This is a genomic window from Gilliamella sp. Gris1-4, assembly GCF_001690335.1.
Taxonomy (GTDB): domain Bacteria; phylum Pseudomonadota; class Gammaproteobacteria; order Enterobacterales; family Orbaceae; genus Gilliamella; species Gilliamella apicola_P.
Genome location: NZ_LZHA01000050.1, coordinates 1 through 47,156, shown reverse-complemented (window position 1 = coordinate 47,156; position 47,156 = coordinate 1). Strand labels below are relative to the sequence as shown.

Here is a 47,156-nt window from a genome sequence, read left to right as displayed (position 1 = left end):
ATAAAGATAAAGTGTGATGTTTGGAGTACTATGGAGTTGTTACGGACTAGCTAAAATTGGTTGCGGGGGCTGGATTTGAACCAACGACCTTCGGGTTATGAGCCCGACGAGCTACCAAGCTGCTCCACCCCGCGTCAAAGAAGTGGCTATATTATAGCAATAAAATAATAAAGCAATACCTATTTAGCTTAAACGCCACATTTTTAAACATTCTTGAGGGGATCTAGATTATTTTCTTACATAAACACAAATTTATGTGAAAGTTTTTAACAAGGATTATACTCTTTCACAAAAGCCCAAAACACCTCAAATTTAATCGTGCTAAAAATAGCTATAATCTTATAACGATATGATTTTAACCAAAAACAAAAAACTTCAACAAAATCAATACTATACCGGAGAGATTTTAGGCCTTTAAAAAGCACCTACTCCACCAGTCCCAAAAACCACCCAACCGCTACCTCCACCCGTAAAAAACGCCACTCCCCCCCACACTCACCGCTAACAATTCTTTACAATAAATTAACAAAAAAAGTGGCGGATTATTTATCACCAAGTTATAATTTTTAAGCTTATACAGGCAAGGAATCGCTCATTAATTAAGTGAACGGATATAAAAGTTCAGAAAAAACAAGAAATTACTTGACAAGGAAATAAAAATGCATTACCATGGTTGGCATCTGGCATCTGGCATCTGGCCTGCCAAACCTATGCCCTAAATCTTATTGATTCGCAAGGTGGCCAAAATAGGGCGCCACAGTTATTTTCATCATCGAAGTCATTTCGCGTAGCGGAATCGACGCCGTCATCGGGGTCTTTACTGGCGATGCCGTCGGCGGATTCTTCGATAACATCTTCGGCCATATTTTCGGCAAAATTATCGTCGATATCCAAGTGGTTATTAAAACCGCCATTACAATCCAAACCGCCATTATTATTTAAATCGGCATTATTCTTTGCACCATTGTTGTTATTGTCATATACGCAGGGAACAGAGGCGTTAATGGTAAATACAACCAATACTATTCACGGTAGTGCGCCGTATTTAACATTTGATGGTGGGCAGACAAAGGCAACGGATACAGACAGCTTTTTGGCAATAGAGTTGCCGAATGGTAGAGTTATCACGCCATCGACAAACACTTCGAGTTTGGCAAATCCGATAATGGTTTCTGCTGGAATAACATTTAATGATATTCATATGGTATTGCCGTTGGATTCAGATAGCATAAGTCTCAATGATTTAATTACCCAAGGGAAGTGGGGAGATGATGATGGAGATGGACAGGGAGCAGGGGAAGTAACGGCATCAGGGAGTATATCGTTAGTAATAAAGGATAAAGATGGCACTACGGTTAGTCGTGGTGATACATTAAATCTATGTAAAGCGCCTTATAAGGTAACCTTAAGTAGTGCTGGGGGGAATTTAGTTACGCAGTATGGTGTCCCCAATAGTAGTACATTTAGTGGAGGCAGAGCGGATTATTATATCACTTTGCCGTCACAGCCGGTTATTTGTTCGGTCAGGCCGAATTTGTTGTTGGGTGGAACAACTGGCATTGATTCTAGGGACAACCCCCGCTACGCAGGTCCATCTAATATATGGAGTCCAACAAAGGGCTTTTTTGTTCAGTCAGCGAGTCCATCATCTTACGACCTAAACTTTCCAACAACAGGTGCAGATGGCTTATATTTTGATTTGGATATAGGTGGTATTGACGGAAGTCAGTTGCGTTGGACAGTTAACACAAGTGGTAGTATAAGGGCAACGGTGAGTAGGGTTGGTTCAAGCACAACACGGGTAACGTTGAGTGGTCCTAAAGCTGATAGTAGTCAGATAAGTTCAAGTAGTCCAGGTCGCATTAGCGTGCCATCTTTGCCACAGACGTTTGAGTTGGTCGGTAGGGATAGTAATGGTAATGAGGTTCGTTATGGATTTGTGTTGAGGCAGTGGTTCGTCCATCGAGGTGCTCAAGAAGCTAACGCTTCTACTCAAACAGCATGGTGTAATAGTTTGGGTTATCGTCTTGCTAGGGTAAGGGATTTAACCAATGCGAGTTGTTCTGGTTGGGGTGCAGGCAGTTGGTGTCAAGGTGCAGTAGGAGCCACGCCGTCGTCTAGTAATAATGGTTACAAGCGTCACATAGGAGCTGGGTTTTTCACGGAGTGGGGCAACATGGACTACTACGCTGATGCGGGCTTCGTCCGCGACGACTACTGGACGAGCGACGCAACAGGTAGCGACCAGTTCCCTGTCTTCTCGTACGATGGCTACGTCGACAGCTACAGTGCCAGCGAGTCTCGCTATGGCCTTTGCACCGCACCTTAGCTTTTAGCGTTTAGTTCTTAATCCTTAGGGCGCGGGGGTGGTTATGGTGCTTGAGAGGACAATATAACAAAGAATCAAGCCCCCGCGTAAGTTGGGGCGTTTTCCTTAGGGTTGCGCTGTGGCGCTTTAAAGCGGTGGTCTATTTTTAGTACGGCAAGGTTTCGGACGTTTTGACCTTTGGTGAACAAAATAGCTACAGTGACAACGTCCGATTTAGGGGATTTTTTGCGAAATCCCCTAAAAACCCCTCGCAAGGCTACAGAATGTGGCCTACGGCAATACTCGTATCATCCTGATACTCGCCTCTACGAGGCCATCTTCGCTATGCTCAGATGTTCAAATTTGCCTCCGCCGTCGCTCGGTCTTAACGCACCGTTTGTGGACGCGTTCCCGACGCACCACAAACTCGCCAAACTTCCCTGTTTGGCGTGCTAACCTCACTCTGTTGTCGGCACATTCTGACGCCGTAACAAGACAACAACATAACCTTGAGTGGCTTTTATGAGTCACTTTTTTATAAAAAACACTGCAAAAACCTCAAAAAATCGCTCCGATAGACTATTGATTTTATTGAATTTTTTATTTTACTGTTTTCAAACAAAATCAATCACTTACACAACCTAAGCAAAGCACCAACATAAAACAAACCAACAAAACCACGAACAGCGCCCTAATAACAGCAAATTAACCGCTCTAAACCCTTTTTTTTAACGAAAATTTAAAATTAAATAAAATCAAAAAAATAATTATAAAAACACAACAATCTTCCCAAAAAAGATGGTTATGTTGTTTGTCTTATTCCGGCGTCAGAATGTGCCGACAACAGAGTGAGGTTAGCACGCCAAACAGGGATGTTTGGCGAGGCTATGCTTCGCTGGGAGCGAATCATAGCCGGTGCGTTAAGACCGAGCGCCGGCGTCGGGGCAGCCGAAGGCCACATTCTGCAGCCAAAGCGAGGGTTGTTAGGGAATTCGCTTTAATTCCCTGACTCGGACGTGGGCACGATAGCTATTTTATTCACAAAAAGCCCAAACGTCCGAAACCACCTCACCCAACCCATTTTATCCACAACAAAAAAGACATTATTTTGATAAAAAATCGCTTCGGTAGGCTATTGATTTTATTAAAAATTTTTTCAACTATTTTTTAACCAAAAAACACCCCTCCACACACTGGCAATAAAGCCACAAAACCTTTATACTATGCAATAGTTTTTAGTACGACAAATGTCATACTAATATAATCCGTTCTTTAACATCATCAATTGGAATAAATTTATGCATCCGATGCTGAATATTGCTATTCGTGCTGCTCGTAAAGCAGGTAATGTAGCCATCAAGGCTTATGAAAATCCTAGTTCAATCGAAATCGAAACCAAAGGCGCTAATGATTTTGCCACTAATGCCGATCGTGCGGCTGAAGCTTTGATTATTGAAACAATTAAAAAAGCTTATCCTGACCATACTATCATTGCCGAAGAAAGCGGCTTAGCTAAAGGTAATGATGCCGATACTCAGTGGATAATTGACCCAATTGATGGTACTACCAATTTTATTAAAAATATCCCTCATTTTGCAGTGTCTATCGCAGCTCGGGTTAAAGGTAAAACCGAAATTGCCGTTGTTTATAATCCAATGAGTAATGAGCTGTTTACAGCGGCTCGTGGTAAAGGCGCCCAACTTAATGGTTATCGTATTCGAGTGAGTAATGCGAAAGATTTAGACGGTAGCGTGCTAGCAATGGCTTTTCCGTTTAAAGCTAAACAATATAGCGATAGTTATTTTGGCGTGTTACAAAAATTATTTGTTAGATGTGGCGATTTTCGTCGCACTGGTTCTGCCGCTTTAGATCTTGCCTATGTTGCCGCAGGTCGTTTAGATGGCTTTTTTGAAATTGGCTTAAAACCATGGGATATTGCTGGTGGTGAGTTGATTTTGCGTGAAGCAGGTGGCGTTATTACCGATTTTGCAGGTGGCAATAATTATATGGTTTCGGGCAATGTTGTTGCGGGTAATCCTAGAATTGTTAAGGATTTATTAGTTTCTACTCAAAACGAGTGGCCCGAAAAATTACGTAACTAACGTTACCTTTTTTATTTCCTCTTATTTTGATCGCAAGTTAAATTCTTGCGATCTGTCTAGTATTTTTCTGCATTGTTATCAATTTTGAGTATATACTAATCAATAATCGTATAAAAATTAAGGCTGCATTTTATGAAGACAATACAATATGATCTTAATATTGAAGGAATGAGTTGTGCCTCTTGTGTTAGTCGTGTAGAAAAAGCAATTAAAAAAGTTGATGGTGTAATTGATGTCAGTGTTAATCTGGCAACTGAGAAAGCAACTATTAATGCAGATACTCATGTTAAACTTGAAGCATTAATGTCTGCAGTTGATAAAGCGGGCTATCGTGCTATTAAAATTTCAGATCAACAATCAGGTGCAAAGAAAGTTAACAAACAAGCATCTATTTGGCCGATTGTGATTTCTGTTATTTTGGCCATTCCTTTTGTGTTACCTATGTTATTAGAGCCTTTTGGGTTTCATGTGATGATGCCAGCTTGGTTACAACTGGTTATTGCATCTATTGTGCAATTTGGACTTGGCGCTAAATTTTATCGAAGTGGTTTTAATGCGGCTAAAGCGTTGTCGGGTAATATGGATTTATTAGTGGCCATTGGTACTAGTGCGGCATATGGGTTATCAGTTTATCAGCTTATCATAGGCAATGATGAGCACCTTTATTTTGAATCTTCAGTTATTATTATTACCTTAATTTTGCTTGGTAAGTGGTTAGAATCAAGAGCTAAACATCAAACCACACAAGCAATTGAAGCCCTGTCTGCGCTACGCCCTGATGTTGCTTTAGTAAGGCGTGATAATCAAGAAATAAGTTTACCCATTAACCAAGTTAAATTGGATGATATTGTTATTATTAAGCCTGGAGAGCGTATTCCAGTTGATGGCGTTGTGATTGAAGGTGCATCTAGTAGTGATGAATCAATGCTAACCGGTGAGAGCTTTCCTGTAAATAAAACCGTTAATGATGTTGTTACTGGCGGTACAATTAATGGCGAAGGGTTACTTATCGTTAAAACCACAGCGATTCAAGCGGATTCTACTTTATCCAAAATTATTGAAATGGTTGAATCTGCTCAGGCTAAGAAAGCACCAATCCAACGAATTGTTGATCGCATCAGCGCTATTTTTGTGCCAGTGATTTTATTGATTGCACTTGTTACGTTATTAGCTTGGGGTGTGATATCGCATGATTGGCAACAAGCATTACTGCATGCGGTGGCTGTGTTAGTGATTGCTTGCCCTTGTGCTTTAGGTTTAGCAACACCAACAGCAATTATGGTTGGTACAGGAGTGGCTGCTCGTCATGGTATTTTAATTAAAGATGCCGAGGTATTAGAAACACTGCATAATATTAATATGGTTGCATTTGATAAAACAGGCACATTAACCATTGGTAAACCAGAATTAGTTGAAATGGATGTTATGGGTAGCGAGACGCCCGATCAAATTTTATCGCTCGCAGCGTCATTACAAGCAGGTAGTGAGCATCCACTTGCCAAAGCTATTTTAAGTAAAGCTAAAGAGTATCATTATGCTCAAAATATTACTTCGGTAGCTGGTTCAGGAGTGATGGCAACCGTTGATAACACCGAATATTATTTAGGTAGTTTGCGTTGGATGAAATCATTAAATGCCCATTTTATTGGTATGGAAGATAAAATTAATCAGTTATCGAGTAAAGGTTATACCATTTCATTTTTAGCGAAACAGCAATCAGAAGGTAATGTGGTGATATTAGCACTCTTGGGTTTTGCCGATGTAATAAAGGGGGAAGCCGAAAAAGCTATTCAAGCATTACATCAGTTAAATGTAAAAACCGTTATGTTAACTGGTGATAACCAGAAAGCAGCTAATTATGTAGGGCAGCAGTTAAGCTTAGATAAGGTTATTGCTGAAGTATTACCGCAAGATAAAGCAAACTATATTTATCAACTACAAAAAAGTGAAGATATAACTGGTAATAAAACAGTGGCAATGGTAGGAGATGGTATTAATGATGCTCCAGCCTTGGCGGCTGCCGATATTGGTATTGCTATGGGCACAGGCACCGATGTGGCTATGCATGCAGCAAGTATTACTCTAATGCGTGGTAATCTGTTTTTAATTGCTGATGCGATCGATATTTCTCGCCGAACCTATAATAAAATTAAACAAAATCTATTTTGGGCATTTTTCTATAATTTAATTGGTATTCCGCTAGCGGCATTGGGATTTTTAAATCCAATGATAGCTGGTGCCGCTATGGCGTTAAGTAGTGTTAGCGTTGTAACCAATGCACTTTTACTTAAACGTTGGAAGGCAAAATCAGAAAACCAATAATATAAGATTTTTGTTTTGAATTAAGGAGGCTTAAAGCCTCCTTTATATTGATTAGAAGACAAATTAACTTAATTCATTCTACAAATAAGCGTACATTCTTGTTAAAAAGTTTCAGGTAACATAGTGTTTGAGTATAAAAAGTATCAAAAAAGTACGTCCAATATTGTTCAATAGTAATAATAACCAAGATAATTATGCCTTATTTTGTTTACTGAATTATTTTAGGTTGGTATCGATCTAATAGCATGTTATTAAATTTATTTTCTGGGTCTAATAGTGCTTTAAGTTTAAAAAAGCGATCTGCTTGTGGGTATGCGCGCTGAAATTGTTCACCAGTTGCATGTAATTGATACGGTAAATAATAACTTCCACCCTTTGCTAATACTGCATCGATTAATTCTCGTGTCCAGATTCCTACTTTCTTTTTGCTTTGTTCATCAGTATCTTGTTGATAATAAATAACAAAAGCAAACACTTCGGTTTTAGCCCATGCTAGTAATGAACCGCTATCAGGATTTGCATGACGAATCGAAATATTAATCACATTGGCCTGATGTTTTTTTAGGATAGCAATTAATTCAGGGTAAAAATCCTCAAACCGCTCTACAGGGATAAAATACTCCTGTAGAGCAAAACTTTTATTTTTGCTTTTAATTGGCTGTAAATTCGACACATCATAACTGGCTTCATAATTACGCCACATTACTGGTTGTTTTGTATAATCTATATCATCATACAATTTACGTAAATGCTTGCCTAAATTTGATGAGGCGACAATTTTTATTTTTTGTTCCTGCTCAAACGAATATTGGTCGGTTGGGCGTAATCTGTCCAAAATAGTTAATGGTTCTTGTGTTTCTTTAAAAGTCACAGCACGAACTTCTTCAAAATCAGGTGGGTAAATTACTGAGTTGTGAAATATGGCACTTTTGTCAGAGCGAATCTGTTGCATAAAATATGGGTAATACTTGGTAATTGGCATAACATCGCTAATGCGTTTTACTTTAACATTATCAACAAGTCGCAAAGTGACTTCTGTAATCACGCCTAATCCACCATAACCGCCGATAGCACCATAAAATATATCTTGATTTTCTTTTGGACTGGCTTCGACAATAGCGCCATCAGCTAGGACAATTTTGAACTTCTCAACAGATAAAATCATAGGGCCTTCTCCGATATAACGCCCATGCACATTTACACTAAGCGAACCACCAATACTAAAATTGGCATAGCTTTGCATAATTTTTACTGATAAATTGTAGGGATCAATCAATTCCTGTACTTGACGCCAAGTTGCGCCTGTTTCAATGGTTAAAAGTTTCTTCTCAGGGTTGAAATCAATTACATGGTTGAGTTTTTGTGTATCTATTTGAATTCCATTGCTTATTGCTGTTTGTCCACCCATGCTGTATTTGCCACCAGCTATACTAATTGGACCAGAGGTATTTTTAACTAGTTCAGAGACCTGTTGAGTCGATTCTGGTTGCATAACTGCAGTAACTTCGATAGGTGTCATGCCTGTAACATCATTAACAACTACGGCTTTTGTTGTTAATGGCAATACAAGGAAAAGACAGTAGCTCAAGGAAGTTAATTTTTTCATTGTAAACTAATATGTATATGATATTTAAAACTTAATTCTACCTATGCTAGGTATATAAATCAATAGGTTGTTATTTTTTAAACTAACAGATAAAAAATAAACCATAGCATTTAATACATTAAATCGATGAATTATTATTCCGCAAGAGTAAAACCGACTTGTGTTCCTTTTCCTTGTTCTGTCACAAATACGCCAACTGCGCAAATCAGTTGTTCGTTGTAGTAAATTAGAGGGATTCGAATTCGCATCCATGGTGGAATATTATGCTCTTGCCATAGTTTTTTTATTGATCGTGAACCATGGCGATTAACAATTTGAAATTTTCCTTGAGCATGGAATCTAACGGTGATTTTTTCATCTGCTTGTGGTAAGCGGCAACATAAATCAGTTTGATAATTAACTTGTAATTCGCCAACATTATCTGGAAGTGTTAATGGCAACGCTAAATCCCAGTTTAGGATTTGCTGTTCAATATCTTGATATAATGCTAACAAATAAAGTTGATTTTGATAACGGCGAACTTGTTGGTTATTAAAGATAAATTTCGGATTAGCATCTTCTTTTGCTAATGCAACGGTTTGCCAAATTAATGTTATTTGTTGGCGTGTTGGCATATTAATATGATTGTGTTTAAACCACATGCGTAAAATTGCATTTCGTTTATACTCGGAATAGTCCATTAATGGTGCAATAGCCAGTTGATTTTGTTCGGTGATAACTTGCTTAAATTCTACCAATAATAACTCATTAATTAACGTTTCTTGTTGTTGACATAATTCCGTACTGCGTGCAACCATTTGCGAAAAATGTGGCCAGCGTTGATTAAGAATTGGTAAGACTTTTAAGCGTAAAAAATTACGGTCGTAGTGATCATCTTGGTTGCTTTCATCTTCTATCCAATTGAGTTGATGTTTATTCGCATAGGTTTCAATTTGTGATCGTGATATTGTTAATAAAGGTCGAAGATGTTGTTGATTTTCCCTTGGCATTGCGGACAATCCCGCAGGTCCACTACCACGTTTCAATGCCAAGAAGAAAGTTTCACATTGATCATCAAGATGTTGAGCTGTACATAACGTTTCATCATCTTTTAGATGATGATATATAGCTTGGTAACGTGCATTTCTAGCTTGCTCTTCAATATTACCCGCTATGGGATCAAGTCTGACTTTTTCAATAATTATTGGAACTTGCCATGTTTGGCATTGTTGCCTGCAATGCGTTGCCCAGTTGTCAGCATTGCTACTCAAACCATGATGAATATAGATCGCTCTTAGTTCTAAATTTGGTAACAATTGTTTTTTAAGCTTAACAAGCACATGCATTAATACCGTTGAGTCAACACCACCACTATATGCAACCAGTAACGCTTTGTGGTGTTTTATATTATGAAAAACTGTTTGTTTTATTATTTCGTCACACGTGATTTGGCTATGATTATTCATCTTTTACTTAATTATGCTAAACTAAACATTCGTAATGCATTGGCTTTATATAGATTTATTTTTTATAGCTTGATTCTGTCTAAACCAGTAGCAAGATCGGCAATTAAATCATCGGGATCTTCAAGCCCTATATGAAGACGAATTAAAGTTCCTTTAAAATTAATACCAGATACAGGTCTAATTTTTGCTAGTTCTTCGGGTTGATTAGCTAAAATTAATGATTCAAACCCCCCCCATGAATAAGCCATTGAGAAATAAGTTAAGTTGTCAATAAAATCAGATAATTGCTCGTCAGTTAATCGATCTTTGAGTACAAAAGAAAATAATCCACTTGCACCTGAAAAATCACGTTTAAAAAATTCATGCCCCTTACAACTTTCTAATGCTGGGTGATTGACGGTAGCAACTTTAGGATGGTGAGCTAACCATTTTGCTACTTTTATGCCATTTTCGTGGTGTTGCTTTAATCGTATTGCTAATGTTCGCAATCCTCGTGCGGCTATATAAGCGGTATCAGCATCGCACATTTGTCCCATTAAGTAAGAACGTTCGCGTAATTTTTCCCAACAACGCTGGTTAGCAACAGCGGTGCCTATCATGGCATCAGAATGACCGATTAGGTATTTAGTACCTGCTTGTATTGAGATATCAATATCATGATCTAATGCTTTAAATAATACGCCGGCGCTCCATGTATTATCGATCATAATAATAATTTCTGGATTGGCGCTGCGAATTGCTTTAACCATTGAAGGAATATCATGAATTTCCATCGTAATGGAACTTGGTGATTCTAAAAATACGACTTTGGTATTGGGTTTAATTTGATTTGTAATATTGTGACCCACTAATGGCGTAAAGTAATCTGTTTCAACACCAAAATTTTTTAAAATTTGCTGACAAAATTCTTGAGTAGGTTCGTAAGCGGCTTCAGACACTAATATATGATCGCCAGCTTGAACAAAAGCTAAAATAGCATTAGCGACGGCAGCTGCGCCACAAGGGTATAGATAGCAACCAGCTCCACCTTCGATTTCAACCATCGCATCTTGTAGCGCAAAATGAGTTAATGTACCACGGCGTCCATAAAATAATGCACCATTAGCACGGTTTTTGGTTGCTTCTTTTTTTGTTTCAATTGAATCAAAAACCAATGATGATGCACGTTGAATAACCGAATTAACAGCGCCTTGTGTATAACGCTTTTTACGTCCTGCATGAACTAATTTTGTTGGTAATGACATAATGATACACCCTTGCTACTATTTATTAAGGTTGATATTTTTATTAATTTTGATAACAGTTAGCATAGCATGCTGTTAAAATAGTAAAAAATAAATTTTATTAATATTTTCTTGCCAATTATGCTAATTGTTCAACTTGCTTGTCTTAAGGATGCTGACATTGATTTTTCACTGTTGCCTCAAACGCTTCTTGATGAAGCGAATAATTTAAGTGGCCAACGTAAAAAACAGTTTTTAGTTTGCCGATCAATTTTGGCTCATTTGCTTAAACAATACTGTGATATTTCGATGTTACCTGTTATTAAGGTTGGAGATAATGGTCGTCCCTCTTTTTTAGAGCCACACTTACCAGATTTTAATATTAGTCATAGCCAAGATTGGGTAGCAGTTGCGATTTCTTTAGTTGGTAAGGTTGGTTTAGATATCGAAGTAGCACGTCCACGAAAAAATTATTTGAAAGTAGCTAAAAATTTTTTTGCTGATGACGAATATCAATGGATGACTAAACAAGATGATACATTAAGAGCCTTTTGGCAACTATGGACATTAAAAGAGTCTGCATTAAAGCTTTATGCTAAAGGTGTTTGGCAAATAAAATCGGTTAACGTCGATTTAAAACAGCAGATGATTATGGCACCTTTTGCACAAGAATTTTATTATCAATATCGTCAAGTGGATAATGTTCATCTGTCGGTGAACAGCAACCAACCGATCTCTAAATTAATTTTGTTGCCTTAATATAATGTTTTTCCATTATCTATTATGACACGATAATGGTTTGTTATTTATTAAACGAGATAGATATCTTGAATTCTTTTCCTATTAGTTTCGTTTAATTGATATTCCTGTGATAACCAATTGTCAATTGTACCGTGACGCGTTTTAATTGCATTCAGTGCCGCAGTTAGATACTCTTTTTTGGCGGCAAAAATTAATTTGCGTTTTTCAAACTCATCAGGCGTCATTTTATGTTGATATTGGCTTAATATATTTTCACGATAATCTGACAATAGCTGTTCTGTTAGTAAATAATCTTGCATGACAGTTTCTTCACTAACACCCAAAGCAAACAATGTTAATGCAACGCCAACACCTGTACGATCTTTACCAACAGCACAATGTTGTACCAATGGTCTACCTTGTGAGTTTAGTAGGATTGAGGAAAGTTTTTGATATGCTGTGTTATTAAATGGTAGTAGCTGGTAAAGCTTAATCATAAAATCAAATGGAGCATTTTTTTTAAGTGTTTGGTGAGCATTGCCTAGATCACTTGTTAAACTTGCGGTGATCGTATTACTTAACGGATTAGCTGGTACATTAATATAATGAGTATTTTGCCATAATTTATCTGGATTTCGCTTAATTTCATCAGGATCGCGATAGTCTAAAACGTAGTGCAGATTTAGCTGATTAGCTAAAAAAGATTGCTCTTGTTGTGTAATAAGCGAGAATGCGCCTGAGCGGTATAGTAGGCCAGATCGAATTTGACGTCCATCAATTGTTTTGATTCCACCTAAATCACGAAAATTAATCCCATTTTTTATCGGTACAACTGATGCCATAACCCATCCTTATTTATTTTTAACTTTACTTGCTATATTAACATGTTTCTGATTAGAATTAATTCATTGTTATGTTGTTTATCAATTTTTTGAGGTTTTTACTATGTCGATGTTATCTGTTTTACTAACTGATAAACCTGCACCAAAACAGTGGGGAAAAGATGCATTGCTGAGTTTTTCTAACGAGGCGATTACTATTCATTATAAACCGGAACATCGCTTAGGGGCGATTCAACGTGCAGGTCGAAAGTTAGATAACCAAGGAATAAATTCGGTTAAACTAAGCGGTGAAAATTGGGATATCGAAGCTTGTTGGCATTTTTGGTTAGGCTATCGTAATGCCAAAAAAAGTACAAAAGTAACTTGGTCAGAACTCAACACCAAAGACAAACAAGAATTGAAACATCGTATAGAAATTATTGATTGGTGTCGGGATATTATTAATGAACAAGCTGAAACATTAAGTCCTGTTGAGTTAGCCACACGAGCAGCTAAGTTAATTAGCACTTACTCATCAGCTGTGACTTACAACATCATTTCAGGTGAAGCTTTAAGAGAGCAAGGTTATATGGGCATTTATACGGTTGGAAAAGGTTCGGATCGGCCAGCGGCTTTGCTTGAACTAGATTATAACCCAACCCAAAACCCTAATTCACCGATAACAGCCTGTTTAGTTGGTAAAGGTATTACCTTTGATTCAGGAGGATATAGTTTAAAACCAAGTAATTTTATGGAGTCAATGCGCTCAGATATGGGTGGGGCTGCGTTAGTAACAAGTGCATTAGCATTAGCCATTGCGCGCGGTTTAAATCAACGTATTAAGCTTTATCTATGTTGTGCGGATAATTTAGTGAGTGGCAATGCGTTTAAGTTAGGCGATATTATTCATTACCGTAACGGTAAAACGGTTGAAGTTGATAACACTGATGCAGAAGGGCGACTAGTTTTGGCTGATGGTTTAATTTGTGCTGATAATGATCAGCCTCATTATATTATTGATTGTGCAACACTGACTGGAGCGGCTAAGATTGCGGTGGGGAATGATTATCAGTCATTACTTTCGTTTGATGATAACTTTGCTAGCCAATTGTTAGCTAGTAGCGATATTGAGCATGAAGCTTTTTGGCGATTACCATTAGCCGAGTTTCACCGTTCGCAATTTCCATCATCATTTGCTGATATAGCAAATTCAGGTATACCTAATACTGCAGGGGCAAGTACTGCTGCGGCTTTCTTATCGCATTTTATTAAAAATTATCAAAAAAATTGGTTACATATTGATTGTTCTGCAACATTCCGTAAAAGTGCCACAGCTTTATGGGCAACAGGGGCAACAGGTATTGGTGTGAGGACAATTGCTAATTTACTTAGTCAGCTTAAATAAAACAAAAAACCACTTTTTAAAAGTGGTTTTTTGTTAATAAAGTGCAATTTTAATCATTTTTAATAACAATTGCTTTTTTGATGTAAATAGGCTCAACCGGCACATTTTGATGTGGTCCCACGCGTTTAGTTGGGACACTAACAATTTTATCAACTATATCCATCCCTTTAGTTACTTTACCAAATACAGCATAACCATATTGTTCAGGTGATTTGTAATTAAGGAAATCATTGTTTACTACGTTGATAAAAAATTGACTGGTTGCGCTGTTTATTTCACTTGTTCTTGCCATTGCAATGGTGCCACGATCATTTTTTAATCCATTGTCTGCTTCATTTTTAATTGGTGGGTTATTGTCTTTGAATTTTAGTTGATCATCAGCGCCACCGCCTTGAATCATAAATCCAGGAATTACGCGGTGGAAAGTTAAATTTTCATAAAAACCACTGTTAACATAATCAAGAAAGTTTTTAGTGGTAATTGGCGCATGTTCGCTGTCTAGTTCAATCTCAATATCACCCATACTGGTTTGTAATAAGACTTGAGGAGTAGCTGAGACGACAGTTGAAAAAATTGTTAGTAATAATGTTAAAATTAATAGTTTGATTTTTTTCATATAATAAAACCTCCTTCCATTTGGATTGGCTGATTATACCGAATATTAAGCTAATTTAAATAGCAATTATGCAAAACCAGATAATTTTTTGTGCTGTATATCGTATAACTATTTAATTATATGCAATTACAAAACGGATTGGTCTATTTTATTGATGTTAACTTAATTTTATACACTAAGAAGTTATAGGTGATAAAAAATGGTTTTTTATTGCTACCTTTTTATACTGAACCATTTTTATACTTAAACATATTGTTATCGGAAACTTTTTTACAAAAAAATTTATTATGTTATGCGATGTATTTTGTGTGATATGCCTTTATTTTTATCTCATCATGGTATTTGTAGCCAATGCGTTGAAAATATACCTAAATTTAATAAGGTCTGCCATCAATGCTGTTTACCACACTCTTTATCGACTGATATATGTTATCGGTGCCGCGCAAAGAAACCTTATTGGGATGAGCTTATTGCTGTTTCTGAGTATGTTAATCCTTTAAAAAAATTGATTCATCATCTAAAGTTCTACAACAAAATTGAATTGAGTACTACATTAGCAAGATTGATGTTTTTGGCTTGGTATCAACGGCGAGAAATCGATGCGTTAATTAAGCCTGATTTGGTCACTTGTGTGCCATTACATCATTTTCGTTATTGGTCTCGTGGTTTTAATCAAGCTGAGTTATTGGCAAAACCGATTGCTAGATGGTTAAATCGTGAATTTTATCCTTATTTGTTATCTCGAAGGTCAAATGCGCAAGATCAAAAAAATTTATCTCTTACAGATCGAATCGCTAATGTTGAAAAGCTTTTTATGTGCCATCAAAATCTTTCACATAAATCGGTAATGCTTATTGATGATATCGTTACAACAGGTAATACGATTAATGCAATTAGTCAGCAACTAAAAAATTGTGGAGCAACGAGTGTTTATGTTGTTTGTTTATGCCGTACAGTATTGTAAAATCCTAAACAACCCCTATAATAACCAAGAAAGTTAGTCAACTATTATTATCAATATATTATAAATGATGTTAGGTTTGTTTATTACCTAATTACATTAAAGTGAGGGGTTATGTCTATTATCACTATTTCTGAATCAGCTCAACAGCACTTTAAAAAATTGCTTGCTAATCAACCCGATGGAACACAAATTCGAGTATTTGTTATTAACCCTGGTACTCCAAGTGCGGAATGCGGTGTTTCGTATTGCCCTGCTGATACTATAGAAGATAGCGATATAGAAGAACGGTATGCTGATTTTTCAGTTTATATTGATGAAATTAGTGCGCCATTTTTAGAAGAAGCTGTCATTGATTATGTGACTGATGAATTAGGTTCGCAGTTAACATTAAAAGCACCAAATTCAAAAATGAAAAAAGTAGCTGATGATGCACCTCTTATTGAGCGTGTTAATTACGCAATTCAAGCACAGGTCAATCCGCAATTAGCTAGCCATGGTGGGCATGTTAGTTTAGTGGAGTTAACCGAAGATAATTATGTTGTTTTACAATTTGGTGGGGGGTGTAATGGTTGTTCAATGGTCGATTATACTTTGAAAGAAGGTATTGAGAAACAATTAATGGCAGAGTTTCCTGAACTCGCCGGTGTAAAAGATATTACTGAACACCAAGCTGGAGCTCATTCTTTTTGCTAATAATGGCAGAAAATAATTTTTATTTAAATCTTGCTTATTGCTGGGATTGAGTCATAATCGGATGACGTTTGCCATTTGACATTCTGATGGGGTTTTATGAATCAAGTTAGTATTATTTCAGATCTTATCGTTTGGATTGAAAAAAATTTGGAACAACCATTATCTATTGATCATGTTGCACAAAAATCAGGTTATTCAAAGTGGCATTTACAACGTATGTTTAAAGAGGTAACTGGTCAAGTTCTTGGTACTTATATTCGACATCGTCGTTTAACTTATGCCGCGCTTGCTTTACGCATGACAAGTAAACCTATTTTAGATATTGCGATGCAATATCGTTTTGATTCTCAACAAACATTTACTCGCTCTTTTAAAAAGCAATTCAATGAAACCCCAGCAAGTTACCGACGAGGAGATATTTGGGATCCTACAGGATTAACTCCTGCTATTGAGCTTAATAAAAACCGGTTTTCATTGCCTGAGCCAAAATTTGTTAATATGCCTCAAAAAACGTTTTGGGGTATCACCTTTAAAAATAATTGCAATTTGAGTCAATTATTAGATGAAGAAAATAAACTAAGATCGCAATTTTTTCATAATTATATATCTCGTTGTGGCAATACATGTGAAAACTTGCCCGATAAAATTTATGCTTTTAGCCGTATATTGAAAAGCAAAGATAATGCTAATGAACAAGAGCTTTTTTATACAATTGCTTTAGATCAGAATAATAATTTAGAGCATATTGAGCAGATAGTTAATGAAGGAGGATTGTATCTTTGCTTTAGATATATTGGGTCTCCTGATGAGTTTGGCGATTTTATTTCACAAGTGCATTTAGCTGCTATGCCAGCATTAAAGGTACGCTTACGTTGCTCTAGTTGTGTAATTGAGATTCATCATAATCTTCGTGATGACTCTGTCGAATCGTTTAAGGATATTAAGCATATGGAGTGTGATTATTGTGTGCCGGTTGTTGCTGATAGTGACGTCAATATCCAATCAAGTTTATAGTTAATCATAGTTATAATATGATATAAAAATCTGCTATTAGATATTGACTAAATCATTTAATTATTCTAGTTTAATAAAACCTTTTCTAACCATTTTTTAAATTCTGGAGTTGCTTCTTTTAGGCTATTAGATCCTCTTGTTACTGTTGCAATACCAATTTTTAGTTGCTCTTTAAGTTGGCGTTGATTGATTGAACCATCAAGTAATGAATGTACGATTTTAACTCGAGTAATTAAAGCGTCTCGCTCATCGGCTGTCATTAGTAATTTTAATATATCCAGTGAATAACCATCGTTAAATGCTTGGTGTAATAATTCAACTGTTTGTTTCCATTCGTTAGTTTTCATTATAATCACCATTAATATTGTTTATTAAATTCATTTGAACTAAGAAAATTGACATTTTTTTGTCCTAAGATTACTTGATAAATATAATCATATACCAATACGTTTTTGACGTAATTACGTGTTTCAGTAAACGGTATACTATCGATAAATGCTACTGCATCAAGTTTTCCGTTACTCTTTTTTAGCCAGCGCTTAACATTATTTGGACCAGCATTATAAGAGGCTGAAGATAATATACGATTTTTATCATTTTGTAGATAAGCAGTGTTTAAATAGGTAGTGCCTAACTGTATATTTGTTTGAGGATCAAATAATTGTGCTGATGAAATATAAGTTACTGAATTAACATTTTTAGCTGTTTCTTTTGCTGTGGCTGGCATTAATTGCATTAACCCACTGGCGCCGACAGGTGATTTGGAAGTAGTATCAAGTGCACTTTCTTGACGAGAAATAGCTAAAGCATAAGATAACCCAATAGCTTTATCTTTTAATGCATTGTTATATAAATCTTTGTACATAATAGGTAAACGTTCTGTCCAGTTATCCCAAAGTTTGCCAGCAATGGTTGCTTGAATACTAAGATCACCCCACCCTTTTTGTAAAGCATATTGAGCTAATGGTAAGTATTCATTTTTGTTTTTTTGATTATTTAGCATATATCGCCATTCGTAATTTGATTCTGGTAGCATTCCCAAATAACGTAATTCGTTAATTCTTTTTACATAAGGTTGATTATTGTATTTGTTTTTTAACGTTGATATTTCTGATTGTGTAATCTTTGGAGATTGGTTATTGATTGAATAAGGTTGATTAAGTGTTTGTGCACTTATCATGCCATAAAACCCACGTTTGGTTGTGAGTGTTTGCAAAATTTTGTTAGCTTCACTTTTCTTATTATTATTTAATAAAACTCTAGCTTGCCAATATTGCCAGTCTTCTTTTTGTTGATCTTCTGGCGATAGTTGTGCTATCCAATAAGCGATGTCTGAGAAGTTATAGTCATCAATAGCAAGGCGGATACGCTTTTCAACTAAAGTTGTATCATGATATTTCGCTATATAGTTATCGCGCCATTTTATTTGTTCGTCAGTTGCAGAATCTTTGAAGTAACTGTTAGCCAAACTTTTTTGTAATGCTACTTGTTCTGTTTTGTTTAACGTCTGCTGTTTAACTAATTTTGGTAATAATGTTGCAGCTAAATTCATATCAGCTTTTACTAAGCGAGGGTATGATGCTAATACAATTTTTTTAGTGAAAGAGCTAGCTTTAATATTTTTTGAAAAATCTTCTAATTTTTTAGGATTATTAAGAACTGCTAGTAAATTGATTTTGGTTGTTTTGTAGTTGTCATCAAGTAAGTTAGCTAGATGCTTGGCTAATTTTAAATTATTTGTTTCAATAGCAAGTTCGATACGCAATAGTATTAAATTAGCTGTCCGTTTACCTGCTTGAGCCCAAGCGTCGAGTAATGGATCGCATGCAGAAGGAAGTTCTTTGCCTGTCATCCAAAGTGATTCAACAGTGCTAAAAGCAACCTCGTTATTTCCTTGTTGTAGTAATGCATATTGATAACGACAATTAGATAGTATGGAGTTATCTTTTGGGAATGAAATGATGGAATTCCAATCTTGGCGATTGCTTAATTCGGTTAAATAAGATTGTGTCAATGAAGCTGTTAGCGGAAAATCATTATATTGATTGACAAAATTGCTTACCATTTGTGGTGAAACGATTTTAATATTACTCTGAAAAAACTGTACAGCAGCATAAGGATATAATGGGTAATCTTTTATGGTAGAGAGCAATGTTTGCTGTTCTTCAAAGTTAAGTGATTGATATGAATTAAGCCATTTTTGATAATTTTCTCGTCCTTTTAGAGAACTATCTGCGTAAATGTTACCTGTGGACAATAGGCTAATTATCAAAAAATAACGTAATAGTAATTTCATCCTTTAACTCCCATGTGAATTTAGCTTATTAGATTAGCATATTAAGCTATGATTCGTCGATAAGAGCCATAGCTTAATTCCCACTAAAATACTCAACTAAATACTTGACTAAATAGAAAGGATATATACAATAAGCATACACACATATAAAGGAATGCTCAATGAAACTGACATCAAAAGGGCGATACGCGGTGACAGCAATGCTTGATGTTGCTTTACATGCAGATTCAGGACCGGTATCACTAGCTGATATTTCAGAACGTCAAGAAATTTCACTTTCTTATCTTGAACAATTGTTTGCTCGGTTACGAAAAAATGGTTTGGTGCGCAGTGTTAGAGGCCCTGGTGGCGGTTATATACTGAGTCGTTCTATGGATCAAATTGCTATTAGTTCAATTGTTAAAGCGGTCGATGAAACAGTACATGCGACAAAATGTCACGGGCAAGATGGATGCCAAGGTGGTGTTAGGTGCTTAACCCATACACTGTGGAATGATTTAAGTGAACGAATTGAGGACTTTTTAACTAGCATTACATTGAGTGAATTGGTCAATAATAAAGAAGTTAAAGCTGTTGCTAGTCGACAAAGTAATATACATCACGTTCAAATTAATTAATAAAAATAGAATACAGAATTTTTCATTGGGAGTAATTAATGAAACTACCTATTTATATGGATTATGCAGCGACAACGCCTGTAGATCCTAGAGTTGCAGAAAAAATGATGCAGTATTTAACGCCAGACGGTATATTTGGTAATCCAGCATCTCGTTCCCATAAATTTGGCTGGCAAGCTGAAGAAGCCGTTGATATTGCCCGTAATCAAATTGCCGATCTTATTGGTGCTGATTCACGCGAAATTGTCTTTACGTCAGGGGCAACTGAAGCTGATAATTTAGCAATTAAAGGTGCCGCTCATTTTAATCAAGCCAAAGGTAAGCACATTATTACTTGTAAAACTGAGCACAAGGCTGTGCTTGATACTTGTCGCCAACTTGAGCGAGAAGGTTATGAAGTAACTTATTTAACGCCAGAATCCGATGGGATCCTTGATCTTGATAAACTTGCAACGGCTATGCGTAGTGATACAACCGTTGTATCAATTATGCATGTCAACAATGAAACGGGTGTAATACAAGACATCGAAAAAATTGGTGAGATGTGCCGTGAAAGAGGTATTGTTTTTCATGTTGATGCAACCCAGTCTGTTGGTAAATTACCAATTGATGTAGCTAACTTAAAAGTTGATTTAATGTCATTTTCTGGTCATAAAATTTATGGGCCAAAAGGTATTGGTGGGCTTTATGTAAGGCGTAAACCGCGTGTTCGTATTGAAGCTCAAATACATGGCGGTGGTCATGAACGAGGCATGCGCTCTGGTACTTTACCTGTGCATCAAATTGTGGGCATGGGTGAAGCGTATCATATAGCTAAACAAGAGATGGTTACTGAAATGCCTCGTTTATTGGCTTTAAAAAATCGTTTATGGGATGGTTTAAAAGACATTGAAGAGGTTTATTTAAATGGTTCTTTGGAGCACAGTGTGCCAAATATCTTAAATGTGAGTTTTGCTTACATTGAAGGCGAATCGTTGATGATGGCTTTAAAAGATTTAGCTGTTTCCTCTGGTTCTGCATGCACATCTGCGAGTTTAGAGCCGTCTTATGTATTACGAGCATTAGGGCTTAATGATGAGCTGGCTCATAGTTCAATTCGATTTTCTATTGGTCGTTTTACCACAGAAGAAGAAATTGATTATGTCATTAAATTAATCAGAGAATCTATTGGGAAATTAAGGGATTTATCGCCTCTTTGGGAAATGTTTAAAGATGGCGTTGATTTAACAAAGATTAAATGGTCAGCACATTAAAATTGGGAGTAAATTATGGCATATAGTGAAAAAGTTGTTGATCATTACGAAAACCCACGTAATGTTGGTTCGTTTGATCAAAATGATCCTAATGTTGGTAGTGGTATGGTTGGCGCACCAGCGTGTGGCGATGTGATGCGTCTACAAATAAAAGTGAATGACAACGGTATTATTGAAGATGCTAAGTTTAAAACTTATGGTTGTGGTAGTGCAATTGCATCAAGTTCTTTGGTTACAGAATGGATAAAAGGTAAATCATTAGACGAAGCAGAAGCTATCAAAAATACGGATATTGCTAAAGAACTTGCTTTACCTCCGGTTAAAATTCACTGTTCAATTCTAGCGGAAGATGCAATTAAAGCTGCTATTGATGACTACAAAACCAAAAAAGGACAACGTTAATGGCAATCACATTGACTAATAGCGCAGCTGATCGTGTTCAAGCTTTTTTGGCTAATCGCGGAAAGGGTGTTGGGTTACGATTAGGTGTTAAAACATCTGGTTGTTCTGGTATGGCTTATGTTTTAGAGTTTGCCGATGTGATTAATGATGATGATAGTGTCTTTGAAGATAAACATGTCAAAGTTATCGTGGATAAAAAAAGCTTAGTTTATATTGATGGTACTGAACTTGATTTTGTTAAAGAAGGATTAAATGAAGGTTTCAAGTTTAATAATCCTAATACGAAGCACGAATGTGGCTGTGGCGAAAGCTTTAATGTGTAATTGGGCACAATAATTATGGTTAATTACTTCGAGCTATTTAGTTTGCCAGCTCAATTGCCTGTGGATGTCGCTCAACTAACAACTCATTATCAGCAATTGCAAAAGCAATATCATCCAGATAATTTTGCTGTTGGAAACGATATTGATAAAGTGGCAATTGTTCAAAAGTCAGCAATCATTAATGATGGTTATCATACGTTAAAAAATCCAATTAAAGCCGCTGAGTATTTTTTATCTCTACAAGGTTTTGACTTAGCAACTGAACAAAGTATTATTCATGATACTGATTTTTTAATGGAGCAATTTGTTTTACGTGAAAGACTTGATGATATCGAACGTAAAGATAATTTTGAATTATTAGATGATTTTTATGCTGAGATTGTTGCTTGTCAAAAGATAGTTTATAACGAATTATTACAATTTATTACTAATCAAGATTGGTCAAAAGCACTTAATCAGATCTATAAAATTCGCTATCTTGCCAGATTGATTGAACAAATCGAAAAGTTACAAGAAAAGCAATTTGATTTATAATTTAAGATAAGTAACATATCGATAGAGATAGATTAAATGGTATTATTACAGATCAGCGAACCAGGACAAACTCCACTACCACATCAGCGCCGCCTTGCTGTAGGAATTGATCTTGGTACAACTAATTCATTAGTAGCAACGGTACGAAGTGGACAAGCAGAGGTATTGCCTGATTTAGAAGGTAATCCGCTATTGCCATCCGTTGTGCATTATGGCATCGATCATGATGATAACTTTGTTATCACGATTGGAAAAAATGCCAAAGATAATGCTGTGAATGATCCGCAAAATACAGTTAGCTCTATTAAGAGATTAATGGGGCGAAGTTTATCTGATATAGATTTATCACAATTTCCTTATACTTTTTCACAAACTGAAAATGGTGTTCCTTTATTAAATTTGCCTAATGAGCAAGTAAATCCAATACAAGTTTCATCAGAAATTTTGACAGCGTTAGCTGAGCGAGCAAAAGAGAGTTTACAAGGTGAAATTGATGGTGTGGTTATTACTGTGCCAGCTTATTTTGATGATGCACAACGGCAAGCAACAAAAGATGCTGCCAAATTAGCTGGTTTGCATGTATTGCGCCTACTTAATGAACCTACAGCCGCTGCGATTGCGTACGGTTTAGATTCAGGGAAGGAAGGTATAATCGCTGTTTATGATTTAGGTGGCGGTACTTTTGATATTTCTATTTTACGCTTAAATAAAGGTGTTTTTGAGGTTCTAGCAACTAGCGGTGACTCAGCTCTTGGTGGTGATGATTTTGATCGGCTACTTGTTGACCATATAAAAGAGAAATTAGGATTAACTAATAATATAGATCCTTATATTAATCAAAAAATCAGTAGCCAAGCTACCGAAATAAAGATTTTATTAAGTGAGCAAGATTTAGCTGTATTTTCTCTGGATAATCAATCTTTGACTATTACTCGCCAGCAATTTCAACAATTAATTGAGCCATTGGTTAAACGCACTTTAGCTGTTTGTCGCCGTGCATTAAAAGATGCCGAGATTAATATGGATGAAGTAGTTGAAGTTGTTATGGTTGGCGGCTCTACTCGTGTGCCATTAGTGCGAGAATTAGTAGGGAATTATTTTAAAACTAATCCCTTGATATCTATCGATCCTGATAAAGTAGTTGCTATTGGTGCAGCTATTCAGGCCGATATTTTGGTTGGCAATAAACCCGATTCAGATATGTTATTGCTTGATGTGATCCCATTGTCGTTAGGCATTGAGATCATGGGTGAATTGGTCGAAAAAATTATTCCACGTAATAGTACAATTCCGTGTGCAAGAGCTCAAGAGTTTACAACTTTTAAAGATGGTCAAACCGCGATGATGGTTCATGTTTTACAAGGAGAACGTGAAAGTGTTGCTGATTGTCGATCTTTGGCTCGTTTTACTCTGCAAGGTATTCCAGCAATGCCTGCCGGTGGTGCGCACATTAGGGTGACTTTCCAAGTTGATGCTGATGGTTTATTAAGTGTAACAGCAATGGAAAAATCAACGGGTATTGAAGCTGCTATCCAAGTAAAACCTTCATATGGACTGACTGATAATGAAATTGCCGATATGATTCAAGATTCAATCAGTTACGCACAGCAAGATAAACAGATTCGAATACTTGCTGAACAAAAAGTTGAGGCAGCCAGAGTGCTTGAAAGCTTGCAAAGTGCTTTAGATAAAGATGCTGACTTATTAGATGAAAGTGAACTAAAACATATTTTAATTGCTAAGCATCAATTACAAGCTGTAAGTGAGTCAAATGACAGTTATGCAATTGAAAAACAAATTAAAATTGTTGATAAAGTAACACAAAGTTTTGCAACTAAGCGAATGGATAGGTCAATTCGACATGCGTTAACTGGCCATAACGTTGATGATATTTAACTAACGAGATTATTATGCCAAAAATTACTTTTTTACCGAATGCGGACCTTTGTCCAGATGGAAAAACTGTTGATGCCCAAGAAGGCGAATCCATTTTAGAAGTGGCATTGCGCAATGATATTGAAATCGAGCATGCTTGTGAAATGTCATGTGCTTGTTCAACATGCCACTGTATTGTGCGTAAGGGATTTGATTCGCTTGAAGCAAGCGATGAGCAAGAAGATGATATGTTAGATAAAGCCTGGGGAGTTGAACCGCATAGTCGTTTAAGCTGTCAAGCTCGTGTCACGAATGAAGATTTAGAGGTCGAAATCCCAAGATATAGCCTTAATCATGCCAAAGAAGATCATTAGTAAGTTATCATAATGATTATCCATTATGGGTTAATATAAAAATAACATTAAATCTGGTTATTTGATTGAAATTTGGTAATTGTAAATTAATAACCAGAAAAAGCTTCCCATCTTTAAACCCAAATATCTGTATTTATTTCTTGCCGTTAGTTAACTAACAGAGTATAATCGGCTCACTTTGTTTATTGCCTTTATGTAAGCAAATGAGAAAAAGATATAATTGTTATATAAAAAATAGCTAATTATATCAACAATACTCCCGATTTGGGGGTTACGAAAAAGAACGGATTACACTCTCCTGTCAATCGAAACAGGGTAAGAGGAGTAGTCTTTTGTTATAACTTTTAAATAATGGAGCTCTGGTCTCATGTCGAACCAAAGAATCCGTATCCGGTTAAAAGCGTTTGATCATCGTTTGATTGATCAATCAACTGCTGAAATTGTAGAAACTGCGAAGCGCACAGGTGCGCAAGTTCGTGGTCCTATTCCATTACCGACACGCAAAGAGCGTTTCACTGTATTGATTTCTCCACACGTAAATAAAGATGCGCGTGATCAGTACGAGATTCGCACTCATAAGCGTCTAGTTGATATTGTTGAGCCAACTGAAAAAACAGTTGATGCTTTAATGCGTCTAGACCTTGCTGCCGGTGTTGATGTGCAGATCAGTTTAGGTTAATCCTAAGCCTAAGCTGAATGATTGAGAGGTCGAAACAATGATTGGTTTAATCGGTCGTAAAGTAGGAATGACGCGTATCTTCACTGAAGATGGTGTTTCTATTCCTGTCACCGTAGTTGAAGTTCAAAGCAACCGCATTACTCAAGTTAAAACACTTGAGAATGATGGTTATCAAGCTATTCAGGTTACTACTGGCAACAAAAAAGCAAGCCGCGTAAACAAACCTGAAGCAGGTCATTTCGCTAAGGCTGGCGTTGAAGCTGGTCGTGGTCTATGGGAATTCCGTTTTGAAGAAGGCGAATTTTCTGTAGGTCAAAGTATTAACGTTGATATCTTCGCTGACGTTAAGAAAGTTGATGTTACTGGAACATCTAAAGGTAAAGGTTTTGCTGGCGTTACTAAACGTTGGAATTTCCGTACTCAAGATGCTACTCATGGCAACTCTTTGGCACACCGTGGTCATGGTTCTATTGGTCAAAACCAAACTCCGGGTAAAGTGTTTAAAGGTCGTAAAATGGCAGGTCACCTAGGTAATGAACGTGTAACCGTTCAAAACTTAGATATTGTACGTGTTGATGTTGAACGTAATCTTTTATTAATTAAAGGTGCAGTTCCTGGCGCAATCAATAGTGACGTAATTGTTAAACCGGCAATCAAGGCTTAACGTCGAGGAGATAGAGATGGAATTAGTAGTAAAAGACGCGAAAGCGCTTTCTGTTTCCGAAACTACCTTCGGACGTGAGTTTAATGAAGCGTTAGTTCATCAAGTAGTTGTTGCTTATGCATCTGCTGCTCGTCAAGGTTCTCGCGCACAAAAAACTCGTGCAGAAATCGCTGGTTCAGGTAAAAAACCATGGCGTCAAAAAGGTACCGGTCGTGCTCGTTCAGGTTCAATTAAGAGCCCAATCTGGCGCAGTGGTGGTGTAACATTTGCAGCAAAACCACAAGATCATAGCCAAAAAGTTAACCGTAAAATGTATCGTGGTGCATTAAAGAGTATTTTCTCTGAATTAGTGCGTCAAGAACGTTTAGTTGTGGTTGAAACATTTACTGTTGAAGCACCTAAGACTAAATTATTAACTCAGAAATTAAACGATATGAATCTTAATGATGTTCTTATTATCGCTTCTGAAGTTGATGAAAATCTTTTCTTAGCAGCACGTAACTTACATAAAGTTGATGTGCGTGATGTGGCAGGGATTGATCCAGTTAGTTTGATTGCATTTGACAAAGTGGTTATCACAGTTGATGCCGTTAAACAAGTAGAGGAGATGTTAGCATGATTCGTGAAGAGCGTCTGCTTAAAGTCCTGCGAGCACCACATGTTTCTGAAAAAGCATCTATTTCAATGGAAAAAACAAATACATTAGTATTGAAAGTTGCTAAAGATGCTACTAAGAGAGAGATTAAAGCCGCAGTTGAACAACTATTTGAAGTTAAAGTAGATGACGTTAATACACTTGTTGTTAAAGGTAAAGTTAAACGTCGTGGTCAACAAATCGGTCGCCGTAGCGACTGGAAAAAAGCTTACGTTACTTTAGCAGAAGGTCAAAATTTAGACCTTGCTGGCGTCGCTGAGTAATTCGGAGGAGTAAGAACAATGGCAGTTGTTAAGTGTAAACCTACATCTCCGGGTCGTCGCCACGTTGTTAAAGTGGTTAACCCAGAGTTGCATAAAGGTAAACCTTATGCACCGTTGCTTGATTCAAAAAGCAAAACTGGTGGTCGCAATAATAATGGTCGTATCACTACCCGTCATATTGGTGGTGGTCATAAACAACATTATCGTATTGTCGACTTTAAGCGTAATAAAGATGGTATTCCAGCAGTTGTTGAACGTTTGGAATATGATCCAAACCGTAGTGCAAATATTGCATTGGTTTTATATAAAGACGGTGAACGCCGTTATATTTTAGCGCCTAAAGGCTTAAAAGCAGGTGATCAGATCCAATCTGGTGTTGATGCAGCAATTAAAACAGGTAACTGTTTACCAATGCGCAATATTCCAGTCGGTTCTACCGTGCATAATATTGAAATGAAACCAGGTAAAGGCGGACAGCTTGCTCGTTCTGCTGGTAGTTATGTTCAAATCGTTGCGCGTGATGGTGCTTATGTAACATTACGTCTACGTTCAGGTGAAATGCGTAAAGTATTATCTGATTGTCGTGCCACTATTGGTGAAGTTGGTAATTCAGAGCATATGCTTCGCGTATTAGGTAAAGCGGGTGCAACTCGTTGGCGTGGTGTTCGTCCTACTGTTCGTGGTACAGCAATGAACCCGGTAGACCATCCACATGGTGGTGGTGAAGGTCGTAACTTTGGTAAACATCCTGTGTCTCCATGGGGTCAAAAAGCCAAAGGATTGAAAACGCGTAGCAACAAACGTACTGATAAGTATATTGTTCGCCGTCGCAATAAGAAATAATTAATATAGAGGATTAGCTATGCCACGTTCTCTCAAGAAGGGTCCTTTTATTGACCTACACTTGCTGAAGAAGGTAGAGAAAGCGGTGGAAAGCGGGGACAAGAAACCAATTCGTACTTGGTCCCGTCGTTCAACGATCTTTCCTAACATGATCGGTTTGACCATCGCTGTCCATAATGGTCGTCAGCACGTTCCAGTTTATGTTTCCGACGAAATGGTTGGTCATAAATTGGGTGAATTCGCGCCGACTCGTACTTATCGCGGCCATGCGGCTGATAAGAAAGCTAAGAAGAAATAAGTAGGAGAAAGAGATGGAAACAATTGCAAAGTACCGCCACGCTCGTTCTTCTGCACAAAAAGTTCGCTTAGTTGCAGATCTTGTTCGCGGTAAGAATGTGTCTCAGGCACTAGATATTTTAACGTACACCAATAAAAAAGCGGCTGTACTTGTTAAAAAAGTATTAGAGTCTGCTATTGCTAATGCAGAGCATAACGATGGTGCTGATATTGATGATCTAAAAGTTGCGAAGATTTTCGTAGATGAAGGCCCAACCATGAAGCGTATTATGCCTCGTGCGAAAGGTCGTGCAGATCGAATTTTGAAGCGTACGAGTCACATCACCGTGATCGTTTCAGATCGCTAGGCTGGAGAATAGCAATGGGTCAAAAAGTAAATCCAAATGGTATCCGATTAGGCATTGTCAAGCCTTGGACATCTACATGGTATTCGGGTACAAAGACATTCGCTGATAATTTAGAAAGTGATTTTAGAGTGCGTGAATTCTTAAATAAAGAATTATCTCAAGCGTCAATCTCTAAGATTGTGATCGACCGTTCAGCAGAAACTAACGTTCGTATTACTATTCACACTGCTCGTCCGGGTATCGTGATTGGTAAAAAAGGCGAGGACGTTGAAAAATTACGTAATGCCGTAGCTTCTATTGTCAATAAATATAAAGACAAAAGAGAAAAACGTGATGTTGCAGTACAAATTAATATTGCTGAAGTTCGTAAACCAGAACTTGATGCTAAATTAGTTGCTGATAGCATTACTTCTCAGTTAGAACGCCGTGTTATGTTCCGTCGTGCTATGAAACGTGCGGTTCAAAATGCAATGAAGGCGGGTGCTAAAGGTATCAAAGTCGAAGTAAGTGGTCGTTTAGGCGGTGCTGAAATTGCTCGTAGCGAATGGTATCGTGAAGGTCGTGTACCTTTACATACATTACGAGCTGATATTGACTATGGTTTATCTGAAGCATTAACTACCTATGGTATTATTGGTGTTAAAGTGTGGATCTTCAAAGGTGAGATCCTTGGTGGTATGGCTGCCGTTGAACAAGCAGAAAAACAACCTGCTGCTCAACCGAAAAAGCAGCGAAAAGGCCGAAAACAATAAGGAGCGTCGCTGATGTTACAACCAAAGCGTACAAAATTCCGTAAAGTGCACAAGGGCCGCAATCGTGGTCTTGCTGTAAGTACTGACGTTAGTTTCGGTACATTCGGTCTTAAGGCTGTAGGTCGTGGTCGTTTGACTGCGCGCCAGATCGAAGCAGCACGTCGTGCAATGACTCGTGCAGTTAAGCGTCAAGGTAAAATCTGGATTCGAGTTTTCCCTGATAAACCAATTACCGAAAAACCACTTGCAGTGCGTATGGGTAAAGGTAAGGGTAACGTTGAATACTGGGTTGCTCAGATTCAACCAGGTAAAGTCCTTTATGAAATGGACGGTGTACCGGAAGAAGTTGCTCGTGAAGCATTTGCGTTGGCAGCTGCAAAACTGCCAATTAAAACCACCTTTGTGATTAAGACGGTGATGTAAATGAAAGCAAAAGAGCTACGCGAAAAAAGCGTTGAAGAGTTAAATACTGAACTTCTTAATTTATTACGTGAGCAATTTAACTTACGTATGCAATTAGCTGGAGGTCAGTTAACACAGACTCATATGTTAAAACAAGTGCGTCGTAATATTGCACGTGTTAAAACATTATTAACTGAAAAGGCGGGTGCGTAATATGACTACTGAAGTAAAAATTCGTACTCAGCAAGGTCGTGTTATTAGCGACAAAATGGATAAATCTATTACTGTAGCTATTGAACGTAAAGTGAAGCATCCGTTATATGGTAAGTTCATTAAACGTACGACTAAATTGCATGTACATGATGAAAACAACGAGTGTGGTATTGGTGATACTGTAGAAATTAAAGAGTGTCGTCCATTATCAAAAACCAAATCTTGGACTCTTGTTCGAATCGTTGAAAAAGCAGTTATTTAATCTTTTTTTGATTAAAAACTGTACATAATATAATAAACGGCTCAACGGCCGTTTATTTTATGCTATCCATTTTATTTGAGTGGTGTTATACTATGCGCCCTCACGTAAGTGGGTTTTTGGTTGTCTATTCTTATCCATGGTAGTTGAGGTGGATGAAGGTAGATTAGACAATAATTAATTTATACGGAGCATTAAAATGATCCAAGAACAGACTAGGCTAGATGTTGCCGATAACTCTGGCGCACGTAGCGTAATGTGTATCAAGGTTCTCGGTGGATCGCACCGTCGTTATGCAGCAGTAGGCGATATCATCAAAGTTACCATTAAAGAAGCAATTCCACGTGGTAAAGTTAAAAAAGGTGATGTACTTAAAGCTGTTGTTGTGCGCACTAGAAAAGGTGTTCGTCGCCCTGATGGATCTGTCATTCGTTTCGATCGTAACGCTTGTGTTATTTTAAATAATAACAGTGAGCAACCGATTGGTACGCGTATTTTTGGACCGGTCACTCGTGAACTTCGCTCTGAGAAGTTTATGAAGATCATTTCATTAGCACCAGAAGTACTGTAAGGAGCGGGTAATGGCAGCTAAAATCCGTCGAGAAGATGAAGTTATCGTGTTAACTGGTAAAGATAAAGGTAAACGCGGTAAAGTAAAGAGTGTTTTGTCTACAGGCAAAGTGATTGTTGAAGGTATCAATTTGGTGAAAAAACACCAAAAACCAGTGCCTGCATTAAATCAAGAAGGTGGAATTGTTGAAAAAGAAGCAGCTATCAATGTTTCTAATGTGGCAATTTTCAACCCTGCTACAGGCAAAGCAGATCGCGTAGGCTTTCGTATTGAAGACGGTAAAAAAGTCCGTTTTTATAAGTCTACTAATGAATTAATCAATTAAGTAATTTGGAGTGTACGATGGCGAAACTGCATGATTACTACAAAGCACAGGTAGTAAATAAACTGCAAGAACAGTTTGGCTACAAATCTGTCATGCAAGTCCCTCGGATCGAAAAGATCACCTTGAATATGGGTGTGGGTGAAGCAATTACTGATAAGAAATTATTAGATAATGCTGTTGCAGATTTAGCAGCAATCAGTGGTCAAAAACCACTAGTCACTAAAGCACGCAAATCAGTTGCTGGTTTTAAAATCCGTCAAGGGTATCCTATTGGTTGTAAAGTCACTTTACGTGGCGAACGTATGTGGGAATTTTTTGAACGTCTAGTTTATATTGCTCTTCCTCGTACTCGAGATTTTCGTGGTTTAAGCGCAAAATCTTTTGATGGTCGTGGCAACTATAGCATGGGTGTTCGTGAGCAAATCGTTTTCCCTGAAATCGATTATGACAAAGTTGATCGTGTTCGTGGTTTAGATATTACAATCACCACTACAGCACAATCAGATGAAGAAGGCCGAGCTTTATTATCTGCCTTTAACTTCCCATTTCGTAAGTAAGGTAGGGCATAATGGCTAAACAATCAATGATTGAACGCGATAAGAAACGCGTAAAGCTAGCAGAAAAATATTTTGCAAAGCGTCAAGAATTAAAAGCGATTATCTCTGATCTTAATGCATCAGATGAAGATCGTTGGAATGCAGTGCTTAAATTGCAAACGCTTCCTCGTGATTCTAGTCCATCACGTCAACGTCGTCGTTGTCGTCAAACTGGTCGTCCTCATGGCGTCCTTCGTAAGTTTGGTTTAAGCCGTATTAAGGTTCGTGAGTCAGCCATGCGTGGTGAGATTCCTGGTCTTAAAAAGGCAAGTTGGTAATCAGGGGAGTGTTATAGATGAGCATGCAAGATCCTATAGCAGATATGTTGACCCGTATTCGTAATGGTCAATCTGCGAATAAAGTTGCAGTCACCATGCCTTCCTCTAAGCTAAAAGTGGCAATTGCCAATGTGCTAAAAGAAGAAGGTTATATTGGGGACTTTAAAGTTGTTGGTGACACTAAGCCAGAACTGGAAATTACTTTAAAATATTTCCAAGGTAAAGCTGTTGTAGAAAGTATCAAACGTGTTAGCCGTCCAGGTTTACGTATTTATAAACGTAAAGATGAATTGCCGAAAGTTATGGCTGGACTAGGTATCGCAGTTGTTTCTACTTCTAAAGGTGTTATGACTGATCGTGCAGCACGCCAAGCAGGTCTTGGTGGTGAAATTATCTGCTACGTAGCGTAAGGGAGAAAAGAATGTCTCGTGTTGCAAAAGCACCTGTCGTTGTTCCTGCTGGCGTAGAGGTAAAACTCAATGGTCAGGTAATTACGATTAAAGGTAAAAATGGCGAATTATCTCGCACAATAAATAATGCTGTTGTGATTAATCAAGAAGAAGGACAAATTAAATTTGCTCCTCGTGATGGTTTTGCAGATGCTTGGGCTCAAGCTGGAACTGCCCGCGCTTTGATTAATTCAATGGTTATTGGTGTTACTGAAGGTTTTACTAAAAAACTTCAGCTAGTTGGTGTCGGTTATCGTGCACAAGTAAAAGGTAATACAATTAGTTTGTCTCTTGGATATTCACATCCAATTGAACATCAATTACCTGCAGGTGTAACAGCTGAATGTCCTTCTCAAACTGAAATCGTGCTAAAAAGTGCTGATAAACAGTTAATTGGACAAGTAGCTGCTGATATCCGTGCTTATCGTCGTCCTGAGCCTTATAAAGGTAAAGGTGTTCGTTACGCAGATGAAGTTGTGCGTACTAAAGAAGCTAAGAAAAAGTAAGGTAACACTATGGATAAGAAATCAGCTCGTATCCGTCGTGCAACTAAAGCGCGTCGCAAGATGCATGAACTACTTGCAACTCGCTTGGTGGTTCACCGCACTCCGCGTCATATTTATGCGCAGATTATCGCACCAAACGGATCAGAAGTACTGGCAGCCGCTTCTACATTAGAAAAAGCTATCAGTGAAAGTTTAAAATACACTGGAAACAAAGACGCAGCCGCAGCGGTTGGTAAAGCAATTGCTGAACGTGCGTTAGCGAAAGATATCAAAGAAGTTTCTTTTGATCGTTCAGGTTTCCAATATCATGGTCGAGTTCAGGCGCTAGCAGATGCTGCTCGCGAAGCTGGCCTACAGTTCTAAGGTAGGAGTTAAAGATGTCAAACATCGAAAAACAAGCTGGTGAACTGCAGGAAAAACTAATCGCAGTTAACCGAGTTTCTAAAACCGTAAAAGGTGGTCGTATTTTTAGTTTTTCTGCACTAACAGTTGTTGGTGACGGTAATGGCCGCGTAGGTTTTGGATATGGTAAAGCACGTGAAGTGCCAGCAGCAATCCAAAAAGCAATGGAAAAAGCACGTCGCAATATGATCAATGTTGCTTTAAATAACGATACTTTACAGCATCCAGTTAAAGGTGCTCATACAGGTTCTCGTGTTTATATGCAACCAGCATCAGAAGGTACTGGTATTATTGCCGGTGGTGCAATGCGTGCAGTTTTAGAAGTTGCTGGAGTTCGTAACGTTCTAGCTAAAGCATATGGTTCTACTAACCCAATTAATGTGGTTCGTGCAACTATTGATGGCTTAGAAAGTATGAAATCACCAGAAATGGTTGCTGCTAAACGTGGTAAAACCGTCGAAGAAATTTTGGGGTAATTAACCATGGCAAAAACAATTAAAATTACACAAACTCGTAGTTCTATAGGTCGTCTACCGAAGCATAAAGCAACATTAGTAGGTCTAGGATTACGTCGTATTGGTCATACTGTTGAGCGTGAGGATACTCCTGCAATTCGTGGTATGGTAAACCAAGTTTATTACATGGTTAAAGTAGAGGAGTAATAGTAATGCGTTTAAATACTTTATCTCCTGCTGAAGGTTCAAAGCATGCACCAAAACGTCTGGGTCGAGGCATCGGTTCAGGATTAGGTAAAACTGGTACTCGTGGTATTAAAGGTCAAAAATCTCGTTCAGGTGGTGGCGTTCGTCGCGGCTTTGAAGGTGGTCAAATGCCTTTATATCGTCGTTTACCAAAATTTGGTTTTACCTCACGTAAAGCTCAAGTTACAGCTCAAGTTCGTCTTTCAGATTTAATGAAAGTCGAAGGCGATATTGTTGACCTAAATAGCTTAAAAGTTGCAAATGTGATTAGTTCACATATCGAATATGCAAAAATCATGTTATCTGGTGAAGTAACTAAACCAGTAACTGTTCGCGGTATTCGAGTAACTAAAGGTGCTAAAGCTGCAATTGAAGCTGCTGGCGGAAAAATTGAGGAATAATTAGAAAGATGGCAAAGCAACCAGGATTAGATTTTCAAAGTACACGGGGCGGTAGTGGTGAGCTTAAAAGACGCTTGATGTTTGTGCTTTTAGCGCTTATTGTTTTTCGTCTTGGTTCTTATATTCCGGTTCCTGGTATTGATACTAAAGCGTTATCGGACTTACTAACAAGAGCATCGTCAGACGGTATTGTTGGTATGTTCAATATGTTCTCTGGTGGTGCTTTAAGCCGTGCTTCAATTTTTGCATTAGGGATAATGCCTTATATTTCAGCATCAATTATTGTGCAGTTATTAACGGCAATTAGCCCTAAGTTAGCTGAATTGAAGAAAGAAGGTGAATCAGGTCGTAAAAAAATTAGCCAGTACACTCGCTATGGCACACTTGCTTTAGCAATAATACAGGCTGTTGGTATTTCGACTGGTTTACCTAATATTCCTGATTATGGAAAGGTAGTAATTAATCCAGGATTTTCTTTCTATTTTATCGCATCGGTTAGCTTAGTTACTGGCACTATGTTTCTAATGTGGTTGGGTGAGCAGATCACTGAGCGCGGTGTAGGTAATGGTATTTCAATCATTATCTTTGCTGGTATCGTGGCGAGTCTTCCTCATGCTATTTATGAAACAATTGAACAAGCTCGCTCTGGTTCATTGCATCCGATTTTATTATTGGTTGTTGCTGCATTAGTGGTTGGTGTAACTTATTTTGTTGTATTTGTTGAACGTGGTCAGCGACGGATTGTTGTTAACTATGCCCAACGACAACAAGGTCGTCGTGTTTATGCTGCACAAAGTACACACTTACCATTAAAGATTAATATGGCAGGGGTTATTCCTGCGATATTTGCCTCGACAATTGCTATGTTACCATCAATGATGGCTTCTTGGTTCCAAGGAGATGGTACAGGATGGAGATATTTTATTGCACTTTTTAGGCAATATTTTGACCATGATCAACCGTTATACATAATCTTTTTTGCGGCGGCAATTATCTTCTTTTGTTTCTTCTATACAGCGTTGGTTTTTAACCCAAGAGAAACAGCAGATCAACTTAAAAAATCTGGTGCATTTATTCCAGGTATCCGTCCAGGTGAACAAACATCTAAGTATATTGACAAGGTAATGACTCGTTTGACGCTAATTGGTGCAATCTACATTACTTTTGTATGTTTGGTTCCAATGTTTATGACAAGCGCAATGAAAGTTCCAGTTCAATTTGGTGGAACATCATTATTAATTGTTGTTGTTGTAATCATGGATTTTATGGCACAAGTACAGACTTTAATGATGCCAAATCGTTATGAGTCAGTGTTAAAGAAAGCGAATCTTAAAGGCTATGGCCGATAAGTTAGCCAGAAGTTACGGAGAAAAAAATGAAAGTTCGTGCTTCAGTCAAGAAATTATGCAGAAATTGTAAAATCATTAAACGCAATGGCATCGTTCGTGTTATTTGCGTTGAAGGTAAACACAAACAACGTCAAGGTTAATTTATTTAACTGGAAAGTTGAGCTTTTGCATATTTTTCTTGCCAAAGTATAGTAAAGCTGGCTAGAATAGCCAGCCTAGATTTATTTGTAAATTCACTGTTTGAGTATCCTGAAAACGGGCTTTTCAGTATGGTGAATTTGCTAAACATTAACAATAAAGGAGTGCATAGTGGCCCGTATAGCAGGCATTAACATTCCTGATCAACAACATGCTGTAATTGCTTTACAAGCAATTTATGGTATCGGAAATACTCGCGCTAAGACAATTTGTGCTGAAGCAGGTATTCCTGAACATGTTAAGATCAGAGAACTATCTGAAGATCAGATTGAAAAGTTACGTGAACAAGTCGCTAAATTCACTGTTGAAGGTGATTTACGCCGAGAAGTAACTATGAGTATCAAGCGTTTATTAGACCTTGGTTGTTATCGTGGCATGCGTCACCGTCGTGGACTTCCTGTTCGCGGTCAACGCACAAAGACTAACGCTCGTACCCGCAAGGGACCGCGTAAGCCAATCAAGAAATAATTGAGGTATAATTAAATGGCAAAGACACCTGTTCGTACACGTAAACGTGTAAAAAAGCAAGTTTCTGATGGTATAGCTCATATTCATGCATCATTCAACAATACAATCGTAACTATTACCGATCGTCAAGGTAATGCGTTAGGTTGGGCAACCGCTGGTGGTTCTGGTTTCCGTGGCTCTCGTAAATCAACTCCTTTTGCAGCTCAAGTGGCCGCAGAACGTTGTGCTGAAGCCGTTAAAGATTACGGAATTAAGAATCTGGAAGTTATGGTTAAAGGACCTGGTCCTGGTCGTGAGTCAACAATTCGAGCATTAAATGCAGCGGGTTATCGCATCACTAACATTACTGATGTTACTCCGATTCCTCATAACGGTTGTCGTCCACCAAAGAAACGTCGTGTTTAATTTTTTAAACATTGAATGTTTAGGATTATTGGAGAAATAAAATGGCAAGATATTTGGGACCAAAACTCAAATTAAGTCGTCGTGAAGGTACAGATTTATTCCTTAAATCTGGCGTCCGAGCGATTGATAGTAAATGTAAATTAGAACAAGCTCCTGGACAACATGGTGCGCGTAAACCGCGTTTATCAGATTATGGTGTTCAGTTACGTGAAAAGCAAAAAGTTAGACGTATTTATGGAATTTTAGAACGTCAATTCCGTAATTACTACAAAAGCGCCGCTCGAATTAAAGGCAATACTGGTGAAAACCTACTTGGTCTTTTAGAACGTCGCTTAGATAACGTTGTTTATCGCATGGGATTTGGTGCAACTCGTGCTGAAGCTCGTCAATTAGTTAGTCATAAAGCTGTTCTTGTTAATGGTCGTGTCGTGAATATTGCATCTTATCAAGTTTCACCTGAAGATGTGATTAGTGTTCGCGAAAAATCAAAAAAACAAGCACGTATTAAAGCCGCTTTAGAGCTAGCTGAACAACGTGAAAAACCAACATGGTTAGAAGTTGATGCTAGCAAAATGGAAGGTGTATTTAAACGCTTACCAGAACGTTCAGATTTATCTGCTGATATCAACGAACATTTGATCGTCGAACTTTACTCTAAGTAAAGTTTAGCACTTAAGAGAGGACATAATGCAGGGTTCTGTAACAGAGTTTTTAAAACCTCACCTAGTTGATGTTGTTCAATACAGCCAAACACATGCTAAAGTGACTTTAGAGCCACTAGAACGTGGTTTTGGCCATACTTTAGGTAATGCACTACGCCGCATTTTATTATCATCTATGCCGGGATATGCAGTAACCGAAGTTGAAATTGACGGTGTTCTGCATGAGTACAGTACTAAAGAAGGCGTTCAAGAAGATGTACTTGATATTCTGCTTAATTTAAAAAAATTAGCAGTACGTGTACATACGAAAGATGATGTTATGCTGACTTTAAACAAATCGGGCATAGGTGCAGTAACAGCATCTGATATCACTCATGATGGTGATGTTGAAATTGTTAATCCTGATTTAGTGATTTGTCATCTTACTGATGCCAATGCTTCAATTAGTATGCGTATTCGTGTACAACGAGGACGTGGTTATGTCCCTGCTTCTGCTCGCGTTAAGTCAGAAGATGAAGAACGACCAATCGGTCGTCTGTTAGTTGACGCATGTTATAGCCCTGTAGAGCGCATTGCATATTCTGTTGATGCTGCTCGTGTGGAACAACGTACGGATTTAGATAAACTTGTTATCGATATGGAAACTAATGGTACTATCGATCCAGAAGAATCTATTCGTCGTGCATCAACTATTTTGGCTGAACAACTTGAAGCTTTCGTTGATTTACGCGATGTACGTCAACCAGAAGTTAAAGAAGATAAACCGGAATTTGATCCAATCCTTTTACGTCCAGTAGATGATTTGGAGTTAACTGTTCGGTCTGCTAATTGCTTAAAGGCAGAAGCAGTTCATTATATTGGTGATTTAGTACAACGTACCGAAGTTGAGTTACTTAAAACGCCTAATCTTGGTAAGAAATCACTTACTGAAATTAAGGACGTACTCGCATCTCGTGGTTTATCTTTAGGCATGCGTCTTGAGAACTGGCCACCAGCAAGTATTGTTGAAGACTAAGATAAAATTTATATAAGAAGGATAAAGTTATGCGCCATCGTAAAAGTGGTCGTCAACTGAACCGAAATAGCAGCCATCGTCAAGCAATGTTTCGTAACATGACAAGTTCACTTGTTGAACATGAAATCATCAAAACTACATTGCCTAAAGCAAAAGAGTTGCGTCGTGTTGTTGAACCGTTAATTACGCTAGCCAAAAGCGATAGCGTAGCTAATCGCCGTCTGGCTTTTGCTCGTATCCGTGATAAAGATACAGTTAAAAAATTATTTTCAGATTTAGGTCCACGTTTTGCTACCCGTCCTGGCGGTTATGTACGTATTTTAAAATGTGGTTTCCGTGATGGAGATAATGCTCCAATGGCTTATATTGAATTAGTTGATCGTCCTGCAGTAGAAGAAGCATCAGCTGAATAATAATAAATCATTGTGTATTAAAACCGGCTATATGCCGGTTTTTTATTGTTTAACTTAATTCTTATTAACTTTAATGACAAATTGATAGCTTACTTAAATTCGGAATCAATCATCAATTCTGTATTATCTAGACAATACTTATCATTAAAAAGCCATTAAATGGCTGTGCTGATTGCCATCATACAGCTGTTATTAATAATGAGGTGGTGGTGTTTCTTCAGATAAATTAGCAATATTTGAAGGTTGTGTTGCTTGTAGTTTTTGAGACAATAACGTCAATTGCTCTTTTAATTTGCTAACATCAGCTTGAAGATTAGTTACCATTTGATTGAGTTCTTCGATGGTGATATCTTGAAAAGCTACTTTGGTTTCAAGTAATTCTAATTGCTGGTTCATAAAATAAATTCATATATAGATTAGTTAATTAAATTACATTGTAAGTAAAAATAGCTACGAAATCCATCCATGCTCTGCAAAAGAGACATATTCACCCTTACCTATAACAATATGATCTATGACTCGAATATCAACCAATTCACAAACTTCTTCTATTTTTTGTGTAAGATGACGATCTGCCTGACTAGGTTCTGCCACACCTGAAGGATGATTATGAGCTAGAATCAATGCGGCTGCGTTATGTTGTAATGCTCGTCTAACAACTTCTCTTGGGTGGACTTCAACACAATTATAGGTACCGACAAACATATCTTCTGATGCTATGACCCTATTTTGATTATCTAAAAAAATAACCATAAAAACTTCACGATCTTTATTAGCCAATCGACTAGCTAAATAGTGATGTGTCAAAGATGACGATGTCAAAAAATTATCGGTAGTCATTTTAACTTTTAAATATCTATAAGAAAGTTCAACAACTGCTTTCAATTGTGTATATTTAGCCGTTCCCAATCCTTTCTTCTTGCAAAAATCACTATGGCTTGCATTAATTAAATTATAAAAAGAACCAAACTCATTTAATAGCTTTTGTGACAGTTCCAAAACAGGCAAATCTCGAGTACCAGTGCGTAAAAAAAGAGCAAGTAATTCTGCATCACTGAGTGCTTCAACGCCAAATTTTAAAAGCTTCTCACGTGGCATTAATACTATTGGTTGTGAAGACATAATTGCAGATCCCAATAATCGTAAAATAGAGATTATTAAAGGAAAAATTAGCAAAGCAAAATGATAATTTGAAATATTGGAAGTTGTTTCACAACTTATTAAGCAAAAACACAAAACAGAAGTAAATAAAAAGCGCTATATAGCGCTTTTAAAATTTAATTTGAATTAATTAAGAATTAGTGACAACCGCAGCCACCATGGCCACCGCCACAGCAACCTGTGTTTTCATCATCTTCGTCTTCATGAGAATGGCCACCACAGCCACAACCGCCATGTCCGTGATCATGACCATGCTCACCATGAATATGCCCGTGAGCAACTTCATCTTCAGTAGCCTCACGAATAGCCAATATTTCAACGTTAAATTGCAAATCTTGTCCAGCTAACATATGGTTTCCATCAATAGTAATGGTATCACCATCGATAGCGGTGATTTCAACGGGTAAAGAACCATGCTCGGTATCAGCAAAAAATCGCATACCAACTTCAAGTTCATCTACACCAACAAAAACGTCACGAGGAACATTTTGTACAAGAGCATCATTAAAATCCCCGTAAGCATTAATTAGCTCAACGTCAAATTTGTCGCCAACTTGGTGACCATCTAATGCGTTCTCAAGATCTTGTAGCAAGTTACCTGCACCATGTAAATATTCTAATGGCGCTGTCGTAGTTGCTTCATCAACTAAAACACCGTCTTTAGTGCGAACTTGGTATGCTAAACTAACCACTGTATTTTTTGCTATTTTCATTTTTTCTCCAACAAACTTTTATTGAGCAAATTACATTAGATTTTAACGGAAAAAAGAGTATAAGTATTCTAAATTTTATATTTTTGTTCAAAACTTACCAAAAAAATAAAATAAAAAAGGCGTAAACATTTAAGGTTAGCGCCTTTTTTTCACACACACTGAGAACAGCTTATTTAAGTTCTAATTCATTCATCGCAGCGATACTAAATCCACCATCGACATGAATCACTTCACCAGTAATACCTGATGCTAAATCTGAACATAAAAATGCTGCTGAATTACCCACATCTTCGGTTGTCACAGTGCGACGGATTGGTGTTACTGATTCACAGTGAGATAACATTTTTTTGAAATCTTTAATACCCGATGCCGCCAGCGTACGAATAGGGCCTGCTGAAATTGCATTAACACGGACACCTTCAGGACCCATAGCATTTGCCATATAACGCACATTTGCTTCTAGTGAAGCTTTAGCAAGTCCCATTACATTATAGTTAGGGATTGCACGCTCAGCACCAAGGTAAGAAAGTGTCACTAATGCTGAATTTGGATTTAGCATTGAACGACATGCCTTAGCCATAGCAACAAAGCTATAAGAGCTAATATCGTGAGCAATAGCAAAACCTTCACGGGTAACGGCATTAACATAATCGCCATCTAATTGATCACCTGGTGCGAAAGCAATAGCATGAACAAAACCATCAAATTTATCCCAAGTTTTTGCAAGTTCAGAAAATAGTTCAGAGATGCTTTCATCATGAGCAACATCGCAAGGTAAAACGATTTTAGAACCAAAATCAGCGGCAAACTCTTCAACGCGTGTTTTCAATTTATCATTTTGGTAAGTAAAAGCGAGTTCAGCGCCTTCACGATGCATTGCTTGTGCAATACCGTAAGCAATTGAACGATTACTTGCAACACCCGTAACGAGTATACGTTTACCTGTTAAAAATCCCATAAATTATTCCTCTAATTTTCACTATATAGTCTAGGATGGTGACGATTATATGTTGATCAAGCCAACTTCGCTACTATAAATTTATTTTCGTTGATAGGTTTTTATTTCATTGTCTAAAATAAATGATTGTTTACCATATTAATATCCTACTATAATAGTCAACTATTGTTTTTTATAGGAGGTATCAATTTGAATAATTTAGTTTGTTACAAAACATTGCCTATTTGGAATGTTGATACATTACCCGAGTCGTTTCGCAAAAAGCATAATACCCAAATTGGTACATGGGCGAAGTTAGAAATTTTAAAAGGAAGTATTGGTTTTGAAATGTTAACCGAACAAGGCGAAGTGATTACTAAGCATTGTTTTGATACTCAGCAGCAACCGCCATTTATATTGCCACAGCAATGGCACCGTATAGCCGAAATATCAGATGACTTACAGTGCCAGTTAGCATTTTACTGTTTGCCTGAGGATTATACTCAAAAAAAATACCAAATGACCAAAACCCACTCCGAGGTAATTAGCGCAACAAAGATTATCCAAACAGGAAAGGCATTGGATTTAGGTTGTGGTTCAGGTCGTAATTCACTCTACTTGCAGTTACAAGGCTTTGATGTTACCGCAGTTGATAAATCAGAACTCAGTATTGGCAACTTACAAAAAATCATTAAAGATGATAACCTTAAGCACATTAACGCAATGGTTTACGATATCAATCAAGCAAATTTACAGGGCGAATATGATTTTATTCTTTCGACCGTTGTCATGATGTTTTTACAACCGGAAAGAATTCCAGCTATTATTAATAACATGCAAAAAATGACCAAATCAGGGGGATATAATTTAATTGTCAGCGCCATGTCTACGCCTGATTACCCTTGCTCTGTTGGATTTTCATTTACTTTTAAAGAAAACGAATTGCACCAATATTACCAAGATTGGGAAATACTAAAATATAACGAAGATATTGGACAATTGCATAAAACAGATATACATGGAAACCGAATTAAATTAAGGTTTGCAACTTTATTGGCTAAAAAGCGATAACAATTACAGGATATATCATCCTGTAATTTAATATATTTGGATTAAAGTGTATTTAGTTTTTCGCCAACTGTAAACCAAGCCTTGCGTGAGTTTAACAAATCTTGGGCAGACATCGGTTTTTTCCCCGCAGGTTGTAAAAGTGTCATATTCAATGCGCCATTGCTGGTTGCAATACAAATGCCATTTTTATTGGCTTGCAAAATTGTGCCAGCCGGCTGTTTTGAATCCATTTTTACCACATGGGCTTGCCATACTTTTACAGGCTCACCATTAACCTCAAAATAACTCACTGGCCATGGATTAAAAGCCCGAACGCAACGCTCAAGTTGCACTGCAGGCAAATTCCAATCAAGTTTAGCTTCTTGCTTTGATAATTTTTCGGCATAAGTTGCTTGTGATGGATCTTGCTTTTCGGGTTGGATTTTTTGTTCAGTGAGTAAGGCCAATGTATCAAGCAACGCTTGCGGTCCTAATTTTGCCAGTTTTTCATATAGCGATGCGCTAGTATCGGTCTGCTCAATTGGGCAGGTCAGCTTATATAGCATATCGCCCGTATCAAGCCCTGCATCCATCTGCATAATGGTAATGCCTGTTTGCTCATCACCTGCCCAACATGCACGTTGAATTGGCGCTGCACCACGCCAACGGGGTAATAACGAACCATGCACATTTAAACAACCCAGTTTAGGCATATCTAATACTGCTTGTGGCAAAATTAGTCCATAAGCAACCACAATCATAATATCGGCATTAAGATCGGCAATAATTTTTTGATTCTCTTCTTTTTTAAGCGTGGCAGGTTGATGAACAGGTAAATTGTACTCGATTGCAAGTTGCTTAACTGGGCTTGCTGTTAATTTATTGCCACGACCCGCAGGGCGATCGGGTTGGGTAAAAACGGCAATCACATTATGTTCCGAACCAACAAGCGCCTTTAAATGAGTAGCAGCAAAATCGGGCGTACCAGCAAAAATGATATTTAAAGGTTTAGTGACATTAGGCATAAGTATTCGTATCCATAATCGAAAAATAACCTCAATTATACCCGAAACTTAATTAAGAATCTTTAATCAAAAAAGAGACTATTTATTTTTTGAGGTTTGTTTTTTAGCAAAAAATCTGTCAGAAAAAACATTGATTTTATTAAAGTTTTTGTAAAACATTTTTATCAAACAAAAATAACCTCCCAAAAAACACTTAAGGTTATGTTGTTGTCTTGTTACGGCGTCGGGGCAGCCGAAGGCCACATTTTGCAGCCAAAGCGTGGGTTGTTAGGGAATTCGTGAACTGAACTGCCCCCCAAAAGTTGGATTGTTTAAATCTACTTTTGGGAATAAAATTATGGCAAAAAAATATACATTCGATTTTAAAAAACAAATTATTGAACATTATTTCAATAGTAATGATGGTTATGGTTTAACCGCCCGACGCTTCCAAATGCCTGCTAATACAGTTGAATGTTGGGTAAATTTATATAGAAGAAAAGGAATTGAAGGACTAAAACCCGTCACAAAACCAAGGTGTTTTTCTCCAGAGTTTAAATACAAAGTGGTTAGGTATTTTATAGGCAATCATCTTTCACAAAATAAAACTGCTTTGGCGTTTGATATCCACTTTGGACATGTAGGTCGCTGGTTTAAAATATACCAAAAATATGGCAAAGCAGGTTTTTCAATGACACCGAATCCACCACAGGGAAAAGAGGATAAAAAAATGGCTCAAAAAGTTAAAAAAATAGTGAAAAAGCAAAAGAAGAATTGCTCGAAATGGTCAGTGACTTTGAAGTGGAGGTGGCTTATCTAAAAAAGTTGGATGCCTTACTTCGGCAAAAGAGATTGGAAAAAAAAGAAAAGTATCAAATAGTTGATTAATTAAGGAAAAAATACCCCTTAAATAAATTGCTTAGCGCATCAGGTTTGTCGCGAAGTACTTTTTACTATCACGATTCGGCTAAATCTAAAATTGATAAAATAGTGAATTAAAAGCGCTTATTATCAAGATTTATGAAGATAACTTTAGTCGCTATGGTTATCGACGAATTGCGGCTGAATTACAAAATAAGAATGTCATTGTGAATCATAAAAAGGTGCTACGTTTAATGAAAGAAATGGGATTAAAATCCTTGATAAGAGGAAAGAAATATCGTTCTTATAAAGGTCGTCTTAGTGCTGTGCCCAATCTATTAAACCGTGATTTTAAGGCGACTAAACCTGGTCAGAAATGGGTAACAGATGCAACTGAGTTTAAAGTGGGAAGTAAAAAACTGTATTTATCACCTATATTAGATTTATACAATCGGGAAATTGTGGCTTATAACTTCAGTGAACGCCCTTGTTATGAATTGGTTGGTGATATGTTGGATAAAGCCATTAATAAACTCAAAAAAGACGATTTTCCTATTTTACATTCCGACCAAGGTTGGCATTATCATATGTGTTATTATCAGCAAAAGCTAAAGGAGAGAAATATCGTACAAAGTATGTCTCGAAAAGGAAATTGCTTAGATAATGCTGTTATTGAGAACTTCTTTGGATTGTTAAAATCCGAGGTCTATTATTTAAATAAGTATGATACTATTGAGCAGTTAAAAGCGGATATTGAGGAATATATCCATTATTCTAATCATAGAAGAATTAAATTAAGCTTGGACAAAAAGAGTCCTGTTCAATATCGGGAGTATCATTTTCCAGCAGCTTAGTTTTTTGTACAACTTTTGGGGTGCAGTTCACTATTTTATTCACTAAAGCTAAAACGTCCGAAACCACCACACCCAACCCACTTTATGCACCAACAAAAAAACTATTTTTTATTAAAAAACATAACACCGCAATATCACCCCTTGCTTTGCACTGTATTAAAACATGTAAATATTTAAGTAAAACTAGCGTCATAAACAATAAATATACGAAAATATCAAAAATTAAAATAAAACCGCACAGAAACCACAAGGACAAATGTTTATTTTTTATTTTTCCTTGCATTTCCTTACAAAAATACACAGAAAAAACTAGTCTAGCTATTCTTAAATATCTATACTTTCAATTGGTTAAATTTATTTAATAAATTTTAATCAGAAAAACACGAATTTAAACAGAAAAATTGATAGGTGAAATATAATGAGTTATACTAACATAGTAAGAGCAGGCAGCACCGACTTTGGCAAACTTATATTCTAAATTTTTTAGACATAAAAAACGCCCAAAATTATCGCAAATTTCAATTTTATCCAGAAAATCTTCGAAGTTATTAACATTCGCACCAAGATTAAAATCCTTATCTAAAATCTCAACTCCTTTATCGTTGACTGCGCTGTTGTTATTGCCGTGTTCATTCGATTTGCAGGCATTATCAGCAACAACAAATAACTTAATTAATGGTACTGCGCCATATTTGACGTTTGATAATGGACAGACAAAGGCATCAAATACAGATAGTTTATTGTATATAAAGTTGCCGGATGGTAGGAGTATCACGCCATCGACTAATACGTCGAGTTCGACAAATCCGATAGAGATTTCTATTAGAACATTTGGTGATATTAATATGGCGGCGGTGCCGGTGGGAGCAAGAGCAATCAATTTAAATGATTTAATTAACCAAGGGAACTGGAAGGATGATGATGGAGATGGGCAGGGAATAAATGCAGTTACTGCATCAGGAAGTGTATCCTTAAAAATTGAGGATTATGAAGGCAATATAGTTAATCGTGGTGATGCATTAACTCTTTGCCGTGCGCCTTATAAGATAACCTTAAGTAGTACAAACGGAACTTTAGTTACGCAGTATGGTGTACCAGATAGGAATACGTTTAATGGAGGCTCAGTGGATTATTATATCACTTTGCCGTCAAAACCGGTTATTTGTTCGGCTAGACCGAATTTGTTGTTGGGTGGGTTAAATAAAGGCCTCGGTTACGAGTACATAGTGACTCCAGTTAATATATGGAGTCAAAAGAGAGGCTTTTTAGTTCAGTCAACAAATCCATCATCTTACGGACAAAATTTTTGTAACTATCCCCTAAAATAGTACAGCAAAAAAGTAGAAAATTCTCTATGATAAAAGTAAAAGGGGATTTAATTATGAAAAAAATGACTGAACATCAAATCGTCGCTATTTTAAAAGAAGCTGAAGCAGGTATTCCTGTCAAGGAACTCTGCCGTAAATATGGCATGGGTAATTCAACTTTTTATAAATGGCGGGAAAAATACGGCGGAATGGAAACTTCGG

The 47,156-nt window shown here is 37.2% G+C and carries 60 protein-coding genes, 1 tRNA gene and 1 pseudogene; 48 read left to right on the top strand and 14 right to left on the bottom strand.

What is annotated here, in order from left to right:
• Nucleotides 1-57: 57 nt before the first annotated feature.
• Together A9G31_RS07060 and A9G31_RS07055 are read right to left on the bottom strand one after the other, a co-directional pair.
• A tRNA-Met gene (locus tag A9G31_RS07060) sits at nt 58-134 on the bottom strand.
• A gap of 574 nt (nt 135-708) precedes the next feature.
• Nucleotides 709-1,020, bottom strand: a complete 312-nt coding sequence (locus A9G31_RS07055; RefSeq protein ID WP_065561040.1) for a hypothetical protein — start codon at nt 1,018-1,020, stop codon at nt 709-711.
• Between A9G31_RS07055 and A9G31_RS07050 the strand changes: the two genes are divergently transcribed.
• The 3 genes from A9G31_RS07050 to A9G31_RS07040 all read left to right on the top strand — a co-directional run bounded on the left by A9G31_RS07050 (nt 1,004) and on the right by A9G31_RS07040 (nt 6,732).
• A complete protein-coding gene (locus tag A9G31_RS07050; RefSeq protein WP_065561039.1) occupies nt 1,004-2,329 on the top strand; it encodes a hypothetical protein in 1,326 nt (441 codons plus the stop codon). The two genes, A9G31_RS07055 and A9G31_RS07050, sit on opposite strands and share 17 nt — an antisense overlap.
• A 1,277-nt stretch (nt 2,330-3,606) precedes the next feature.
• Nucleotides 3,607-4,410, top strand: a complete 804-nt coding sequence (gene suhB / locus A9G31_RS07045; RefSeq protein WP_034909524.1) for an inositol-1-monophosphatase — start codon at nt 3,607-3,609, stop codon at nt 4,408-4,410.
• A 132-nt stretch (nt 4,411-4,542) separates the two neighbouring features.
• Complete coding sequence (locus tag A9G31_RS07040) at nt 4,543-6,732, top strand: heavy metal translocating P-type ATPase (RefSeq protein ID WP_065561038.1); 2,190 nt, start codon at nt 4,543-4,545, stop codon at nt 6,730-6,732.
• A 208-nt stretch (nt 6,733-6,940) separates the two neighbouring features.
• On the opposite strand, the gene A9G31_RS07035 is transcribed toward A9G31_RS07040, so the two are convergent.
• The 3 genes from A9G31_RS07035 to metC form a co-directional block, all read right to left on the bottom strand.
• Nucleotides 6,941-8,338, bottom strand: coding sequence for an FAD-binding oxidoreductase (locus tag A9G31_RS07035; RefSeq protein ID WP_065561037.1), 1,398 nt, complete (start codon nt 8,336-8,338; stop codon nt 6,941-6,943).
• Between the two features lie 134 nt (nt 8,339-8,472).
• Nucleotides 8,473-9,783 (bottom strand): tRNA lysidine(34) synthetase TilS, encoded by a 1,311-nt coding sequence (gene tilS / locus A9G31_RS07030; protein ID WP_065561036.1) that lies wholly within the window; start codon nt 9,781-9,783, stop codon nt 8,473-8,475.
• Between the two features lie 62 nt (nt 9,784-9,845).
• Entirely contained in the window at nt 9,846-11,027 is a 1,182-nt protein-coding gene (gene metC, locus A9G31_RS07025) for a cystathionine beta-lyase (RefSeq protein WP_065561035.1), read from the bottom strand.
• Between the two features lie 120 nt (nt 11,028-11,147).
• Here metC and A9G31_RS07020 point away from each other — a divergent pair, with 120 nt between their 5' ends.
• Entirely contained in the window at nt 11,148-11,765 is a 618-nt protein-coding gene (locus A9G31_RS07020) for a 4'-phosphopantetheinyl transferase family protein (protein WP_065561034.1), read from the top strand.
• 50 nt (nt 11,766-11,815) lie between these two features.
• On the opposite strand, the gene A9G31_RS07015 is transcribed toward A9G31_RS07020, so the two are convergent.
• Nucleotides 11,816-12,589 carry a tyrosine-protein phosphatase gene (locus A9G31_RS07015; protein ID WP_065561033.1) on the bottom strand — a complete coding sequence of 258 codons (774 nt, stop codon included), beginning with the start codon at nt 12,587-12,589 and terminating at the stop codon, nt 11,816-11,818.
• Between the two features lie 103 nt (nt 12,590-12,692).
• On the opposite strand from A9G31_RS07015, the gene pepB reads away from it, so the two are divergent.
• Nucleotides 12,693-13,973 (top strand): aminopeptidase PepB, encoded by a 1,281-nt coding sequence (pepB, locus tag A9G31_RS07010; RefSeq protein ID WP_065561032.1) that lies wholly within the window; start codon nt 12,693-12,695, stop codon nt 13,971-13,973.
• A 49-nt stretch (nt 13,974-14,022) separates the two neighbouring features.
• Here pepB and A9G31_RS07005 read toward each other — a convergent pair whose 3' ends face one another.
• Nucleotides 14,023-14,589 carry a peptidylprolyl isomerase gene (locus A9G31_RS07005; protein WP_065561031.1) on the bottom strand — a complete coding sequence of 189 codons (567 nt, stop codon included), beginning with the start codon at nt 14,587-14,589 and terminating at the stop codon, nt 14,023-14,025.
• Between the two features lie 313 nt (nt 14,590-14,902).
• On the opposite strand from A9G31_RS07005, the gene A9G31_RS07000 reads away from it, so the two are divergent.
• The 3 genes from A9G31_RS07000 to robA all read left to right on the top strand — a co-directional run bounded on the left by A9G31_RS07000 (nt 14,903) and on the right by robA (nt 17,260).
• Nucleotides 14,903-15,553, top strand: a complete 651-nt coding sequence (locus tag A9G31_RS07000; RefSeq protein WP_176700368.1) for a phosphoribosyltransferase family protein — start codon at nt 14,903-14,905, stop codon at nt 15,551-15,553.
• 117 nt (nt 15,554-15,670) lie between these two features.
• A complete protein-coding gene (gene nfuA / locus A9G31_RS06995) occupies nt 15,671-16,246 on the top strand; it encodes a Fe-S biogenesis protein NfuA (protein WP_065561041.1) in 576 nt (191 codons plus the stop codon).
• 96 nt (nt 16,247-16,342) lie between these two features.
• Nucleotides 16,343-17,260 (top strand): MDR efflux pump AcrAB transcriptional activator RobA, encoded by a 918-nt coding sequence (robA, locus tag A9G31_RS06990; RefSeq protein WP_065561029.1) that lies wholly within the window; start codon nt 16,343-16,345, stop codon nt 17,258-17,260.
• A 65-nt stretch (nt 17,261-17,325) separates the two neighbouring features.
• Here robA and trpR read toward each other — a convergent pair whose 3' ends face one another.
• Nucleotides 17,326-17,607, bottom strand: coding sequence for a trp operon repressor (gene trpR / locus A9G31_RS06985; RefSeq protein ID WP_218056405.1), 282 nt, complete (start codon nt 17,605-17,607; stop codon nt 17,326-17,328).
• 11 nt (nt 17,608-17,618) lie between these two features.
• Nucleotides 17,619-19,556, bottom strand: coding sequence for a murein transglycosylase (sltY, locus tag A9G31_RS06980; RefSeq protein ID WP_065561027.1), 1,938 nt, complete (start codon nt 19,554-19,556; stop codon nt 17,619-17,621).
• A 161-nt stretch (nt 19,557-19,717) separates the two neighbouring features.
• On the opposite strand from sltY, the gene iscR reads away from it, so the two are divergent.
• The 35 genes from iscR (at nt 19,718) to rplQ (ending at nt 39,047) form a co-directional block, all read left to right on the top strand.
• Entirely contained in the window at nt 19,718-20,173 is a 456-nt protein-coding gene (gene iscR, locus A9G31_RS06975; protein ID WP_065561026.1) for a Fe-S cluster assembly transcriptional regulator IscR, read from the top strand.
• A gap of 38 nt (nt 20,174-20,211) precedes the next feature.
• A complete protein-coding gene (locus A9G31_RS06970) occupies nt 20,212-21,426 on the top strand; it encodes an IscS subfamily cysteine desulfurase (RefSeq protein WP_065561025.1) in 1,215 nt (404 codons plus the stop codon).
• A 15-nt stretch (nt 21,427-21,441) separates the two neighbouring features.
• Complete coding sequence (iscU, locus tag A9G31_RS06965; RefSeq protein WP_034911174.1) at nt 21,442-21,828, top strand: Fe-S cluster assembly scaffold IscU; 387 nt, start codon at nt 21,442-21,444, stop codon at nt 21,826-21,828.
• Nucleotides 21,828-22,151, top strand: a complete 324-nt coding sequence (gene iscA, locus A9G31_RS06960) for an iron-sulfur cluster assembly protein IscA (RefSeq protein ID WP_065561024.1) — start codon at nt 21,828-21,830, stop codon at nt 22,149-22,151. Before iscU ends, iscA begins: the two co-directional genes overlap by 1 nt.
• A 15-nt stretch (nt 22,152-22,166) precedes the next feature.
• On the top strand, nt 22,167-22,685 hold the full coding sequence (hscB, locus tag A9G31_RS06955) for a Fe-S protein assembly co-chaperone HscB (protein WP_065561023.1): 519 nt from the start codon (nt 22,167-22,169) through the stop codon (nt 22,683-22,685).
• 36 nt (nt 22,686-22,721) lie between these two features.
• Complete coding sequence (gene hscA, locus A9G31_RS06950) at nt 22,722-24,581, top strand: Fe-S protein assembly chaperone HscA (protein WP_065561022.1); 1,860 nt, start codon at nt 22,722-22,724, stop codon at nt 24,579-24,581.
• Nucleotides 24,582-24,595: 14 nt separating this feature from the next.
• Nucleotides 24,596-24,934: an ISC system 2Fe-2S type ferredoxin gene (gene fdx, locus A9G31_RS06945; RefSeq protein ID WP_065561021.1), complete on the top strand. Its 339-nt coding sequence runs from the start codon at nt 24,596-24,598 to the stop codon at nt 24,932-24,934.
• 367 nt (nt 24,935-25,301) lie between these two features.
• Nucleotides 25,302-25,613, top strand: coding sequence for a 30S ribosomal protein S10 (gene rpsJ, locus A9G31_RS06940; RefSeq protein WP_006120582.1), 312 nt, complete (start codon nt 25,302-25,304; stop codon nt 25,611-25,613).
• Nucleotides 25,614-25,650: 37 nt separating this feature from the next.
• The gene (gene rplC / locus A9G31_RS06935; RefSeq protein WP_065561020.1) at nt 25,651-26,277 is read left to right on the top strand and encodes a 50S ribosomal protein L3; all 627 of its coding nucleotides are present in this window, start codon (nt 25,651-25,653) and stop codon (nt 26,275-26,277) included.
• Nucleotides 26,278-26,293: 16 nt separating this feature from the next.
• Entirely contained in the window at nt 26,294-26,896 is a 603-nt protein-coding gene (gene rplD, locus A9G31_RS06930) for a 50S ribosomal protein L4 (protein ID WP_034911160.1), read from the top strand.
• A complete protein-coding gene (rplW, locus tag A9G31_RS06925) occupies nt 26,893-27,195 on the top strand; it encodes a 50S ribosomal protein L23 (protein ID WP_034885052.1) in 303 nt (100 codons plus the stop codon). Before rplD ends, rplW begins: the two co-directional genes overlap by 4 nt.
• A gap of 18 nt (nt 27,196-27,213) precedes the next feature.
• Entirely contained in the window at nt 27,214-28,038 is an 825-nt protein-coding gene (rplB, locus tag A9G31_RS06920) for a 50S ribosomal protein L2 (RefSeq protein ID WP_065561019.1), read from the top strand.
• A gap of 19 nt (nt 28,039-28,057) precedes the next feature.
• On the top strand, nt 28,058-28,336 hold the full coding sequence (gene rpsS, locus A9G31_RS06915; RefSeq protein WP_024496505.1) for a 30S ribosomal protein S19: 279 nt from the start codon (nt 28,058-28,060) through the stop codon (nt 28,334-28,336).
• Between the two features lie 13 nt (nt 28,337-28,349).
• The gene (gene rplV, locus A9G31_RS06910) at nt 28,350-28,682 is read left to right on the top strand and encodes a 50S ribosomal protein L22 (RefSeq protein ID WP_034947997.1); all 333 of its coding nucleotides are present in this window, start codon (nt 28,350-28,352) and stop codon (nt 28,680-28,682) included.
• A 14-nt stretch (nt 28,683-28,696) separates the two neighbouring features.
• The gene (rpsC, locus tag A9G31_RS06905; protein WP_065561018.1) at nt 28,697-29,434 is read left to right on the top strand and encodes a 30S ribosomal protein S3; all 738 of its coding nucleotides are present in this window, start codon (nt 28,697-28,699) and stop codon (nt 29,432-29,434) included.
• A 12-nt stretch (nt 29,435-29,446) separates the two neighbouring features.
• Nucleotides 29,447-29,857 carry a 50S ribosomal protein L16 gene (gene rplP, locus A9G31_RS06900; RefSeq protein ID WP_034911153.1) on the top strand — a complete coding sequence of 137 codons (411 nt, stop codon included), beginning with the start codon at nt 29,447-29,449 and terminating at the stop codon, nt 29,855-29,857.
• Nucleotides 29,858-30,049, top strand: coding sequence for a 50S ribosomal protein L29 (gene rpmC / locus A9G31_RS06895; RefSeq protein WP_034902373.1), 192 nt, complete (start codon nt 29,858-29,860; stop codon nt 30,047-30,049).
• 1 nt (nt 30,050) lies between these two features.
• Nucleotides 30,051-30,311 carry a 30S ribosomal protein S17 gene (gene rpsQ, locus A9G31_RS06890; protein WP_034911151.1) on the top strand — a complete coding sequence of 87 codons (261 nt, stop codon included), beginning with the start codon at nt 30,051-30,053 and terminating at the stop codon, nt 30,309-30,311.
• 196 nt (nt 30,312-30,507) lie between these two features.
• Nucleotides 30,508-30,879: a 50S ribosomal protein L14 gene (gene rplN / locus A9G31_RS06885; protein WP_025314392.1), complete on the top strand. Its 372-nt coding sequence runs from the start codon at nt 30,508-30,510 to the stop codon at nt 30,877-30,879.
• A gap of 10 nt (nt 30,880-30,889) precedes the next feature.
• Nucleotides 30,890-31,204 (top strand): 50S ribosomal protein L24, encoded by a 315-nt coding sequence (gene rplX / locus A9G31_RS06880; protein WP_065561017.1) that lies wholly within the window; start codon nt 30,890-30,892, stop codon nt 31,202-31,204.
• A gap of 17 nt (nt 31,205-31,221) precedes the next feature.
• A complete protein-coding gene (rplE, locus tag A9G31_RS06875; RefSeq protein WP_025314394.1) occupies nt 31,222-31,761 on the top strand; it encodes a 50S ribosomal protein L5 in 540 nt (179 codons plus the stop codon).
• Nucleotides 31,762-31,772: 11 nt separating this feature from the next.
• Entirely contained in the window at nt 31,773-32,078 is a 306-nt protein-coding gene (gene rpsN, locus A9G31_RS06870; RefSeq protein WP_025314395.1) for a 30S ribosomal protein S14, read from the top strand.
• Nucleotides 32,079-32,095: 17 nt separating this feature from the next.
• Nucleotides 32,096-32,488, top strand: a complete 393-nt coding sequence (gene rpsH, locus A9G31_RS06865; protein ID WP_034911147.1) for a 30S ribosomal protein S8 — start codon at nt 32,096-32,098, stop codon at nt 32,486-32,488.
• 11 nt (nt 32,489-32,499) lie between these two features.
• Nucleotides 32,500-33,033 carry a 50S ribosomal protein L6 gene (gene rplF, locus A9G31_RS06860; protein ID WP_065561016.1) on the top strand — a complete coding sequence of 178 codons (534 nt, stop codon included), beginning with the start codon at nt 32,500-32,502 and terminating at the stop codon, nt 33,031-33,033.
• 9 nt (nt 33,034-33,042) lie between these two features.
• On the top strand, nt 33,043-33,396 hold the full coding sequence (gene rplR / locus A9G31_RS06855; protein WP_025314398.1) for a 50S ribosomal protein L18: 354 nt from the start codon (nt 33,043-33,045) through the stop codon (nt 33,394-33,396).
• Between the two features lie 14 nt (nt 33,397-33,410).
• The gene (gene rpsE / locus A9G31_RS06850) at nt 33,411-33,911 is read left to right on the top strand and encodes a 30S ribosomal protein S5 (RefSeq protein WP_034911141.1); all 501 of its coding nucleotides are present in this window, start codon (nt 33,411-33,413) and stop codon (nt 33,909-33,911) included.
• 6 nt (nt 33,912-33,917) lie between these two features.
• Nucleotides 33,918-34,097, top strand: coding sequence for a 50S ribosomal protein L30 (gene rpmD, locus A9G31_RS06845; RefSeq protein ID WP_025314400.1), 180 nt, complete (start codon nt 33,918-33,920; stop codon nt 34,095-34,097).
• Between the two features lie 5 nt (nt 34,098-34,102).
• Nucleotides 34,103-34,537 carry a 50S ribosomal protein L15 gene (rplO, locus tag A9G31_RS06840; RefSeq protein ID WP_065561015.1) on the top strand — a complete coding sequence of 145 codons (435 nt, stop codon included), beginning with the start codon at nt 34,103-34,105 and terminating at the stop codon, nt 34,535-34,537.
• A gap of 8 nt (nt 34,538-34,545) precedes the next feature.
• Nucleotides 34,546-35,886, top strand: a complete 1,341-nt coding sequence (secY, locus tag A9G31_RS06835) for a preprotein translocase subunit SecY (RefSeq protein WP_065561014.1) — start codon at nt 34,546-34,548, stop codon at nt 35,884-35,886.
• A gap of 26 nt (nt 35,887-35,912) precedes the next feature.
• Complete coding sequence (gene rpmJ / locus A9G31_RS06830) at nt 35,913-36,026, top strand: 50S ribosomal protein L36 (RefSeq protein ID WP_025314403.1); 114 nt, start codon at nt 35,913-35,915, stop codon at nt 36,024-36,026.
• 169 nt (nt 36,027-36,195) lie between these two features.
• On the top strand, nt 36,196-36,552 hold the full coding sequence (rpsM, locus tag A9G31_RS06825; RefSeq protein ID WP_025314404.1) for a 30S ribosomal protein S13: 357 nt from the start codon (nt 36,196-36,198) through the stop codon (nt 36,550-36,552).
• A gap of 15 nt (nt 36,553-36,567) precedes the next feature.
• Nucleotides 36,568-36,957, top strand: coding sequence for a 30S ribosomal protein S11 (gene rpsK / locus A9G31_RS06820; RefSeq protein ID WP_025314405.1), 390 nt, complete (start codon nt 36,568-36,570; stop codon nt 36,955-36,957).
• A gap of 41 nt (nt 36,958-36,998) precedes the next feature.
• Nucleotides 36,999-37,619, top strand: a complete 621-nt coding sequence (gene rpsD / locus A9G31_RS06815) for a 30S ribosomal protein S4 (protein WP_034911134.1) — start codon at nt 36,999-37,001, stop codon at nt 37,617-37,619.
• 25 nt (nt 37,620-37,644) lie between these two features.
• Entirely contained in the window at nt 37,645-38,634 is a 990-nt protein-coding gene (locus A9G31_RS06810) for a DNA-directed RNA polymerase subunit alpha (protein WP_034911133.1), read from the top strand.
• A 29-nt stretch (nt 38,635-38,663) separates the two neighbouring features.
• On the top strand, nt 38,664-39,047 hold the full coding sequence (gene rplQ, locus A9G31_RS06805) for a 50S ribosomal protein L17 (RefSeq protein WP_065561013.1): 384 nt from the start codon (nt 38,664-38,666) through the stop codon (nt 39,045-39,047).
• 192 nt (nt 39,048-39,239) lie between these two features.
• Here rplQ and A9G31_RS06800 read toward each other — a convergent pair whose 3' ends face one another.
• The 4 genes from A9G31_RS06800 to fabI form a co-directional block, all read right to left on the bottom strand.
• Entirely contained in the window at nt 39,240-39,443 is a 204-nt protein-coding gene (locus A9G31_RS06800) for a SlyX family protein (protein ID WP_065561012.1), read from the bottom strand.
• A 54-nt stretch (nt 39,444-39,497) separates the two neighbouring features.
• On the bottom strand, nt 39,498-40,169 hold the full coding sequence (gene radC, locus A9G31_RS06795; RefSeq protein ID WP_065561011.1) for a RadC family protein: 672 nt from the start codon (nt 40,167-40,169) through the stop codon (nt 39,498-39,500).
• Nucleotides 40,170-40,345: 176 nt separating this feature from the next.
• Nucleotides 40,346-40,921 carry a peptidylprolyl isomerase gene (slyD, locus tag A9G31_RS06790; RefSeq protein ID WP_065561010.1) on the bottom strand — a complete coding sequence of 192 codons (576 nt, stop codon included), beginning with the start codon at nt 40,919-40,921 and terminating at the stop codon, nt 40,346-40,348.
• Nucleotides 40,922-41,090: 169 nt separating this feature from the next.
• Entirely contained in the window at nt 41,091-41,879 is a 789-nt protein-coding gene (fabI, locus tag A9G31_RS06785; protein WP_034911124.1) for an enoyl-ACP reductase FabI, read from the bottom strand.
• A 189-nt stretch (nt 41,880-42,068) separates the two neighbouring features.
• Here fabI and tehB point away from each other — a divergent pair, with 189 nt between their 5' ends.
• A complete protein-coding gene (gene tehB, locus A9G31_RS06780) occupies nt 42,069-42,929 on the top strand; it encodes an SAM-dependent methyltransferase TehB (RefSeq protein WP_065561009.1) in 861 nt (286 codons plus the stop codon).
• 41 nt (nt 42,930-42,970) lie between these two features.
• Here tehB and fmt read toward each other — a convergent pair whose 3' ends face one another.
• Complete coding sequence (gene fmt, locus A9G31_RS06775; protein WP_065561008.1) at nt 42,971-43,933, bottom strand: methionyl-tRNA formyltransferase; 963 nt, start codon at nt 43,931-43,933, stop codon at nt 42,971-42,973.
• Between the two features lie 337 nt (nt 43,934-44,270).
• Between fmt and A9G31_RS06770 the strand changes: the two genes are divergently transcribed.
• The 4 genes and pseudogenes from A9G31_RS06770 to A9G31_RS06750 form a co-directional block, all read left to right on the top strand.
• Nucleotides 44,271-44,732: a helix-turn-helix domain-containing protein gene (locus A9G31_RS06770; RefSeq protein WP_065561007.1), complete on the top strand. Its 462-nt coding sequence runs from the start codon at nt 44,271-44,273 to the stop codon at nt 44,730-44,732.
• 181 nt (nt 44,733-44,913) lie between these two features.
• Nucleotides 44,914-45,627: pseudogene (locus A9G31_RS06765) on the top strand (IS3 family transposase); the annotation flags it as partial.
• 458 nt (nt 45,628-46,085) lie between these two features.
• The gene (locus A9G31_RS11640) at nt 46,086-46,955 is read left to right on the top strand and encodes a hypothetical protein (RefSeq protein WP_141671406.1); all 870 of its coding nucleotides are present in this window, start codon (nt 46,086-46,088) and stop codon (nt 46,953-46,955) included.
• A 53-nt stretch (nt 46,956-47,008) separates the two neighbouring features.
• The coding region (locus A9G31_RS06750; protein WP_176700367.1) for a transposase at nt 47,009-47,156 on the top strand (148 nt) is incomplete at its 3' end.

Excerpts from the sequence above, each read along its gene's own strand:
- rpsD (WP_034911134.1), top strand. The coding sequence starts at position 36,999 with ATGGCAAGATATTTGGGACCAAAACTCAAATTAAGTCGTCGTGAAGGT.
- rpsE (WP_034911141.1), top strand. The coding sequence starts at position 33,411 with ATGTCAAACATCGAAAAACAAGCTGGTGAACTGCAGGAAAAACTAATC.
- rplF (WP_065561016.1), top strand. The coding sequence starts at position 32,500 with ATGTCTCGTGTTGCAAAAGCACCTGTCGTTGTTCCTGCTGGCGTAGAG.
- rplD (WP_034911160.1), top strand. The coding sequence starts at position 26,294 with ATGGAATTAGTAGTAAAAGACGCGAAAGCGCTTTCTGTTTCCGAAACT.
- trpR (WP_218056405.1), bottom strand. The coding sequence starts at position 17,607 with ATGAAAACTAACGAATGGAAACAAACAGTTGAATTATTACACCAAGCA.
- sltY (WP_065561027.1), bottom strand. The coding sequence starts at position 19,556 with ATGAAATTACTATTACGTTATTTTTTGATAATTAGCCTATTGTCCACA.
- A9G31_RS07015 (WP_065561033.1), bottom strand. The coding sequence starts at position 12,589 with ATGGCATCAGTTGTACCGATAAAAAATGGGATTAATTTTCGTGATTTA.
- rpsN (WP_025314395.1), top strand. The coding sequence starts at position 31,773 with ATGGCTAAACAATCAATGATTGAACGCGATAAGAAACGCGTAAAGCTA.
- rpmD (WP_025314400.1), top strand. The coding sequence starts at position 33,918 with ATGGCAAAAACAATTAAAATTACACAAACTCGTAGTTCTATAGGTCGT.
- rplW (WP_034885052.1), top strand. The coding sequence starts at position 26,893 with ATGATTCGTGAAGAGCGTCTGCTTAAAGTCCTGCGAGCACCACATGTT.
- rpmC (WP_034902373.1), top strand. The coding sequence starts at position 29,858 with ATGAAAGCAAAAGAGCTACGCGAAAAAAGCGTTGAAGAGTTAAATACT.
- iscA (WP_065561024.1), top strand. The coding sequence starts at position 21,828 with ATGGCAATCACATTGACTAATAGCGCAGCTGATCGTGTTCAAGCTTTT.
- rplQ (WP_065561013.1), top strand. The coding sequence starts at position 38,664 with ATGCGCCATCGTAAAAGTGGTCGTCAACTGAACCGAAATAGCAGCCAT.
- metC (WP_065561035.1), bottom strand. The coding sequence starts at position 11,027 with ATGTCATTACCAACAAAATTAGTTCATGCAGGACGTAAAAAGCGTTAT.
- iscR (WP_065561026.1), top strand. The coding sequence starts at position 19,718 with ATGAAACTGACATCAAAAGGGCGATACGCGGTGACAGCAATGCTTGAT.
- rplP (WP_034911153.1), top strand. The coding sequence starts at position 29,447 with ATGTTACAACCAAAGCGTACAAAATTCCGTAAAGTGCACAAGGGCCGC.
- rpsH (WP_034911147.1), top strand. The coding sequence starts at position 32,096 with ATGAGCATGCAAGATCCTATAGCAGATATGTTGACCCGTATTCGTAAT.
- slyD (WP_065561010.1), bottom strand. The coding sequence starts at position 40,921 with ATGAAAATAGCAAAAAATACAGTGGTTAGTTTAGCATACCAAGTTCGC.
- A9G31_RS07035 (WP_065561037.1), bottom strand. The coding sequence starts at position 8,338 with ATGAAAAAATTAACTTCCTTGAGCTACTGTCTTTTCCTTGTATTGCCA.
- fabI (WP_034911124.1), bottom strand. The coding sequence starts at position 41,879 with ATGGGATTTTTAACAGGTAAACGTATACTCGTTACGGGTGTTGCAAGT.
- rplB (WP_065561019.1), top strand. The coding sequence starts at position 27,214 with ATGGCAGTTGTTAAGTGTAAACCTACATCTCCGGGTCGTCGCCACGTT.
- robA (WP_065561029.1), top strand. The coding sequence starts at position 16,343 with ATGAATCAAGTTAGTATTATTTCAGATCTTATCGTTTGGATTGAAAAA.
- rpsK (WP_025314405.1), top strand. The coding sequence starts at position 36,568 with ATGGCAAAGACACCTGTTCGTACACGTAAACGTGTAAAAAAGCAAGTT.
- A9G31_RS07040 (WP_065561038.1), top strand. The coding sequence starts at position 4,543 with ATGAAGACAATACAATATGATCTTAATATTGAAGGAATGAGTTGTGCC.
- suhB (WP_034909524.1), top strand. The coding sequence starts at position 3,607 with ATGCATCCGATGCTGAATATTGCTATTCGTGCTGCTCGTAAAGCAGGT.
- rpsS (WP_024496505.1), top strand. The coding sequence starts at position 28,058 with ATGCCACGTTCTCTCAAGAAGGGTCCTTTTATTGACCTACACTTGCTG.
- rplV (WP_034947997.1), top strand. The coding sequence starts at position 28,350 with ATGGAAACAATTGCAAAGTACCGCCACGCTCGTTCTTCTGCACAAAAA.
- pepB (WP_065561032.1), top strand. The coding sequence starts at position 12,693 with ATGTCGATGTTATCTGTTTTACTAACTGATAAACCTGCACCAAAACAG.
- rplX (WP_065561017.1), top strand. The coding sequence starts at position 30,890 with ATGGCAGCTAAAATCCGTCGAGAAGATGAAGTTATCGTGTTAACTGGT.
- A9G31_RS06800 (WP_065561012.1), bottom strand. The coding sequence starts at position 39,443 with ATGAACCAGCAATTAGAATTACTTGAAACCAAAGTAGCTTTTCAAGAT.
- A9G31_RS07000 (WP_176700368.1), top strand. The coding sequence starts at position 14,903 with ATGCCTTTATTTTTATCTCATCATGGTATTTGTAGCCAATGCGTTGAA.
- fmt (WP_065561008.1), bottom strand. The coding sequence starts at position 43,933 with ATGCCTAATGTCACTAAACCTTTAAATATCATTTTTGCTGGTACGCCC.
- fdx (WP_065561021.1), top strand. The coding sequence starts at position 24,596 with ATGCCAAAAATTACTTTTTTACCGAATGCGGACCTTTGTCCAGATGGA.
- rplN (WP_025314392.1), top strand. The coding sequence starts at position 30,508 with ATGATCCAAGAACAGACTAGGCTAGATGTTGCCGATAACTCTGGCGCA.
- A9G31_RS07020 (WP_065561034.1), top strand. The coding sequence starts at position 11,148 with ATGCTAATTGTTCAACTTGCTTGTCTTAAGGATGCTGACATTGATTTT.
- rpsJ (WP_006120582.1), top strand. The coding sequence starts at position 25,302 with ATGTCGAACCAAAGAATCCGTATCCGGTTAAAAGCGTTTGATCATCGT.
- rpsC (WP_065561018.1), top strand. The coding sequence starts at position 28,697 with ATGGGTCAAAAAGTAAATCCAAATGGTATCCGATTAGGCATTGTCAAG.
- A9G31_RS07050 (WP_065561039.1), top strand. The coding sequence starts at position 1,004 with ATGGTAAATACAACCAATACTATTCACGGTAGTGCGCCGTATTTAACA.
- tilS (WP_065561036.1), bottom strand. The coding sequence starts at position 9,783 with ATGAATAATCATAGCCAAATCACGTGTGACGAAATAATAAAACAAACA.
- secY (WP_065561014.1), top strand. The coding sequence starts at position 34,546 with ATGGCAAAGCAACCAGGATTAGATTTTCAAAGTACACGGGGCGGTAGT.
- A9G31_RS07005 (WP_065561031.1), bottom strand. The coding sequence starts at position 14,589 with ATGAAAAAAATCAAACTATTAATTTTAACATTATTACTAACAATTTTT.
- iscU (WP_034911174.1), top strand. The coding sequence starts at position 21,442 with ATGGCATATAGTGAAAAAGTTGTTGATCATTACGAAAACCCACGTAAT.
- hscB (WP_065561023.1), top strand. The coding sequence starts at position 22,167 with ATGGTTAATTACTTCGAGCTATTTAGTTTGCCAGCTCAATTGCCTGTG.
- rpsQ (WP_034911151.1), top strand. The coding sequence starts at position 30,051 with ATGACTACTGAAGTAAAAATTCGTACTCAGCAAGGTCGTGTTATTAGC.
- rplO (WP_065561015.1), top strand. The coding sequence starts at position 34,103 with ATGCGTTTAAATACTTTATCTCCTGCTGAAGGTTCAAAGCATGCACCA.
- A9G31_RS06970 (WP_065561025.1), top strand. The coding sequence starts at position 20,212 with ATGAAACTACCTATTTATATGGATTATGCAGCGACAACGCCTGTAGAT.
- rplE (WP_025314394.1), top strand. The coding sequence starts at position 31,222 with ATGGCGAAACTGCATGATTACTACAAAGCACAGGTAGTAAATAAACTG.
- rplR (WP_025314398.1), top strand. The coding sequence starts at position 33,043 with ATGGATAAGAAATCAGCTCGTATCCGTCGTGCAACTAAAGCGCGTCGC.
- A9G31_RS06810 (WP_034911133.1), top strand. The coding sequence starts at position 37,645 with ATGCAGGGTTCTGTAACAGAGTTTTTAAAACCTCACCTAGTTGATGTT.
- hscA (WP_065561022.1), top strand. The coding sequence starts at position 22,722 with ATGGTATTATTACAGATCAGCGAACCAGGACAAACTCCACTACCACAT.
- radC (WP_065561011.1), bottom strand. The coding sequence starts at position 40,169 with ATGTCTTCACAACCAATAGTATTAATGCCACGTGAGAAGCTTTTAAAA.
- A9G31_RS06770 (WP_065561007.1), top strand. The coding sequence starts at position 44,271 with ATGGCAAAAAAATATACATTCGATTTTAAAAAACAAATTATTGAACAT.
- rplC (WP_065561020.1), top strand. The coding sequence starts at position 25,651 with ATGATTGGTTTAATCGGTCGTAAAGTAGGAATGACGCGTATCTTCACT.
- rpmJ (WP_025314403.1), top strand. The coding sequence starts at position 35,913 with ATGAAAGTTCGTGCTTCAGTCAAGAAATTATGCAGAAATTGTAAAATC.